The sequence below is a fragment of the Planococcus sp. ISL-110 genome, assembly GCF_018613575.1.
Lineage (GTDB): Bacteria > Bacillota > Bacilli > Bacillales_A > Planococcaceae > Planococcus.
This window is the reverse complement of sequence record NZ_JAGGPX010000006.1, coordinates 57672-115342: the sequence shown is the minus strand read 5'-3', so window position 1 is coordinate 115342 and position 57671 is coordinate 57672. Positions and strand designations below refer to the sequence as shown.

The window sequence follows — 57671 nt, the reverse complement described above, 5'->3', positions numbered from 1 at the left end:
GGATCCGTCGTAGACGGCCACGTTTTTCTGGCCCAGTTTATTGAGAATCAGCGAAGTCCAGGTGGCGGCGATTCCTCCACCACAGTAGGTGATGACTTTTTTATTTGGATCCAACGCCCCGACTTTTTCAAATGGCTCCCGAAGCGCAGCATCATTATACATTCTTTTCGTTTCCATGTCGGCATGACTGCCGAAAAAAACATTAATGCTGCTCGGGATATGGCCTTTTCTTGGATAGGCATCCGTCTCGCCTCTGAAATCCTCTGGCGATAGGCTATTGATCAAGACAACAGTATCATCATTAATCGCGTTCTGTACATCTTCTTTCGTAGCAAGCAGCTCAGGGCGACGCTGTCCGGTAAAGGATGCCAGTGGGTAGTTTCCTGAAACAGCCGTTAGCGGACGGCCTTCTTCTTTCCATTTCGGCAACCCGCCATCCAGTATCGCGATATTTCCGAATCCTTCATACTGCATCTGCCAAGCCAGCCGCGAAGCCCAATAGGCAGCAACAACCGGATTTCCCACCAGCGCGCCCTGGTCGTAGATGACTGTATAACTCCCGTCCCCTATGCCAAGTTGAGTCATTTTTCTGATGAAATGACCGCGGGGCGGAGCCGTGAACGGCAGTGGAGATTCCGGATTCGACAGTTCATTCAGCAGATCGGCGTATACCGCTCCTGGGATATGCTCTTTCTCATAGGAAGGTTTTCCCGAATAGACAGAAGGCACACCGCCAGCTTCGGAAATGTCCATAAAAGTTGTTGCATCCACAATGCGCATTTGCGGGTCCCCCAAACGCTGCTCCAGCCAATCTGTGCTAACGATCAAAGGTATCTGTTCCATTTTGCACTCTCCTCACTTATAAGCCGAGCAATCCAATATGATTAACAAAATTGCGTTATACTAGTACAATAAAGTCTGTATTTCGCTTCGTCAATTAGAAGACTCCCGTTTGCATGTTCCAAGACATTTCAGCGTGAGCGAGTAAAGGCTGACTGTTAACTCCACTATATATAGGAAAGGTTGTTATTTCCATGAAACCATATAACAATATCATCGAATTGATTGGCGATACACCAGTCGTTAAACTGAATCGCATCGTCCCAGAAGGTGCGGCGGATGTTTACGTCAAACTGGAAATGTTCAATCCAACCAAAAGCGTCAAAGACCGTGCCGCTTTTAATATGATCGAAATGGCCGAAAAAGATGGGTTGATTGAAAAAGGCGCCACCATCATCGAACCGACCAGCGGCAATACCGGCATCGGCCTCGCCATGGTTGCTGCCGCCAAAGGATATCGTTCTATTCTCGTATTGCCCGACAATGCCACGAAAGAACGCATCAATCTATTGAAGGCTTTTGGTTCTGAGGTCGTGCTGACACCAAGCGATGACAAGATGCCTGGTGCGATCAGCAAAGCGCTGGAGCTGCAAAAAGAAATTCCGAACAGCTATATTCCGCAGCAATTCGAAAACAAAGCAAATCCGGATATCCACCGCACCACCACGGCAATGGAAATTCTCGAGCAGATGGAGGGCAAACTGGATGCGTTTGTCGCATCGGCCGGCACTGGCGGCACCATTACCGGCACTGGCGAAACCTTGAAAGAGCATCTTCCAGAGCTTTACGTTGCCGTCGTTGAACCGAAAGGATCTCCCGTCCTGTCCGGCGGAAAGCCCGGCAAGCATAAATTGGTGGGCACGAGCCCCGGCTTTATTCCTGCTATCTTAAACACCAAGGTATACGATGAAATTATGGCAATCAACGATGAAGACGCGATTGATATCTTTAAAAGAGTGGCGCGTGAAGAAGGGATCTTTGTCGGCCCCTCCGCCGGCGCCACCATCTATGCGGCAATCGAGCTTGCCAAGCGCCTGGGTGCCGGCAAGAAAGTGCTATGCATCGCACCCGACACCGGTGAACGCTACTTGAGCATGAACCTGTTCGACGAATAACAGCGTTTTTACGCTTATTGATAGTATAGGCAGACCCCTAGTTACCGGGTCTGCCTATTTTTTTATGTTTAATTACAACGATATCTTATGGACTTCGGGTCTGTTGAAACAAGGCCGACTGACGGGAGATTCACTATCTAATTATATTACTCCATAAAAAAACAGTTTTTTCTGCATTCTTATCTTGACAATCCTTATCATTCTACTATACTTTAATAATATTATCCGATAGGAAAGGTAGGTTTTATTACCGGTGGCCATAAATGTTTATTGAAGCCAAACAAATCAACAAAGTCTATTTCGATAAAAACAACAAACCGAACACCGTCTTGAAGGACATCGACCTATCGATTCAAAAAGGAGAATTCGTTTCCATACTGGGTCCTTCCGGTTGCGGAAAATCCACTTTATTGTCGATGATCGCCGGACTTGTCAGCTCGACTTCAGGCGAAATCATTGTGGATGGAAAAAAAGTCGTCAAGCCGGGAAAAGACCGGGGTATGGTGTTCCAACAGGCCGCCCTGTTTCCTTGGATGAACGTGACAGAAAACGTCATGTTTCCATTGCGCAAAGAACTGTCCAAAAAAGAGGGGCTGGCGCGTGCCCTGCATTTCCTGAAAATGGTACAGCTCAGCAATTATCCTTCCCATTATCCCCATGAATTATCCGGAGGCATGCAGCAGCGCGTCTCGATTGCCCGGTCGCTGGCAATGGACCCTGCCGTTCTGTTAATGGACGAGCCTTTTGGTGCATTGGATGAACAAACGAGAAGCCGCCTTCATGGCCAGCTCGAAGAAATATGGATCGATACGAAAAAGACCATCGTCTTTGTCACCCACAGCATTTCCGAGTCGATCAAACTGTCTGACCGCATCATCGTCATGGGCACGCGGCCCGGAACTATCTTGACCGATATCACAGTTGATATTCCACGTCCCCGAGAACAGCACCGACAGGAAATCGCTGCGTTGGAAGAGCAGATTATGGCTCTCTTGAAAACAGAAATCGATAAAGTTATAGATGAGGAGCAAGCATATGAAGCCGGCAGTTAAACGCATCATTTTCTTTGCCGCGCTCATTGTCTTTTGGGAACTCGGCTCCCGCTTTGAACTGTGGCATGAAACCATCCTCCCTTCCCCTGTCAGCGTCTACGACTCGCTGGTGGCGGGATTTGCCGATATGACATTGGTCTATGACTTGGTCGCCAGTTTCCGCAGGCTGCTGATCGGTCTGGTTGCCGCTATCATTATCGGTACCGGCGTCGGCATCCTGCTGGCTCGTTCGAAAACGGCAGATGAAACACTTGGAACTTTGGTGCTGGCGCTGCAAAGCGTACCAAGCATCGTCTGGCTGCCTTTGGCAATGATGTGGTTTGGCCTTGGCGAAGGCTCCATCATTTTCGTCGTTATTCTGGGCGGAACTTTCGTCATGATCCTCAATGTCCGTACCGGCATCAAGAATGTCGATCCCTTGTTCATCAAGGCTGCACGGACGATGGGATCGAATGGGCTGGACCTGTTCATCAAAGTGATCATTCCCGCATCTGTTCCGTATTTCGTGACAGGTGCACGTCTGGCGTGGGCATTTGCCTGGCGGGCGTTGATGGCAGGAGAACTTCTAAGTTCCGGCCCCGGCCTCGGATACACGCTGCGTTACGCATCCGATTTCGGTAATATGTCACTGGTTATCGGCGTGATGATCATCATTGGGGTTGTCGGCGCAATTGTCGACCTGACGATTTTCCAGCGAATCGAAAAGAACGTCCTCAAGCGTTGGGGACTGGAAACATAAAACCGCTATATAAGTTGAACTTAAGAATCATCATTTCATACAACGCTTCGGCATGGCTCCCACGGGAACAGCGCAGCGATGCAACGACATAGCAAGAAATCCACTCGGGCGTTTAGCCCTAGTTAGTTCGGCGCAAGCCCGCAGGAAAGCGGAGCTGATTTGCGGAATATCAGCAGGCGAAGATCATTAGTTCAAATTATATAAGTTGAATGAAAGAATATCCCCAGCAGAAAACTACCTATTACAAAATCAGCATTTATAATGGAGGAATTTATCTTATGAAACGTATTTTTTCACTTATTGCACCTGTCGCTATGGTTGGCATCTTGGCTGCCTGCGGATCACCTGAAGCTGGTGAAGATTCATCTTCTGTCACTATCGGTTATTTCCCGAATTTGGATCACGTGCCCGCCATGGTCGCAAAAGATCAGGCATTGTATGAAAAGAATCTGGAAGACGGCACAGCTGTTGACTACGTCACGTTTGCTGACGGTGCGGACTTCATGACTGCTTTGAAAACCGGTGATATCGATGCCGGGCTTGTCGGGCCTGGTCCGGCGATGAACAATTATACGAATGGGGCAGACGTCACCATGGTTGCTGGCGGCGCTTCCGGCGGTACGGTCGTCATGGCGCGAAATGGCAGCGGCATTGAATCCATTGAGGATTTTGCAGGCAAGACGTTTATTACGCCGCGCGTTGGCTGCACACACGATGTTCAATTTGAAACCTTCATGAAAGAGCATGACATCACTTCAAACCGCATCGGCGGCGAAATGCTCCACCAAACAGGCAATCCGGCTCAATACGAAGCGATGTTCGCTACTGAAAAAGTGGACGTTGCAGTCGCACCTGAACCTTGGGCATCTGTACTGAAGCAAAACACTGGCGCGAAGGTCATCATCCAGCCAGATGAAATTTCCTTCGGCACGACATTGCCGGCTTCTGTTTTGGTGACTTCAAGCAAATTGATTGAAGAAAATCCTGAAATGGTTCAAGGAATTGTTGATGCACATAAAGAAGCGACTGAATTTATCGCTGAAAATCCTGATCAGGCAAAAGAGATCACCATCAATACAATCGATGACATCACTGGCCAGAAGCTGGAAGCCTCTATTATTGATGGAGCCTGGGAGAATATGATCTTTGATACTGCCATTTCTCCTGAAGAAATCCAGGCATTCGGCGATTCATCGTTCGATTTGAAGTTCCTTAAAGAGCAGCCTGATTTCGCGTTATTGACGGATACGCAATTTCTTGACTAATGCTTCTACTGACAGCAGAAATCTTTTCTGCTGTCTTTTTCTTCCCTTATTTACGGAGGTTACTATGGAAAAAACAAAGACAGCAGCTTTCCGAGTTCTTCATTGAAGGTTTTTTAGCCGGACTTTGCTACACTGATGAATGGAAATGATTCATGATAAAAGGAGCTGTTCAAATGCAGAACTTAACAGGAAAAAACGCGTTGATTACAGGAGCTGGGAGAGGAATTGGCCGAGCTACAGCCATCGCTTTTGCGGCTGAAGGCATAAATGTAGGGCTGGTTGGACGTACAGCTGAAAATCTGGAGAAAGCTGCTTCAGAATTAGAGCAGTATGGTGTGAAAACAGTGTTTGCCGTGGCTGATGTAGCTGATCCAGAAGCAGTAAACGCAGCAGTCGAACATATCGTCACCGAGTTGGGATCGATTGATATTCTGATTAACAATGCCGGAATAGGCAAATTCGGCAAGTTCCTTGAACTGTCGCCTGAAGAATTCAAAGAAATCATTGATACGAATCTGATGGGTGTGTATTACGTAACTCGCGCTGTATTGCCACAAATGATCGAGCGCCAATCAGGTGATATCATCAATATTTCATCAACAGCCGGACAAAAAGGTGCACCCGTAACAAGTGCCTACAGCGCATCGAAGTTTGGTGTTATGGGATTGACGGAATCGTTGATGCTGGAAGTCAGAAAACACAATATCCGCGTCAGCGCCTTAACCCCGAGCACAGTTGCCACTGACCTGGCAATTGGTGAAAACTTGACCGACGGCAATCCTGACAAAGTCATGCAGCCAGAAGATCTCGCTGAAATGATGGTTGCCCAATTAAAGCTGCACCCACGCGTTTTATTGAAATCGGCTGGACTTTGGTCGACAAACCCATAAACAATTATCCATAAAAGAGCTCCGTTCACATTTGTGAACGGAGCTCTTTTAAATGACAACTGGATTTCTAGAAGGCCGTGTCTCCGGACAGATCAGCGCGTAAAAATCATCCTGCAGTCCGGTCTATTCATCTTTTATTTCTTTCAAGAGTTTGATGACTTGTTCATTTTGCTTGATCAAGGTATCGTTTTGCTTATGTAATTTAACGAAGTCAAAAAGAAAGACCAGCAAAATGGCCGTAACTAGAAATCCCATGGACAAACAACCTCCTTTTCCGCTTAGGCAAGAGAAAAATTCAAATATCCACCTTAACAGTCTTCTTTTTAGACCAAAGAACAACCGGGATCAGGGCAAGTGCAAGAAATCCCCCACCTAAAGACATCACGGCGTAACTGGACTGTGCCATAACCATTCCTGAAAGTCCGCCGCCTGTCGCACCGGCCAGCGCCACGAGCACATCAACGGTGCCCTGCGTTTTTGCGCGTGTGGATGGAAGGGTCGAATCGACAATGAGCGTGGTTCCACTGATTAATCCGAAATTCCAGCCAAGGCCCAGTAAAGCCAGTGCGACAATCAGCACCAGCAAGGAATCGCTTGGCGCCAATGCCGCTACAATTCCCGCAGCCAGGAATGTCACTCCGGATGCTATAGTCATGACAATTCGTCCTAACTTATCGACCAGAACGCCTGTGACAATGGACGGCAAGTACATCGCAGCTATATGAATGCTGATGACTAACCCAACGTCTCCAAGATCATGTCCGTAATGCCCCATATGGATAGGCGTCATTGTCATAATGGCAAACATGATCAATTGGGTCAGCACCATGACGGTTGCCCCCAGTACGACCCCTTTTTTATTAATATGAGAGTTCAGTGGTTCCATCTCTGCCGTACTCACTTCAAGGCCTTGCTGATTCTCGGTTATCGCTTTAGATACCAGCAATGGATCCGGACGAAGGAAAATCAGCAGCACCATACCTGCCAGGAAATACGCTGCAGCCGCTAAGATAAAAGGGCCAGCTAAAGCCGGAATGCCGATAGACTCCGCAAACCTACCCATGACTCCGACCAAATTCGGACCGGCAAATGCACCGAAAGTGGTTGATACCAAAGCGATGCTGATGGCAGTACCCCGCTGTTTTGCATCCGCCAAATCCGTGCCCGCATAACGCGCCTGTAAATTCGTTGCCGTTCCTGCCCCATAGACCAACAAGGAGGCAAACAACAAAAACACATTATTCGATAAGGCCGCTATGACCACGCCGATTGCACCGATTCCGCCTGCAAAAAATCCGGAAGCCAATCCGGTTCGCCGGCTGAAACGTTGCGACAGTCGCCCGATGATGAGTGCTGCCGCTGCCGATCCCAGTGTAAACAAAGCAACAGGTGCGCCTGTAAATCGATCCGTCCCAAGCATATCCTGTGCGAGAAGAGCACCAACAGTCACTCCTGCAGCCAGTCCTGCCCCTCCGAAAATCTGGGACAAAACGACAATCCACAGGGTCCGCCGGTACAATGCCCTGACCTTTTCAGGTGAATCGATATAGCCCTTCAGCATCGCCTGTTGTTTTTTGTTTTGACCCATAGTCTCTCCCCATTTCATGTCAAGCGCCTTCACATTGAACGATTGAAGAATTTCAGGCTTTTACCTAAAAAAAATCCAGATTCTTTTTTCAGTATAACGCTTTTCAGCATGCTAGCCATGGCCTTTTGGAAAAAAGGCGTTTCTTGATAAAATAATCCTCATAAAACCTGGTTTTTCTATACGGCCAGAGTTTGCTTTATACTGAAAGCAAAGATGATAGGAACGGAGTGGCGATGACCATGACTGGAATGCACAAAAAGACGGCACAACGATCTGCCGTCTGGCTATGGCTCATAGTAGCAGCAGCTGTTTTCTTAGCTGCCAGCAGCTGGCTTTGGAAAGCTGAATCGCCCGAAGCGGAAATCTTGAAAACCGAACTGCAGGCAATCATCATCGACCAGATTGGAAAAAAGAGCAATATGAATAAGGAACGCATTGCCGATATTTCGGTTTCCCGTAGCCTTGATGGCTGGAATGTAAAAATTTACTTGAACGCCGATAAAGGATTCACCACGATTTCAACAAAACAGCAGATGTGGCAAGATGCTTTAGCCGTATTGGAACCTTTGTCTGAAATCAAGCAACTCAACGATATCTCCCTTTTCTGGATTTATCCTGTTAAAAACAGCCAAAACAAAGTAGAGGATAAGAGAGCCATGTCCTTTAGATTAGACAAGGCAACCCGTGATCAACTGATCTGGGCTAATGTCGATCCGTCCATCCTGCCCGATATCGTTTTCGACTATAAGGAGCATCCAACCTTGAATGAATAACGGCAACTATATGAAAAGGTGAATCGGAAAATAACCGATTCACCTTTTCATGTTACTGGAGGTTGTTCCTCTTCAGGTAACTTTCCATCACTTTTCTGGTTTTTCTTTTCATATATCCATAGGCATTTGCCATGGATTCTTCCGGCGAAATCCCATCATCCGCTACAGCGTGAATTTCCGTGAAATATAGCTCTAGCTTTTCTTTGTCTGATCTGTCGACTGTTCCAGAAATCAGGACTACCGGTTTCCCGTGGCGATTGGCCACTTCCGCAATGCCGAATGGGGCTTTACCGGATAGCGTCTGGGCATCGCTTTTGCCTTCTCCGGTCAACACCAGGTCAGCATCAAGAAGCTGTTCTTCAAAATCCATCGCTTCCAGTACAAGATCAATCCCCCGCCTCATCTCCCCTAAAAAGAACGCTTGGAATGCCCCTCCTGCGCCACCGGCAGCACCTGCTCCTTTTTCATGATGCAGGGCCATACCGGTAAAACGCTCAACAATATCGGCGAAATTCGTTAAGACTCTATCCAGCTCCGTCACCATGTCAGGTGTCGCACCTTTTTGCGGCCCAAAGACAGCCGATGCCCCTTGAGGGCCGATCAATGGATTTTCAACATCGCTGGCAATCAAAAAACGGCTTTCCATGATGCGCTTATCAAATCCAAAAAGATCAATCTTTGATAACCCATTCAATGCCACCATCCCTGGCCCCAATTCCACGCCATGGACGTCCAGGAATTTCATGCCCAATGCTTGCAGCATGCCAATTCCTGCATCATTCGTCGCACTCCCACCAAGGCCAATGATGAACTTCCGGTAGCCCGCATCCAACGCATGGGCAAGCAGTTCACCGGTCCCGTATGTTGAAGCAAGCAGAGGATTTCGTTCCGCCTCGGTCAAAAGAGTAAGCCCTGAAGCCTCCGCCAATTCCACAACACAGGTTTTTTGGTCTCCAAGCACGCCATAGCTTGCTGTGATTTTCCATCCCAGCGGATCTTCAACAATCGCTTCAACCATTTTTCCGCCAGTTGCCGAAACCAGTGCCGTCATGGTCCCTTCCCCGCCGTCTGCTGCCGGCATTAAAACCGGGGTGCTTTGTGGAGATGCCTCCTGTACCCCTTCAGCCATCGCTTGGGCTGCCTGTACCGCTGTCATGCTTCCTTTGAATGAGTCAGGTGCTATCAGGATTTTCAACGATTCTCCCCCTCTTTTATTCACTGGCCAAAAATCCTGCCAGCAACTCTTCCATCTCGGAATGGTCGATCGTCCGGAAATCAATGCATACCTGCTCCCCCTGGATCCTCGATACAATTGCCGGCTTTGCCCGCCTGAGCCGAATCGATAATTGGTCTGCACTCAAACTTAGGTGTGCAATCGCTGCAATATAAGTCGGGATTTCTACTCCTGGCATGGTGCCGCCACCTATTTGGGAAGTACTTTCCTGAAGTTCGATATGGTAATTTTTTGAATTTGATTGCACAGAACTGATAAATGACTGCGCCTGGATTTTGATGTCTGTAGCCGGACGGATAATATCCCGGACAGTAGGCAGTTCAGCAATCTTTTCAGGTCCTCCCAAATAGCTTTTCAAGGTTTCTTCCAGCGCTGCCAGCGTCATTTTGTCGACCCTCAAGACACGTGCCAATTGATGCTTTTTCAATCGGTCGATCAGTTCTTTTTTACCAGCAATCAAGCCGGCCTGTGGACCGCCCAGCAGCTTATCACCGCTGAAGGAAATGAGGTCGACGCCGCTTTCGATCACTTCACGGACAAGCGGTTCATCACCGATGCCATGCTTTTTAAAGTCATAAAGCGCGCCGCTCCCTAAATCTTCATAAAAAACGACTTCACGGTGTTTGCCTGTCAATTCTGCCAATTCGGAAGTCTCCACCGTTTCCGTAAAACCGATCATCTTGAAATTGCTGGTATGCACTTTCATGATCATAGCGGTTTCTTCACCGACTGCCTGCTCGTAATCAAATAAATGGGTTTTATTAGTTGTCCCCACTTCGACGAGATGTGCGCCGCTTTCTTCCATAATAGAAGACACCCGGAAAGAGCCGCCGATCTCGACTAATTGGCCCCGGGAGACAATAACTTCCTGCTGCTTGGCCAATGCACTTAAAATAAGAAATACCGCTGCTGCATTATTGTTCACGACCATCGCCGCTTCCGCTCCCGTTGCCTCCATCAATAACTCTTCGATGATGTCATGGCGTGACCCACGCTTTCCTTCCATTAAACGATATTCCAAGTTGGAGTAATTTGCTGCCGTTCTTACGGCATGCGCGATGGCAGCATCGCTTAAACGGGACCGCCCCAAATTTGTATGCAGCACGGTTCCTGTTCCATTGATCACCCGTGCCAAACGATCTTCCTGCCACAACCTGATTTGAGTTTCAGCCGACTCGAACAGCTGTCCTGTAAAATCAGGCGCAGCCTCTTCAATCAGCAACTCTTCTGCCAGCATACGTTGCCGTAGATTGCCGACTTCGCGCTGGAGGAATTCGGTCAGCTGCGTACTATTCAGGTTGAATGCTGTTTTCAAGCTGCCAAAACGTGGATCTTTCTGCAATTCGTGAACTGCCGGCAGCTGCCGCAAATACTGTTTCATGTTTTGTCCTCCATCCAATGACGCTGATCTTCTGATCGTCTTGTATAGTTCAGCCCATCCAGCAACTCCAGAAACGGAATCATGTATTTTCGCGACAGATTGAGAATGTCCTTCGCCTGCTTTAAATCAAAGGATGGGCCTGTCTGCTGCCGCAGCTGGTTCAGGGCCTGTTCAAAAGCACTATGGTGAATGATCGTATCTTCCCTCAAGCGATAAGCCTGTCCACTCTCAACCAAATAAGCGGTAAGTTCAGCGATTTCCGCCTTCGGCAAAGGGCTGCCGGTGAAATACTCTTCCCATTTCTTTGCCTCGAAACCATCCTTTTCCAAAGTGCCGACAATCTGTTCCATTCGCGCACGCCATTTCTTAGGAAGATGGGGACTGAATAAAGCGCAAGCCACGAACTGGCCGGATTGCTTGATTTCATTCTGTTCCATCAATAAATTTAAGCTGTACTGAAGAAGAGGTCGCGGATAGGCAGCGCTCATTGATTGGATCAGCTCGGCCTTGCCCATGCCGATGCGCATCGGGAAATCTTCATGAAACTGCTGCAGCCTTGCCAGCAATTCATCTTTTAGTTTGATGAAGGTTTTGCCCAGGCTATAGCCGTGGCGTGGAATTTCCATCCAGACATTAGAAGCCAAGCCTTGCTTCAACGTTTCTATCAACGTGATTTCATCCAACGAAGTCTGCTGCATCAATTGCTGCTGTTCAAGCAGCATAGATTTGTTCAGGGCATCAATGATCAAATCCTGTGGCGTTCCCTGCTGGTGATGGCGAAGCATATCGATGGTTTCATAGCCAAAGCGATACTTGCTGCCGTTTGGCTGAATGACCCAGCCGCCGCCGATTGTCTCCATCGGACTTGGCCGCCGCAAAATAAAACGGTCACCCCGGCGGACCACTATCTTGTCATCCAGGCGAATTTGGCATAACACTTCGTCCGGTGTCTGCTCCAGCTCCTTACGGTCGAAAAAGACGATCTTGCCCATCACTTCAGAGGTGCCGATATGAATCCGGACAGCTGTCCGCTGTTTAAGGGGAGCAAACTTCCGTCCAATCACCCGCAACGCAACATCAATGGTATCCGTCACCAGGAAATGATCCGAATCCACCAGCACATCCCCACGCTTCACGGCTGTCCGTTCGATGCCGCCGAGGTTGATGGCTGTCCGTTGCCCGGCACGTGCCTGCTCGCGTTCCTCATGATGCACTTGGATTTGCCTCACTTTCACAGGAACCCCTTCCGGCAAAAGCAGCAGTTTAGCCGATTTCCGCACAACGCCCTCATAAACGGTTCCTCTGACGACCGTTCCCTGGCCTTGGATTGTAAACACCTGATCGATCGGCAAACGGAATGAACCGTAGGCGTCACGGAAATTCATGGCCTGCAATTCCGTCCCGATCAGTTTCTTCAATTCATCGATTCCCGTTCTGGACAGGCTGTCGAGCGTAACATATGGCGCCTCATGAAAAACAGTCCGGGACAGCCGCTCTTTAATATCATCCATCACCAATTCAAGCATCACTTCATCAACCCGGTCCATTTTTGAAATGGCAACGATGCACCGTTTCACCCCTAAAAACTGCAGAATTTCCAAATGTTCCTCGGTTTGCGGCATGATTCCTTCATCCGCCGCAACAACCAGAATAACCAGATCGATTCCAGCAACTCCTGCAATCATCTGGCGAATAAACCGCTCGTGGCCAGGCACATCGACAACCGAAACAGAGACACCGGCTTCTAAATTGAGAGGTGCATAGCCCAATTCAATGGAAATGCCCCGCTCCTTTTCCTCTTTTAACCGGTCTGTCTCCACGTTGGTCAAAGCCTTTGTCAAACTGGTTTTGCCATGGTCAATGTGTCCAGCCATGCCGATAGTAAAATACCGTTCTTCCATTTTTTTCACACGCCTTCTCTAATCGCTTTTCTCTTTACTTTAGTCTTCGGGTAAAGCTCTTTCAAGCCTGAGCCCTGCTCTCAACCGTTTTATCCAAGCCGCATTCTTGCGCAGATCTTTTTTTCGGTATAAACTTGTACAGGCCGGCTAGAAATTACCTGGGGTTGGATGGGTGACTGGTGTCCTCCTGGGTCTTCAAAACCCTGAGGGGCCTGCGTGCCAGGCTCGGTGGGTTCGATTCCCACACAATCCCGCCAATACATACAGAAATGCTGAGGTGCCCATGTAGATTCGACGGGCATAAGACGCACTGGCGAAGCGGCATGTTTTCAGCCGCACAGCCAGCGCGGCTTATGACCCTAGAATCTGGGCACCGAAGCTGGACAATAAGAAATGCTGAGGTGCCTGTCCAGCTCCGACAGGCTTAAGACGAATTGGCAGTGTGGCGTTCTTTGCCACGCAGTCGGTTTGGCTTAAGACCCCGAGGAGCTAGGCACCGAAGCTGGACAATAAGAAATGCTGAGGTACCCAACTGAGGATGCTAACCTAAAAACGCGACTTCCTGTCGCAACGGTTAGCTGACCCGCATCCTGCGGCCCCTCGACGGGCATAAGACGCACTGGCGAAGCGGCATGTTTTCAGCCGCACAGCCAGCGCGGCTTATGACCCTAGAATCTGGGCACCGAAGCTGGACAATAAGAAATGCTGAGGTGCCTGTCCAGCTCCGACAGGCTTAAGACGAATTGGCAGTGTGGCGTTTTTTGCCACATTGCCGGTTTGGCTTAAGACCCCGAGGAGCTAGGCACCGAAGCTAAACACAATAGAAATGCGGAAGCACCACTTACAAAAGTTCCGCGCAAAAAAAGATTGCCACAACGGCATTTTTTTTTTGCTTCATCGAAAGGTGAGTTAAGTGACAAACTTACTTTGTTTTAGGATAATTCAATCTAGCGGGAGAGCATAAACCTTCAAATTGTTGAGTCAAAGGATGAAGAAGATGAAAATTGTTTTAGCTTCACCGAATTATCCGCAACTTCGCGGAAACACGATAACGGTTCAACGCATTGCAGACAATCTTGAAAAACTGGGTGTAGAGACGAAAATCGTATCGACAACCGATGACAGCGTCATCCATTCGTTTCCAGCTGCTGATATCGTTCATGGATTCCATGCCTATAATTTCTATAAGTTCCTGCAAAAACTGGATCAGAAGCCTGTGCATTACATTGTCACCATTACAGGGACCGATTTGAATCAGGATCTTTTTAATCCGGATAAACGACCCGATGTCCTGGCTTCTTTGCATGGAGCCGAAGCTGTTCATGTGTTCGATAAAAAAGCTAAAGGATTGCTGGTAAAGGAAATTCCCGAACTGGCTGATAAAATCCTTGTCATGCCTCAAGGCAACCAGCCTTCTCCATCTGGAGTTTCACCTTTCACAAAAGAGCCGAACAGCTTTTTGTTCTTCTTGCCGGCAGGCATCCGGAAAGTGAAAAATATCCCAGCAGCGATTCTAATGCTTCAGGAGCTCCGCCTGCACCACCCTCAGGTTCGCCTATGGCTGGTCGGCCCTGTTCTTGAAGAAGAGGAAGGCGAGACGGTTATGGAACTTGTCAATCTTCACAAAGATTGGATCTGTTACCTGGGGCAAGTACCGCATGAAATCATGGGTGCCGTCTATCGCCAGACCGATGCCGTTTTAAACACATCCCTGTCAGAAGGCCAGCCCGCAACGATTTTAGAGGCGATGGGCTACGCTTTGCCGGTGCTTGCTTCAGACATTCCCGGCAACAGCGCCATAATTTCCGATGGGGAAACAGGGGTATTATATAAAACCCGGAACGAATTCCTTGATTATGCCGAAAAGCTCGTGAATAATAACAAAATAAGACAAAGCATTGGCCAGTCCGCGGAAGCTTATGTAAGACGAAATCATTCAAGCGAACGTGAAGCCGAAACTTTATTGAAGGTTTATCGACAGATCTTAAAATAAACTGGATTTTCGATGAATAGCAGTATTTGAATGTAAAAAAGGAGAGATTGACATGATTGAAAAAGAAAACGTAAGACTCACTTCTTTATCTACAAAAGGCGGTTGAGGCTGCAAAATTGGTCCTGAGGACCTGGCGCAGGTTCTGCGTCACTTACCGAAAAATGTAGATGATCCAAACTTGCTGGTCGGCCTGGAAACAGCTGACGATGCAGGAGTTTATAAAATTAATGATGAAACGGCATTGGTCCAGACTTTGGATTTCTTTACCCCAATTGTGGATGATGCCTATATGTTCGGCCAAATCGGTGCTGCTAATGCTCTAAGCGATGTTTATGCCATGGGCGGCAAACCATTGACCGTCATGAATATCGTCGCTTTCCCAATCAATACCTTGGATAAAAGCATCTTAGCCGATATATTGGCTGGCGCTTCCGACAAGGTCAAGGAATCTGGCGCCATTTTGGTGGGCGGCCATTCGATTGACGACCAGGAGCCTAAATTCGGGCTTTCCGTTACAGGCACCATACACCCTGACCGCATCCGCTCCAATGCTGGAGCAAAACCGGGAGACCGCCTTATTTTAACCAAGCCCATTGGCGTCGGTATTTTGACCACTGCCATCAAACAAGGCATTCTGGAAAAAGAAGATTTGGATGAAGTCATGAACGTCATGGCCACTTTGAATAAAGCCGCAGCTGAAGTAATGGAAAGATACTCTGTCAACGCTTGCACAGATGTAACCGGATTTGGCCTTCTTGGCCATACGATGGAAATCGCCAAAGGCGGAAACGTCGGCGTCACAGTAACTAACCAGGATGTACCTGTTCTTTCTCGTGCAAAAGATCTTGCAGAACAAAACGTCATTCCCGGCGGCACACATAAAAATCGCCAGTGGCTTGCGAAAGACATCGATTACGCTGAGAACATCAGTGAAATTGATCAATTAATCCTATGCGACGCAGTCACTTCCGGCGGCCTGTTGATTTCAGTGCCTGAAGCGGAAGCTGATGCGTTGCAGCGTGAACTGCAGGAAAACAATGTCCAATCCGCCATCATCGGCAATGTGACCAGTGAAAATGCTGGACGGATTCAAGTAATATAAGATATTGCTGCCCAAAAATGAAAAGCTTAAATGCAGCAATAGTCAAGCATTGGACAAGGACTCTGTTGGAGTCCTTGTTTTACTGTCAGCTGCATACCAAAAATATAAAGAGGTGTTCGTATTGAAAAAATGGATTTTAACGACTTCTGTACTCCTGCTGGCATTGTTCTTATCAGCCTGCGGAAGCGATTTAACTGAAAGTGGAAGTTCAACAGCGTCCGATAACGAGGAACCCTTCACAATCGGTGTAATTCCTGCCCAGACAGAAGGCGAAATGCAAACTGCAATGGATAAGCTGCAAACAATCCTGAGCGAAGCGTTGGATCGCGAAGTCGAAATTGAAGTTTATCCCGATTATAACGGTGTCGTGGAATCAATGAACTACGACCAGATCGACATGGCCTATCTTGGGCCGCTAACGTATGTCATCGCTGAAGCAAACAGCAATGCCAAAGCCATCATCACCCAATTGGTCGACGGCGAGCCATTTTATAATTCCTATGTCATCACGCATACAGACAATCCCGTTGCTTCTTTGGATGAATTATTGGAAAATCCGGGCGAGGTCCAATTTGCATTCGGTGACCCAAATTCCACTTCCGGTTCATTGATTCCTTCTATTGAATTGCAGGACCGCGAAGTGTACGAGTCTGAACAGGAAAATCAATTTGAAACTGTCCGCTTTACCGGATCGCATGATGCAACTGCACTCGCTGTCCAAAACAAACAGGTCGATGCAGGTGCCATCGACAGCGCTATTTACAATCAGCTGTTGGAATCGGGGAAGATTGATGGGGACCAACTAAAAATCGTCTGGGAGTCAGAGCCTCTGTTCCAATACCCATGGGCCGTGCTCGAAAGCACAGATGATGAAACTGTCGCAAAACTGCGCGAAACGTTCTTAGCGATAGAAGATACTGAAATCCTTGATGCATTTGGCGCTACCGGCTTTACAGAAGCTGACAATGCAGATTACGAAAGCATCAAACAGGCCGCTATAAAGCAAGGAATCATTGAAGAATAGAGTTGATTAAGCTTGTGGTTTAAAAAAAGCAATCTCATCACCGTCCTGATCGTTCTTGTGCTGATTTATTTCAGCATGCGGATTACGGAATTCGACCTGTCCAAGTTCAGGGATTTCCGCAATATGATTGATTTTCTGTCCCAATGGTGGCCGATGGACTTTACCAAGCTTCCAGGCATGGTAGAAGATACGTTCGAGACCTTGGCGATGGCTTTTCTCGGCAGTGTGTTTGGTTTATTGATCGCCTTGCCGATCAGCTTCGTTGCGGCACGCAATACGGCGCCGTCCAAGTCTCTCTTTCATTTCACCCGTGTGGCACTCAGTTTTGTGCGTTCCGTCCCTGAAATCGTTATCGGCCTGATCCTATTGACGACACTCGGCCTTGGACCTTTTCCAGCAGTTATTGCCATCATGATCCATAATGTCGGTGTCTTCGGAAAACTGGTCTCAGAACTGATTGAAGCTGCCGACCCTGGTCCTCAGGAAGCTATGCGTGCCGTTGGCGCGAAAAAATGGCTGGCTAATCTGTTCAGCATTCTTCCGCAAATTTGGCCGAACGTCCTGTCCCAATTTTTCTATCGTTTTGAAGTCGCCATCCGCACATCGCTCATCCTGGGCTTTATCGGCGGCGGTGGAATAGGCCAGCGCCTGTTTAATGACTTTAAAACCTTTCAATACTCCTCCGTTTCACTGGATGTCTTAATTATTATGATCATGGTTATTGCCATCGACTTTCTGGCCAGCACCATTCGAAATCGTGTCATTTAAAGGAGTGGCTATATGATTCAAGTGAAAAATTTAACAGTACATTATCCGGATACACAAGTGGAAGCACTGACTGATATCAGCCTGTCTCTTGAAAAAGGCGATTTTGTCTGTGTGCTCGGGAAAAGCGGTGCAGGAAAATCGACTTTTATCCGCTGCCTGAACGGACTGCAAAAACCGACCAATGGAGAAATTTTTTTTGACGGCAAAGACATCTCCGTCCATAATGAAGAAAAACTGCGCAAAGTACGACGGGAAACCGGCATGATCTTTCAGCATTTCAGCCTGGTGCCACGTTTGAGCGTCATGCAGAATGTCCTGACCGGCATGTTCGGTTACCGCTCTTCTTTTAAGAACTTGATCGGCTGGTTCACCGCTGATGAGTTGGCATTGGCTAAACGGGTCATTGCGGATGTCGGCCTGTCAGAAATGACTTACCGGAAAGTTGAACAGCTGAGCGGTGGCCAAAAACAGCGTGTCGGCATTGCCCGTGCGCTTGCCCAACAGCCAAAAGTGTTGCTTGGGGATGAACCCGTCGCCAGTCTGGATCCCGGAACTTCCAACCACATCTTCACCCTACTGAAGGAAATGCACGAACGGCTGAATCTGTTGACCATCATCAATGTCCACGATATTGAATTGGCCAAACGCTATGCCAGCCGCATTCTGGCCTTGAAAGACGGGAAGCTCATCTTTGATGGCTCACCGGAAGACTTCAAGGATGCTGAATATCGTGAGACCTATACATCCAATCCGCAAACCGCATTTTTCGACGCTGGAATCTAACAGCGAAAGGAGATGATCTGCATGATTAAAAGTCCATGAGCAGTAAATCAATCCAGAGTCGTGTACGACTCTACTCACCCGCAAATCGTTACTGCCCATCAAGCACAAAAGAAAAAATCCGTGGTCCTAAGTTTTGATGACGGCCCCAGCAAAGTTCTGCCGCAGATTCTGGACATCCTGAAACAACAGAAAGTGCCAGCTATGTTCTTTTGGCAATCCCGCCTACTGTATCCGGCACGGCCATGGCAACGTGTGCTTGATGAAGGCCATGTTATCGGCACGCATTCAAGAAAGCACCGCAATCTGGTTCAGCTGTCCTACGAAGAACAGTGCAGGGATATACGGAATAGCCTGGCACATATCGAAAAAATCACCGGCACACAAGTTGTCTTTTTCCGCCCTCCATATGGGCGCTTTAACAGCGACACCATAAAAGCCGCCCGTGCACTGGGCTTAACGACCGTTATGTGGCGCATTGCTTCAATGGACTGGGAGCTGAAAGACGACCCCAGCCAAATCATCCGTTACGTCACAGAAAATCTTGAGGACGGTGCCATTATCCTGCTGCATGAATTAGAACAGACTGTGGCAATTTTGCCTCACTTGATCAAAGCTATCAAAGAACAGGGGTACAGTTTTTCCCTGTTGCCTACTGAAGAAGAAACAAAAAAATCAGCACCGGGAAACCGGTGCTGATTTTTTTGTTTCTATAAAAGTTATTCGTCGCTTTCATCACCATCGGATGGTGGCCAGGCACTGATTAGACGGCGTGCATATACGACCTGCCCGGCATGATAGCTATTATGATTGATGAGCACCATCAGCAAATCGGCCGGCGTTCTTTTTCTTCCGCCAAGTCCCTCTTCCAGTGAATCTTTTGAAGCTTGCTGCACCGCTTGCCCCAAACCTTTTAAAAATTGGCTTACCGTCTCTTTGTATTGCTGTTCATTTGAAGGAAACGGGGAACCTGGCCAGGACTCTGAAAAATCCTGAGGGCTTTCTGGTTCCTCTTCCCGCAGCTCAGCCAAAATGAATTCCTGCCAGTAATTCATGTGAAACAGGAGTTCCCAAACTGAGTGGTGGCTGCCCTCTGGTTTCTCCCCTGGTTTCTCCCCTGCCATCTCCTAGCTCAGCCCATTAAACACCATGTCCGTCTGGTAATGTGCATACTTTCCTTGAAGTCCGTTCTGTAAATAGCGATTGATCATCATCTATCCCTCCTTCACATATTATTAAAGATTCAACAAAAAAGTACAAAATCCTTTCTGAAACAGGTAAAATTGAGAAAAACCATCCAGCTATTCCTGAAACTGAGAGTTTATCTATTGCCATCGACAAAGGCGGTGTCTTATGAGAAGTATTTTTTCTGCATGGAAACTTATTGTTTTTTTCCTTTTGTTGAGTACTTGTGCACATGCCATCTATGTAAGGGAATGGTCTAATGATCGTTTCATGCTTGGTCCGAATGATGGACTGTCACAAATGTTGCCATTTAAAACGCTTCTCTACAAGCATTACACTGAGGGGGAATTTTTCTATTCTACTTTTTTCGGCTTAGGCAGCGGCATTTACAGCGAGTTATCCTATTATTTCTCTACATCCATTGTCTTTATTCTGACGACTGCAGTTGTCTTCCTTCTTGAATCGACCAACCTGATTGCAGAACCAGATCCATTATTTTGGGCTCGTTCAGCAGTGTTCATCAATATCATCCGATTAGCTGTGGTATTTTTTATTGCCTATCATGTTTTTCGTTATTTTAATTTCAAACCGGTTCCTGCCTTGCTTGGCACTGCCGTATACGGCCTTTCGGGCATGTATTTCCGGCACGCTGTGTACTGGGAGTTTTTTGCGGATGCCTATCTATGGCTGCCGCTTCTCGTGCTTGGAGTTGAAAAGGTATTTCGCGAAAACCGCGCCGGCTGGTTCTTGTTTGCGGTTGCTTTATCGATGATCGATAACTTCTATTTTGCCTATGCCAACTTTCTGCTTATGACCCTTTATATCCTCGTGCGGCTGTTTATCCCTTTGACTGAAAATGAAACGCAGAGATGGTCCGCTTTACGCAAGTTTCTGGTCAGCGGATTTATCGGTGCCGGCATAAGTGCCGTGGTGTTTATCCCTGCTGTCTATGCATTCTTCAACAACCACCGTCCAGCCTATCAGCATGAAATCCCCTGGTTTTTCTGGCTGGACAATGTCCTGTTCACCAGCAGCTTTATTGTTTTGCCCGCCGTATTCGTCATCCTGCTATTCGCTCCTCCACTCTTTCGCAACCGTCTATTTCAGTTTTTTGTCCTGCTCGTCCTATTGGGCATTGTGTTTCATTACAGCCCCAAAATCGCCAGTGTTTTCAACGGCTTTTCAGCGCCGCAGAATCGCTGGGAATACTTTATTTCGTTTGCGGCAGGTGGTGCAGTCGCTGCCGGATACAGCAGCTTGTCGAGCTTGAAGGCCACTCACCTTATTCCTGCTGGCGTACTGGCATTGTTAGCTTATGCAGCTTTTGCCTTTATCGATCCCACGATTGGTGTTCCGCAACATCTTCTCTTATTGTTTTTCAGTACCGCATTGCTCATTTATATTTTGTATGTCCTCGCTGTGCAGAAAGACTCAAAAATCGGCCAGGCACTGGCAATCGGACTGCTCCTTGCTGGGATTCTGGCAAGTGCGGTACAGCTTGTGCTCGCTTTGGTCGTCGAAGGCACGACCGTTCAAATTCCTTTATTTCTTTCGATTGTAGGGACCGTTTTATTTACCGCCATCCTTCTGGTCCGAGCTGTCCGCGACCGGTCACAGGAAGCGATAGCCGCAGCTTTCATCATCGTCACTCTGATTTTTTCAGTCAATGGATTTCAATACGTACTGCTCGTGGGCAGCGGAAATACACAATCGGTCACTGAGCAATACATCACCGGAGCAGATTACGATGACCCTGAAATTAACAGGCTCCTCGATTCAATCCGCCTCCAGGAAGAGGATCTCTTTTATCGTGTCGATTGGATGGAAGGCATCCGCAACAACACCCCCATCGTACAGGATTTCCGGGGAGTGAGCGCGTACTCCAGTATCTTAAACAAAGGAATACTGGAGTTCTACCTCTATGATTTGGAAGTTGATATGGGCCGTGAAAGTGTCAGCCGCTATGCGACACTTGGCAATCGGACAAATTTACATAGCCTGCTGCAGGCCAAGTACACTATTTCTAAAAATGATGACCCCAATGTCCCTTCAGGATTTGATCAAGTGTTCAGTTCTGTCAACTACTCGGTTTTCGAAAATCAGCATTTGCTGCCATTCGTTCGAGCAGCTGATGCTGTGTATAGCGAATATTCACTTGCAGGAGAATCAGTGCTGCAGCGGGAACACGCTATGCTGACAGGGGTTGTGCTGAAAAACCCTAAAAACGCTTTGCCCCTGCCCCCTGCACAGCCGCCTCTGCCGTTTATCATCCGCACCGAGCAGGCAAGCTTTGAAAATGGGATATTGACGGTCACGGGGGATTCCGGCGGCATCGATCTTCTGTTAGATAAAACCTTTAATGCCGAAGACGACTTGTATATTTCTTTTCATCTGATAAAACAATCACCTGATGGCCTTTTCCCTTTGGCATTAAATGCATATGAGACTTCCCGTAAATCCAATCAGTCTGTCTATAAAACATTTGCAGATGACTTGACCATCCGCATACCAGCCGAAGAAATCGTCCGCATCCGTGTGCCCGCAGGCCGGTACGAACTGACCGAACTGGCAATTTATGAGGAAAATTATGAGGTATTGGCTGCACAAGCTGCGGAAAGAGACCGCAGTTCCGGTGTCGAATGGAATGGCAGCAGCTTTAAAACCGAATATATGAACGACGAAAATGCCCGCTTTTTAGTCATGCCTATTCCTTATGAAATTGGCTGGAGGGCAAAAGTGAACGGCAAAACCGCTGAAGTGCTGGAAGCTAATTACGCTTTTATTGCATTGCCTGCCGATCCTGGAAGCAACCGTATCGAACTTACCTATCGGCCTCCCTATTTCCATGTGTCACTGGCTTTTTCCATCACCTGTTTGCTGCTGGCTTTCTTTTACCTGCAAAAGCAGCGGAAAAGGACTCCGTCTTAAAAGAGTCTTTTTCCGCTGTTTTAAGAGATCAATCGTTCACCTGGGGTGATACCAGCTTTTCTCATTCACTCGCATCGTGCAAGGTAACACTTTCAATGTAATGGATATAGCGTCTCAGCTATTTTACCTGCTCTCTTGTAATATTCCCGGCTCTGTACGTCTTATAAATTTCCGGTCGTCCCATATCCATGACAATGATATGCAATTCCTCTTTTTGCAATTCGTATTTCTCATTAGACAAGGTTTCTGGTTTTTTCAGTCGGCTGACCATCTGCCTGTAGTCCGAGATGACCGCTTCCATGATTGCTTTCGGCTCGTATTTCCCAGCGTACTCCTCTAAACCAAACAAGGCCGCCTGAAGGGCTTCCAACTGAATTTCACGCCCCACCTGAAATTCAACCAGACGCGTTTCTTCTTCTTTGAGGTTTTGTCCTCTAAAACGTCTCCATGCCCGGATCAGCTTTCCTTGTAAATAGAGCATCGTTGAACGCGCATTATTGACGATCACTTCTTCCTGCCGATCCAAGGACTTTTCAAATGCCTCATATACTTCATTGTTGATGTCCTTTTTACAGCAAAGTTCTTGAATGTATCTGCTTTCTACGCTAAGTATGGGCCATCTCGATGCGAGTAACTTATCTATATCCAAAATAATCTTCCGGAGACGTTTTTTGTGATTTTTTTCATTAAAGAAACTAGATTCGGGTATACTCCTTTTAACTGATACAGGAGGTGTCGAGATGTTCTACTTGAGTCTGGCAATCATTATTGGATTTATGATTGTTCACATTTTTACAAATTATATCAAGTTTCTTGATCGCAAACCAAAGGACAGGCTGATGTCGTTTGTATCCGGAGGCTCAATCGCTTATGTCTTCCTGCATCTGGTTCCTGAACTGACCCATTATCAGGAAGTCGCCGAAGAATCTCAATTGCCGAATTGGCTTGAGAATCTCGATTATGTCACTTACTTGATGACACTTGCCGGCATCGCCTTTTTCTATGGCATCAACCAAATGAACGAAAAATCACAGAAAAAAAATGAACAGGAAAAAAACATCACCCGGCCAAGCAAACCGGTATTCGCTCTTGAAATTTTCGGTTTCGCCTTATATAACGTACTGATTGGATATTTGCTGGTTGATTTAAGCGGTGAAAACATCGCAGATTATATTATATATTTTATCGTCTTTTCTTTTCACTTTATCGCCAATAACCGGGTGCTGCATTTAACCCATGAAGATTTATACACAAACATCGGCCGTTGGGCATTGGCTTTCTCAGTTTTAATCGGCTGGCTTATCTATAACTTCACTGAAACTACTGATTTGAATATTGCTTTCTTTTCCGCCTTTCTCACTGGCGGTGTGGTACTGAACATTTTAAATGATGAATTGCCGGCTGAGAAGAACAGTAGCTATCCTTCTTTTATTGCGGGAATTTTGTTTATCACGATCCTGCTTCAGCTTATTCTGTAAAGAGCCATATCGGGATCTGTCATTCGCCAGTGAGTTGGAGGCTTCGCTGATGACTTCTTAAAATTCACGCATCTTTTATTTCATTTCTCTAGATAAAAAGTGAAAAACTCTTACTATTTCAACTACAGGTTTATTTTTCGCCTTAAAGCGGTACTAAAGATATATGCACTATTACGGAAAATTGGTTTGAATTAAGAAGGAATACCAAAGTAGACAGAGAAATAGTTGATGTCAGACAAATCGCCTGAATGGGGGAATTTTTGATGAAAATTATTGTAGCAGGTGGAGACGGATTTTGTGGTTGGCCCACTGCCTTGTATTTATCTCAAAAAGGACATGATATTTCCATTATCGACAGCATGGTCAGAAGACATATTGACGAAGAACTGGGCTCGAATTCAATTACACCAATTGCCGGCCTCGAAGAACGAGTAGCTAAATGGAAGGAACTGACCGGCAATGAAATACGTACATACGAGGGCGATTTGCAGAACTTTGATTTCCTGAAAAACGTTCTTGAAAAAGAACAGCCTGAGGCATTCGTCCATTTTGCCGAACAGCGCTCTGCCCCGTACTCCATGATTGACCGGGAACATGCCATATACACGCAGGTCAATAACGTTGTCGGGACACTTAATGTTCTCTATGGCATAAAGGACATTGTTCCGGATTGCCACTTGATCAAACTTGGAACCATGGGTGAATATGGAACACCCAACATCCGGATTGAAGAAGGCTATTTGGATGTCGAACACAAAGGCCGTAAAGATCGCTTGCCCTTCCCCAAGCAACCCGGTTCTTATTATCATCTCTCCAAAGTCCATGATAGCCATAACATCATGTTCGCCTGCAGGGTTTGGGGAATTCGCGCAACCGATTTGAATCAGGGTGTTGTGTACGGGCTTTCAACAAAAGAAACCGAGCTCGATCCGATTCTGGCAAACCGGCTGGATTACGATTCGGTGTTTGGCACTGCGTTGAACCGGTTCATCATCCAATCAGCCATTGGCCACGATTTAACGGTTTATGGAAAAGGCGGCCAAACCCGCGCCTTCCTGAGTATCGAGGATACAGTGCGTTGCATCGAAATTGCGGCTGAAACTCCCGCTGATCCCGGTGAGTTTCGCGTGTTCAACCAGTTTACAGAAGAATTTTCAGTAATGGAACTGGCTGAAATGGTCCGAAATGTAGCGGCTGAAGAAGGCTTGTCGGTTGGGCTCATCCACCTGGAAAACCCACGGGTTGAAAAGGAAGAGCATTTCTACGAAGCCGTCAATACCAATTTACTTGATCTTGGATTAAAACCCCATATGCTGACAGACGATGTTATACGCAATATCTTAAAGACAGTCATCGCACATAAAGATCGTGTCATCAAAGAAAATGTCCTGCCAACCGTTACGTGGAAATAAGCGGCGGTTGCCGAACCGAAATTTACGGGAGGGAGCTTTTTCTATGAAGATCATGATCGTCACTGAGACTTTTTTGCCTTCTACTGATGGCGTTGTTACGAGACTGACTGCCTGTATCCGTTGGCTTCACAAGGATGGCCACGAAGTTCAAGTTATCGCACCCGATCTGGGGGTTAAGGAATTTGACGGAGCTATCGTCAAAGGTGTTCCTGCCTATACTTTTCCATTTTATCGCTCCAGAAAGTTTGCTCTTCCAAACCGCATCATCAAAAAATACATGGCCGACTTTAATCCCCATGTTGTTCATGTCGTCAACCCAGCGGTTGTCGGCTATTCAGGCGTTACTTACGCCAAAAAGCTCGGGATCCCTTTGGTCGCGTCCTATCATACCAACATCCCTCAATATATGGCCTATTACAAATTCGGTAAGTTTGACTGGCTCGTGTGGTGGTTCATAAAAAAGCTGCACAATCAGGCAGACCTGAATTTGTGTACTTCCCATACGGTTCTGGAAGAATTGACAGAAAAGGGGTTTGAGCGGATGCAGGTGTGGAGACGCGGAGTTGATACGGTACAATTTCATCCGAGACATTCCTCAGCTGGTATGCGGACCCGGTTATCCGGGGGACATAAGGATAAAATCCTTCTTCTTTATGTCGGCCGCTTGGCTGCTGAAAAAGAAATCGAAAAAATTCGGGATGTCTTAACAGCTTCGGATCAATTTTGCCTGGCAATTGTCGGAGACGGCCCTCATCGCAAAGAACTGGAAAAGCATTTTATGAAGACAGACACAGTATTTACCGGTTTTATCTATGGAGATGAACTGGCTTCAGCTTTCGCTTCAGCAGACGTGTTCGTCTTCCCTTCTACCACCGAAACCTTAGGCTTGGTCATTATGGAAGCGATGGCTTCGGGATTGCCGGTAGTTGCAGCGGAAAGCGGGCCGACAAAAGAACAGGTTACAGATCGCAGAAACGGGCTGCTGTATGATTCACAAGATCCGGAAAGCTTCAAAAACACCATCCTGCAGCTGGAAAACGCCAGCTTTCGCCAACAACTGGCACAGCAGGCAACCGTTGACGTAGCTGAATTGGGCTGGGCTGCTGCCGCAGAACAAATCCGGGATTTGTACAGCCAGGTAGCCGAGGACAAGGCAGTCGAACCCTTACAGGCTGCTGAATAAGAATGGCCGGAATTCCCGGAGAACAGGTGGGATGTCATGGAGAACGGCGGAAAATCTCGGGCTCCTGTCCAAACCCTTCAATTTACCGTAATTGGCATTTCCAATGCGGCTGTGGATATCGGATCACTTAATCTGCTGTTGCTGGTACATCCGACCGATCATAGTGGAACCTTAACGCTTTTCAATACCATTGCCTATTGTCTGGCAGTGAGCAATAGCTATATTTGGAATTCAATGATTACCTTTCGGCACACGGCTAAAGGCAGCTCCAAGCAGCGTTTCGGATTTTTCGTGCAAGGACTGTTCAGCCTGCTGATCAACAACGGAGTTTTCCTGGCTTTCAATCTGCTGTTTCAATCCATCGGCATGCCTGCTTGGATTCGCCATAACCTGGCTAAAGGGCTGGCGATGTTCGCTTCGTTTTCAGCCAGTTTCTTTATGATCAAATATCTCGTCTTTAAAGACAAACCACACCGAAATCAGCAATAAGTCACCTAACAAACCCCACTCATCAAAAAATTAGGGATGAGCGGGGTTTTTATGTTGAATAAAGATTTTGTTCATTTTCAGCCAGTACTTTTTCTCCAGCATCCACAAACCTCGCAAAGGCTTTGCTACTAACGCTACAGGTAAAAAGTAAGCTCTTAAGTTCAATTAATATAGTTCTTTAGTTTAAATTAGCTAGTCAAAATTGCACAACCATAGTAGTCTATAAATATAGAGCCGAGCAATGAACAACTCAAATAAAAAAACTTCGCTTGGAAAGCTTTTTTTCTTCTCTTAATTTTCGTTAAAGCGGTTTAAAAAGAAGCAAAGCTATGTGTATCAAGCTATGCCTGTGACCCTACTAAATTTAAGGAGTGAAACCAGTGAATTTTCACAAAAAAACCATTTTTTCATCATTGGCGGCCGCCATTTTTTTGCTTGCCGGATGTGCCATCGATCCTGTCAATCTTGCCAATGAACAACAGCCGATTGTTTTTGAAGTCAGAAAGCCTTCCGTTGCCATTGCTCCTGCGGAACTGAACATGACTCATTCCGCTTCACTGTCAGCCATCGGGGATATCCTGATCCATGAACGTGTTTACCTGGATGCCAAAACTGCAGATGGTTTTGATTTCGATCCCATGCTCGAAAAAGTCACACCTTTTTTGGAAAGTGCTGATATTACTGTCGCAAATTCTGAAAGCATCATTGGCGGAAGCGAAATCGGCCTCTCCACCTACCCCGCCTTTAACAGCCCTTATGAGGTAGGGGATGCCTTGAAGGATTCAGGTGTCGATGTTGTTACCCTGGCGAATAACCATACGCTGGATCGAGGAATTCCCGCCATTGAAAATGCCATCAGCTATTGGGATCAGATTGGAATGGTCCACACAGGTTCCCATCTATCTGCCGGTGAGCGGGCAGAAACTGCCTTGATGACACGCAATGGAATCACCTTTTCCTTCCTATCCTATACCTATGGCACAAATGGAATCCCAACGCCGGCTGGAAAAGATTATTTGGTAAACCGTATCGATCCTTTGCTTATCCAACAGGACTTGAAACGCGCAAAAGAAGTGTCTGACGTAGTCGTTTTGAGCCTTCATTTTGGGGAAGAATATCAAAAAATGCCGAATGCCGAGCAGACCGAACTGGCTCATTTCTCTGCTGAGAATGGTGCGGATATTATTTTGGGACACCATCCCCATGTGCTGCAGCCGCCAGAATGGATCGCTACTGAAGATGGACGCAAAGCTTTTGTAGTTTATTCGCTCGGAAACTTCCTTTCGGGCCAAGATGAGTTGGATCGGCAAATTGGTGCAATCCTGCATCTCGATATTGAAAAAAAGACGACTGCGGACTCCACTAACATCACCTTGCAGAATCCATCATTCACGACAACCTTTGTCAGAAGTTCCAATTCCAAAGATTACGAACTGGATCTGTTGAAGAATGTCGATGCCAACTTAAACGCTGCCACCAAAGCCCATCTATCCACTTGGATCGGTGACCTCCACTTTATCGAATAAACGCACAGAGCCGATTGCTCTGTGCGTTTTCCTTTTAAAATGCAGTGTTTAGATTCCATCCCGATTCGGGTAATTGATACTATCATCAAAAAGGTGGAGTGATTATGCGAATTTCCTGTATGGGCAGCCTGCTGATTTCAATCGTTCTTTCAATCATCGTGACGATTCTAGTGAACCTGCTGTTTTTTTAGATCATACACAAGCCAGCATCCCTCTTGGGGTGGCTGGCTTGGTTTATTTAGCCTCTTCGAATTTCTTCTGCTGCTTCTGCGAGCCCTTCCTGGAAAATGTGGTCGCTCCCGGAAAGCTGCCTCACTTTCGCGCTCGGTAGATTTTCCATGTATTTTTCCAAGTGCTTGTAAGGAACAATGTCGTCACCAATACTATGGAAAAGAACAACATCAGGCAAAAGCGAATTTCGGGAAACAAAGTCCTCTGCCAGGGTAAAATCCTCTAATTCCCAATCCTTATCGATTCCCCAAAAAGGTGCCGCAATCGTAATGAGCTTGGCAAACGACTTTCCCAGTTCTTCTTCCGATAAAAATTTCAACAAAGCCGACCCGCCTATCGAATGACCCACCAATACCGCTCCATCGTCCAAGGAAGCAATCTCTTCTTTCAGTTTGTTCTTCCATTCCACATATTGTGGATCTTCCGGATCCGGCATTTTTGGAGCAATCACCTGAAAAGCGGATCCCAATTCTTCCTCTAGATACTGCAGCAACCCTGCACTTCCCTGCCCCTCCTCTTGGGGGCCAGCACTGTGGATGAATAAAACCTGCTTCATAGCAGCCTCCTCCTTTCTCCATCATGATGCGCTTGTCGAACCAAAAACAGTCTACAGATAAAGACTTTTTCACTTTATATTTCTCCGTTATTTCATCTCTCAAACATTTCCTGCCTAATCCAATCTTTATAGAATACGGGCAACTAAAGATACCGCAACTTTATTGACAGGAAATAAGTCTTATGCTGAACAGGGGTTGAGTTTTAAATCCGAAAAGCCGTCCACGAAAAAAGCCATTCCGAAATCTACTAGTTTCGAAATGGCTTTTTTCTATATGCTGTTGTTTATGCAAATCCTAAAAACTTCATGATACTCAATATCAGAATACCGACAACTCCAAAATCAGAGTCACCGAAGGTTGTTCCAGAGAATCCGATATCGCCCAGCAAGACCAATAAGATGGCAGGGATAAAACTGATGATCAGTCCGTTGGCAAATGCGCCCATCATGGCACCGCGCCTTCCGCCTGTCACGTTGCCGAAGACACCTGCCGCGGCTCCTGTGAAGAAATGCGGAACCAGTCCGGGAACAATAACACTTAATCCGAGAACCGGAAGAAGGAACATCGCCAGCAATCCAGCAAAAAAGCTGAACAGGAAACCGATGATTACGGCATTTGGCGCAAACGGGAAGACGATTGGAACATCCAGTGCTGGCTTGGTATTAGGTACCAATTTATCAGCAATCCCCTGGAAAGCAGGTACAATTTCAGCAATCAGCATTCTTACACCCGCCAGGATAATGAAGACGCCTACCGCAAATGTAATCGCTTGTATGAATGAAAAGACTAAGAAATTTGAACCGTTTGATAGGGTCGTTTCAACAAACTCCTGTCCGGCAAATAAAGCGACAACTAAGAAGAATAACGTCATTGTCAAAGAAACTGCAACAGAAGTATCTCTTAGAAAGCCCAGCGATTTAGGAACTTTTATCTCTTCAGTTGTTTTTTCTTTGTTCCCAAACCATTTTCCAACGTTGGCAGAAACAAAATAGCCAATCGAGCCGAAATGTCCTACAGCAAAATCGTCGCTGCCTGTAATTTGCCGCACATACGGCTGCAACAGGGCTGGAAACAGCACCATGCACAAGCCCAAAAGAATCGAGCCTACAATGATCAATGGAGCGCCAGCCAGTCCCCCTACTGACAAGGTTACGGCCAATAGGCATGCCATAAACAAGGTATGGTGTCCGGTAAGGAATATGTATTTAAACGGGGTGATGCGGGCCAATAAAATATTGGTGATCATCCCGAATACCATAATCAATGCAGTAGACGTACCAAACTCGCTTTGGGCGGCAGCGACAATCGCTTCATTGTTCGGAATGACGCCCTGTACGTTGAACGCATGGTCGAACATTTTCCCGAATATATCCAGCGAGCCAATCAGTACTGCAGCTCCGGCTCCAATAATTATAAAGCCCATTACTGTTTTTAATGTTCCCGATACTACGTCAGCACTGCTTTTGCGCTGCAGCAGCAATCCCACAAGCGCAAACAAACCAATAAGAATCGCTGGTGTTCCTAAAATGTCGTTCATGATCAGTTCTAACACAGTAATTCCCCCTTCCCGTCAGACTTATGCTAAATGAGGCTCCAGTTTTGATTTGATTTCCGGAATGCTCATCATGTTCTGTAAATTAACGATGGTTCTTTTTCCGTCATCCATTTGGCTCATGATATCTGCAGCTCCGATAAAGATATCAGCTTGCACCGATTTGGCTGAAGTTAGATCGGTATGATCTACTTCCGCTGTTTTCCCCAATTCTTTTAGCGCCTTCTTCACATTCAATTCCATAATAAAACTGCTTCCTAATCCGTTTCCGCACACTACCATGATTTTCATTCTGTTTCCTCCTTAGAATAATTATGGATGATTTCCAATAGTTGTTCTTTGTCCGTTGCTTCCAGCATCCTTTGAATATTTGCCGGCTCGTTCAGTAAATTTGTCAGTTGGATCAAAGCACGCAGGTGCGAGTCGCTGTCCGCTGCCGCTAATACGATAATCAACTGAACTGGTTTATCCGGAGCAAAATACACGGCTTGCTCGAGCTTTAATAAGCTCATTGATAATGAACGCACTCCTTCTTCAGGGCGTGCATGCGGGATTGCAACCAGTGGGGTGATGACCACATAAGGCCCATTCTTCTCAATGGATTCGACCATCGCGGTTACATATCGTTCTTTAACTGTCCCTAACTCCACAAGCGGACTGGCAGCCAGTTGAATCGCTTCCTGCCAAGTGGCGGCATGTTGTTTTAATTGAAGTGTTTGAGTAGTCAGTAGTTCTCCTAACACAGGTTTTTCTGCCTCCTTTACTGCATATGTGCTTGTTCCTGCTGCTTGCGTATACAAAGTGGCCTGCAATTCCTTTTCCAGTTGTTTCGGGTCGTGAATCGTTGCGTGTTTGGAAATTAGTTTCATCAATCCTGCAACATCTGAGTCCGGAACTGTGTAACCGTATAGTTCCTGCATCACTTGCTTATTCAATTTCTGCTTGTCCCGCTCTTCAAGAATTGGCGGGACTACAAACAAGGTAGCCTCTGTTCTCATAAAGACCGATGAAAATACCAGATCATAGTCCAGTGGATATTCTGTTGTATCCCTGACAGACAGGACATCCAAAAACAGGATAGTCGGAAATAATTCCCGTAGCGTATAGTTGAGGATGTTGCTGACACCAATTCCATGAGGGCAAACAACAATCGCTTTTTTTCGGTCATCCAAACGAGTTCCTTGCCTTTGAAGCCAGCCACCAAAATAGATGGTAAAATAGGCTACTTCATCTTCCGGCAGTTGAAAGCCCAGTTCTTTTTCCAGAATCCTTAAGGATTTGCGCGTCAAATGCTGAAGTTCCGGATAAATTTTGGAAACCCGCTCCATCATCGGATTAACATGAGGAAATCCGTATTTGATGCGGTAAAAAGCTGGTTTGAAATGGACATACAATTGTTCGTAAAGCTGTTCTTTGTCCTGAAGATGGACAAATGTCAGCCGTTCAAACTCTGCTGTGACTTGCTGCAAAAGTTCACGAAAAACCCGGTCATCTCTCAAAGGCGAACGATCTTTTGTCCGATTCATGCTGATCAGATGCAAGGTTGCATAGAGTTTTTCTGTCTGGCTCCATTGAGATTGGAAAGCTGTTGTATCGATCATTGCGTCGATCAGCACATATTCTTTTGTTTCTGCGAATGGGAGCCAGCTTGGATCTTGATCCAACTCTTCTCCTTTGCCGATCAATTGATCCGTGGAAAAGAAAAGGTATGCGAGTTCATGGAGCCGTTCATCGGTAAAAGTGATATCCAATTGCTTTTCAATGTTTTCCAGCTTCTGATGAACGGCTGTTATGCGTTCTTCAAATCCGCTCCATATACACTGCGTGATCATTTGGTTGTTCGGGCTATTCAACACCTCAAAAAGCAGCTGCTCGATCACAAAACGTTTTATCCGGCTATTCCCCGTAATGATGTAACCGAATTGTTTGGAATAATGGATGATTAATCCCATCTCTTTAGCCATTTCTTTCAAATGCTGGAGGTCATTCAATACGGTATTTCTTGAAACTCCCGTCGCAGATTGAAAATGAAACACTGACAGTGGTTCCTGGCTCAACAGAATCATTAAGTAAATTACTTGCTCCCTATCTTTTTCTGAAAAAATATAACTCCGTTTTGTCAGCTTGACTCTTATTTCATCTTCTGCAATCTTATCGGATAGAAAATAACCGAGTTCCCGCTTGTACTGCACTGGTTCATAATTATTAAATTCAAGCCAATCATTGACCTTACTCAAACTGTATTGAATCTGTCTGCGTGTCAGCCCTGTCTGATCTTCAATCTCACTCATTGAGGGAATTGATGAATTTTTCAGGAGCTTTAGTAAAATGGCACTTCTTTCATCTAAAAACATCCCTTGTTCCTCCCTTACCTTTACAATAGTCGATGTATTTGCTGAAATATATCTTTTCTCAGTCCCAATATTGTTCTTAGCCCTGCACAACACTGTACTGTATTTTGATTAACCAAGCTATAAGCTCATTTGCAGCCAACGGCAGCATCGATATGCTGATAAGCGACTCGATTGATCTTATTAATTTTAAAACAAGCAAACATAGGACGGTTTCGAAGCCACTGCATTAAATGACGATATCGATATTTTGGAGATAGTGCCGAAATGGTAAGCTTCCAAGGAGAATTCCCCTTAATTAAAAAAAGATTGGAAAAAGGCAGTATTCTTGTAGAATAGCTGGCTCCCAAAATCAAAAACACATGTGCCTGCCTTAAAGCTATGTCTTTTCAGCTTTCAGACATTTCCTCATGAATGAGTTTATGGTCCCGGCTTTCTCCTGCTATTCGCTGCAACAAATGATTTATACAGATTTTCAAAATTCCTTTTTATTCCTGATTCATTTATACTGAGAGTACACTTAGTTTTTCCTCGATTCCAGATTGTGAAAATTCCAGAACCAATTATTGCTGGGAGGAGAGAATAAAAATGTCGCGGCAGTCCTACCGAAAAGAAAAAAATCAATTGATCTATACTCAGCAGCACCTCGCCAATGAGCGCACCTACCTGGCATGGATACGCACCGTCATTTCGATTGTCGGGGTCGGTTTTCTGGCAACCAGCCTGCATTTTACAATGGGTGTCACACGCAACCCATTTGTGGATATCTTTACTGTCGCACTTGGCATTTTCGCCTGTATTTTTGGTCTTACCGTTATTTTTTCAGCAACCCAAAACTATAAAAAGAAACGCCAGCAAATCATCAATGAAACCTTCACGCCATCGAATATGCACATCACTTTAATATCCTCGATGCTTGCCGTTATGATCATTATGGTCATCATTTACTTTTTCATGATTATGTAAACTGCACCTATCACATCCTAGTTTCGCAGCAAAGGAGCACACGTAATGGATCCCTTAGATATTCTTGAAAACTTACATAAGGTCAAGCCTGCTTTCCAGCCGATCATTAGTGCAGTCAAACATAACGTCATCGGCTATGAAGTTTTGGGACGATTCCAATTTGAAGGCAGTTGGATCAGCTTGGGCGACTTTTTTCATGACAAAGATGTGCCCGATGAATACAAAGTCGAAGTCGATCAGCATCTGCTGAAGCTGGCGATCACCAAAATGCTCGATTCCGGGAATGACGGCCTGCTGTTTATCAATCGCAACGCCAAGCAATTGCTGATCAACAGCGGAGAAGATTTTTTGGAATCTCTAAAGGAATACGCTGAAAAAGGCTTCTCGATGAACCGGATTGTCTTGGAAATTACCGAACATGATTTTGATGAAGATTTTGAAGTGCTGGAGCACCTTTTAATTTACTACAAGACCTACGGCATCCAGATTGCCGTCGATCATGTAGGGGCAAAAAGCTCTAATATCGACCGAATCCGCCAGCTACGTCCTCATATTTTAAAAGTTGATACCAGTTTTGTCCGGAATTCCAATACCGAAGTGTTCCAGGATGTTATCCAAACCCTGTCTGTACTGGCCAGACGGATTGGCGCCAAACTTTCCTATGAAAATATCGAAGACAATCACCAATTGTATTTCGCCTGGAAACACGGTGGCCATTATTACCAGGGGTTTTATTTGGCAAAGCCGGATTTTGAACTTCCAGTGAATGGTTGTATTCCGATTGATGTAGGAGAAAAGATCAAAGCGTTTGTTCAGCGGAAAAAATCGATGGTGCAAGAACGTTATGCTTTTACCCATAACCGGGAAGAGAAAGTAAAAAAATTGCTGCCTAAATGGAAAGGTCCTGAAACAGCAGACCATTTTATCGAAGCCGTGGCTGAGCCTTTCAAAGAAGAAAGTTTCCGCTTGTACATATGCAATAGCGATGGCCAGCAAGTGTCTTCCAACTTCCGGAAATACGGCGACCAATGGAAGTTAGAACCTGATCAAATCGGTTCGCATTGGGCATTCCGTCCATATTTCCTCGAAAATACCATGCAAATGAAAACCTGGCATAAAGGGATTTTATCGGATAGCTATTCAGATATCGAAACAGGCGAGATGATTCGCACATTCAGTTATCCTTTGTCGGAAGACTGCTATTTGTTTATCGACATCAGCAACGATTTTATTTCTGAAAGAGATTATCTGCTGTTTCAATGATTGAACAAATGACAGCAACTGAATATCCGTCTTGCCTGAATGTTCAGCTGCTTTTTCAACAGGACATAAAAAAACCTCTCCAGAAAATGGAGAGGTTTTTTCATAGTACCGGATTTTTCATGAAGTTATCATCTTTTCTGAAATTCCCCATGACTTCCATCGTTTCGCTGATGCTGACAAACGCATTCGGATCGATATTTTTTATCAATGGCCGTACAAATGCCAGCTCGTGGCGGCTGATGACACTATACAGGACTTTTACTTTCGCCGCCGAATAGGCACCTTCGCCATCAACGACCGTGATGCCACGGTAAAGTTTATCGAGCAGTTCATTTTTGACTGCATCCCCTTGATTGGTCACTACCATCAAGCTAAGTTTAATGTGGCGCGTATGGACCCGGTCAATCACCAGTCCAGTGATATAGATGGAAGCCATCGTATACATCGCCAATTCCCAGGAAAATACAAATCCTGCTACAAAGACCACCGCACTGTTAAGCACAAAAACAAGAGCCCCCAGTGGGATGTCCCGTTTCCTCGACAACAAGAGGCCGATGACATCAAAGCCGCCGGTTGAGCTATAGAAACGAATGATGACCCCAATAGCTATACCTGAAATTACTCCGCCGAACACCGAAGAAAGCAAGGCATCCTCTGTCAATTTAACAACGGGAATATATAGCATCGATACAGATGTTACAACAACAGAAAACAGGCTATTGGCAATGAAGTTCTTGCCAAGCTTCATCCAGCCAAGAACCAGAATCGGAATGTTCAGGATGATCATCCAAATCCCAGCATTCAAAGGGGTTACCAAGCCAAGCATCATCGCAATGCCGGTCACTCCGCCCGCCAATACTTCATGGGGCAATAAAAACATATTAAACGCAAATCCAAGAACAATCGAAGAAACAAAAACAAGCAATAATCTCGTCCATTTATTCATAACCAAACTCCAATCTGAAGGCAACCCTTACATAATCTATTTTGTTCAACCCACAAAAAAAGGCCGTGCAGCTGCACGTCGCCTTAAGAGCATTTATTAGACTGTAATCTTTTACTTTTCAATAAAAAATACGAAAAATACGAATAAATTGTTCTTTTTTATAGTGAACCAATAGTTCATATTATAGTGGCTTCAAGGACCAAAAAGCAAGCGTTTCTTCTTTTGTTTACCGTCTTTTCACAATTAGAAAAAGGGATCCGGAATAATACATTCCTGAATCCCTTTTTATGCTATTTCGCCTTTTCCAATTTACGAATCGCTTTTTCCAGTTCCGCTTTTTCTTCCCCCATAATTTCAGGGTATTCCGGGTCTATCTGCTCCAGCGCCTTAACCATTACTTCCGAAATGATGTAACGTGAAAACCACTCATCGTCAGCTGGAAGTGCATACCAGGGCGCATATTCCGTTGATGTGTTGTTCAACAGATCTTCAAAAATTTCCTGGTAACCGTCCCAGTGCACACGCTCTTTTACGTCATTAAATGAAAACTCCCAGTTTTTTTTAGGATTTTTCATGCGCTCCAGCAAGCGTCGGCGTTGTTCATCATAAGACATATTGAAAAAGAATTTCACTACCGGAAATCCATTTTCCATCATATAGCGTTCGTAATCATTGATTTGGCGATAGCGGACATTCCAAATGTTTTCGTCGATCAATTCGTTCGGAAGCGGTGTCTCCTCCAGCAAATTATGGACTCTTGGCGCAATCACTTCTTCATAATAAGAGCGATTCAAGATGCCAATTTGCCCCCTTTCCGGCATTCCTTCCCGAAATCGCCATAAGTAATCGTGGGCAAGCTCGGTTTCAGATGGCTTTTTAAACGAGGTCGTCTTCAATCCTTGGGCCGTCAAGTTCGAAAAGATATACGTAATGGCTTCGTCTTTTCCAGCTGCATCCATCGCTTGAAGTACGACAATAATTCCTTTTTCTTCTTGAGCATGCAGCTTCATATGAAGTTCCTTCAGTTTTTTGACACTTTCAGGAATCAGTTTTTCCTTTAACTCTTTTTCACTGAAGCTATCTCCATCGGTCGTTGGATAATGGGCAAGCTTTATTTTTTTATCTTTTTGGACTAAGTATTTATCGATATCCATAATTATCCTCCTTCTTGCATTTCAATGCTACGCTGTGAGTTGATTGATCTACTTCCCCTTATACCCTGTACCGGAAGAGATCTAACAGGCAATTGAAAAACCACAATCTTCATTTGGATTGCGGTTTTTCAATTGCCTGTTCACTTTCACCCTCAACTGAAATTTGCCAATCGATGCCGAATTTATCAACCTGCATGCCATAAAATGGGCTCCAAAAAGTTTCCTGCAGCTCCATGCTGACGGTGCCACCTTCGACCAATTTGTTGAAAACAGCTCGCACTTCTTCAATTTCATCGAAAAACACAGTCACTGACACATTATTGCCTTTTTGAAATGTCGGCATCCCCATTCCTGAAGGAACATCGGATATCATCAGCGAATCCCCATTTTCCAAGTCAAACTGTTCGTTCATCACCATATCCTTCACTTTTTCTGGCATGCCTTCCAAATCCGCATCCTGCGCCTCACCGTAAGTCATAATTCCCACTAATTCCCCATCCAACACATCTGCATAAAAGTGTGCCGCTTCCTGGCCATCCCCATCAAAGTTTAAATAAGGAAACATTTTTGTAATCATCGTTGCCCTTCTTTCTGATTTTTTTCTTGGCTTGCTAAAGCTCCGCTAAATACTCCTCCAGGCGGTCATAAGTATAAGTCATCCCACCGACAGCCTGCATATCGATAACGTTCTGCAGTTCTTCCTGCGAATCGAACTTCGTTGCGGAAACAACTTTACAACCTGCCCCTTCGGTAATAAAATCCATCTTGATCAGCATCATCGGCATATCCTCGACTTCATTTTCCTGTTCATCAGAAAAAGCGTCGACATACACCAACCGGTCTGGAGGATCAATTTCCCGGTAAACGGCTTTCCCACAGGATTCCTGCCCTCTAGGCGAACGCATGCAATAATGCCAGATGCCACCGGGTTTCACTTCCATTTTGTAGACGGTCGTATCCCAACCGATCCGCAATATGGTCCGATTCGATGAACATTGAAAATACCAGCTCTTTTGGCGCATTAAACGACCTTTCCATGATCAGTTCTAATCCCTCAACTTTTGAAAAAACCTTATTTGCAGACATCGTAACTCCTCCTTGTTCTTTACTTGATCCAAGCATCTCTGGCATATAAGAAACAAAGAACAGTTTCCCCTCCTTATCCTTTTTAAAAATCCCTTTTGGTTTGCTATCCGTTTAAAACTTTATAATGATGCGTGAAGAGTCGCCTTTTGCCAAAATATCGAAGCCTTTATTGACTTCATCCAATGTGATGAAATCTGTGATCAGTTTATCGACAGGCAAGCGATTTTCCTGAAACAGGTTCATATAGCGCGGAATGTCCCGGCTTGGTACACAGCTCCCCAAATACGACCCCTTAATTGTCCGTTCTTCAGCAGTCAGCGACAAATATGGAAAGGAAAATTGATGTTCCGGATGGGGCAAGCCTGTTGTGACCGTCGTTCCACCGCGCTTGGTTACGGCATAGGCAACATCCATGGCCGGCACGACTCCCGCGGTTTCAAAGGCGTAATCCAAGCCACCTCCTGTAGCTTTTCGAATCCTTTCGACAACGTCTGGATCTTTTGAATTAAATACATCCGTGGCTCCTAATTCCTTCGCTTGTTTCAGTTTCGTTTCATTGATATCCACAGCTACAATACGGCTGGCTCCTGCAGCAATTGCCCCAAGCAACGCACTGAGCCCAACACCACCAAGACCGACTATGGCTACTGTGCTTCCAAGTTTAATACCGGCTGTATTGACTACTGCTCCGACGCCCGTAATGACTGCACAGCCAAACAGCGCCGCTTTTTCAAATGGAATGTCTTTGTTCACTTTGACGACTGAATTTCTTGAGACTACGGCATATTCCGAAAAAGCTGATACCCCCACATGGTGATTGACGGTTTCCGTTTCTGTATGGAGACGATTCCCGCCACCAAGCAAAGTTCCAGCCGTATTGGAGGCTGCCCCCGGTTCGCATAAGGCAGGACGCCCTTCCCGACAAGGACCGCATTGTCCACAGCTTAGTACGAATACGCAGGCGATGTGGTCGCCTGGTTCCAGATCAGTCACTCCTTCACCCACTTCAACAATCACACCCGCTGCCTCGTGGCCAAGAGCCATAGGAAGCGGTCGAGGCCGGCTGCCGTTCATCACCGATAAATCGGAATGGCATAAGCTCGCTGCTTTTACTTGGATCAATACCTCTCCTTTTTCCGGTGAATCCAGTTCCAATGTCTCAATTTGAATCGGCTGGCTTTCTTCGTATGGTGTTGAAGCACCGATTTCCCGTAATACCGCTGATCTCACTTGCATATTTACACCCTCTCCTCAAATCAAATTTTCAAATCAATATAATTTGATGCCGATGAACTTCATATCAGTCATTTCTTCAATGGCATATTTGACGCCTTCTTTTCCGGTGCCGCTGTTTTTCACTCCACCATAGGGGATATGGTCATAACGGCGGACCGACACTTCATTGATCCAAACACCACCTGTATCCAGCGCATCCGCCATCCGCATAGCTCGGTTAATGTCGGCTGTAAAGATGCCCGCCTGCAGACCGAAATCCGAATCATTGGCATGGTGTACTGCTTCTTCTTCCGTACTGAAAGGCATGACACTGACGATAGGCGCAAACACTTCTGCACAGACCACCTTCATGTCTGGTGTTACATCACTGACAATGGTCGGCTCCATCATCGTACCTCTCCGGTTTCCGCCGGCGGATAAGGTTGCGCCTTGTCCTAGAGCTTCTTTGACCCACGATTCTGCCCGTTCAGCTGCTTCCTGAGTGATCATCGGTCCCATATCGGTGGATTCATCCAAAGGATCGCCTATTTGGAGAGCTTTTACTTTTTTTGTCAGATTTTCGAGAAAAGCTGAATAGATCGCTTCCTGCACATAAATTCGCTGTGCGGATACGCAGGCCTGTCCGGCATACGTAAAACCGCCGATCACAATAGCATTGACCGCAACATCCAGATCCGCATCTTCAAAGATGATATTCGGAGCATTCGACCCCAGTTCCAGAGTGACTTTTTTTCGCTTGGCCATTTCGTGTATTTTCCAGCCGACAGCGCTGCTTCCGGTAAACGTCACCCGTTTGACTTTCGGATGGGTCACAAGGGTTTCTGCCAGCTCCTGTCCCGGTCCCATGACAATGTTGATGACGCCTTTTGGCAGTCCGGCTTTCTCAAAAAGCCGATACAAAAGAACAGGGGAAAGCGGTGTTTTCTCTGCCGGTTTCAAGACCACCGTATTGCCGGCCGCAATCGCTGGGGCAATCTTATGAAGCACTAAGTTCAATGGAAAGTTAAAAGGGGTGATGGCTACTACCACGCCAAGAGATACACGCTTCGACATGCCGATTTGACTTTCTCCGCCAATCGCACTGTCCAATGGAATCATTTCTCCATAGATTGATTTGGCGCCGTCTGAAGAAAACCGCAGTACCTGGACAGCACGCACCACTTCTACCCGGCTTTCCTTAATCGGTTTGCCGGCTTCCAGAGACAAGAGATGTGCAAAGTCATCTGCCTCCAGTTCCAACAGATCAGCAGTTTTCCGAAGAATTTCAGAACGTTTATGTGCCGGCATCTTCTTCATGGTCTTCACGTAGACGCGATGAGCACTGACAACCGCCTCAGCGGCATCTTCAGGTGTAGCGCATGAAATTTTTCCGATGGTTTCGTTATTATAGGGATTGAGCACGTCAATTTCGTTTCGTCCATCTTTAGGCAATTCCTTGCCATCGATAATGGAACCGAAATGGTACTTTCCGATTTCAATCATTTCGGATTCTCCTCCTTTTCAATTACAAAAACCTCTTTCGTCTTAAAGAGCTTTGCTTTTTTTTAAGACTCATCAATTAATATAGTATGCTCTTTTTAATAATTGTCAATATTCTGTCAATAAAAAGGCAATCCAATACAACAGGAACAGAACACATGCATCCTTCAGCAATTGCCTCATGCTCGGAGTAAAAAGAAAAAGCCAATGGGGCAGCCAAGACCAAAGTGCCAAAAGTGGAATTTTTGACGCAACTTGTAAATTTGTAAAAAAAGAACCTTTACGGTTATCCGTAAAGGTTCTTTTTGGTGGAGGCGGCTTAATCAGCCTGCTTGGGAATCGGTGCTATCTCATCATCTGTCATCAAAAAGTCGTGGCAGTTCATCAGCACTTCCTTGAGCCCCTCAGAAACACGCAGGGCATCGTATGCACATACCGAAATCGCTTTGGTTTGAGGCAAAAGCTTGCCAACTGCATTTTCATATTCTTTAATATCATTTGCAATAATAACTTCTTCCCGCCACTCGACATGTCCCCAGGTACGGAAGCCCAGATCCTCTTCCACAAATGGCGCTATCAAATGGGAGAAATATTCAAGAATGGTCGGCGGATGAAAATTTCCGTACCGCCAATAGAACGTAAAATTATTAACGTAGTGAATGTTCTTCCGCTGTTCGTTGGATACCAGCTCTTCTACACGCTTCAGGATTTTCGGATAAAGGCGTTCGTTCTCAACAAACAGAATCTGATCCCCATGCTTTATGCCCGCAACAATATAAGAAACAGCATTATCAATATAACGCTCCAATTCGTTAACATAATAAAATACATGTGCCCCTTCAGACGTCCTTAATGTATCTTGAATGTTTGTAATTTCTTTTTCCATGATTGATCTCCTTTTAACCAGTAGGCTGGTGGTTGGTCAGATAGCCTTATTCACTCTGCTTACTATACACAAGTAAGGGGATAAAAGATAATGCTACGCGCCCCATTCGTTCAGCAGGCTTAATGCGGCCTCATTTCATGACGCCACCTCCAGAAATCCCCAGATGCTCCCCTGCAATATTTCCAGCCGCATCAGTTAAAAGAAAAGCGATGGCATTCGCCACTTCAGACGCTGTCGAGTGACAGGCAAACCACTGCTTTTCCTGTATATAATACAAGTAGCTATTTCAACATGAGCAAGGGGTGGCGGTCTATGGAAAAATCAATTTGACAATTAAACTTAGATGATTTGCACTATTTGGAAGCCATGGAGACAGGAATAGAAGATGAATACATTCTTCGGGTATACAGCCGGATATCCAGTGGCTCCAGCCGTATGTACGGACTATTTCAGGATGGCCGGTTGGCTAGCATCGGCGGCTACACGATTTTGCCAAGCAATACATTATGCTTGGCAAAATGCGCAGTGATTTGCGCTTCCACAGAAATAATTTGTCTACCCAATTGATGCCCTATATTATGGAACAGGCCTTTATGTTTCCTGCTATTCAATGGATCGGTTGCACATGCACAGCAGCAGAGCGCATCCGCCCGTCGTGTCATGGACAAACTGGGACTTGCAGAAGTATCCACACTCTACAGTGCCATTTCGTCTGATGCTTCCTCTCTCGAAACCGGCAACGCTGTCTAATCGGAAATCGCGGCTCTCCCCCAAAAAAAGCTTGGATAGAAAGGCTGTATATCAAAACAGGAGCCGCGTTTCCTTATGAATGCTATTACACATTTCCAGCTTCTGAAGAGTTATTTGCGGATGCTAAGCTGGCACAATGGTCATTTTTCGAAAATCGTGATAAGGACCAGGTATTGATTCCGAAAAAAGACTACAAGCGGGCTCATTATTTGCATACAGTTTACCCATGGGATAACCTCATGGAGCATCCGGGATTATAGGAGACCGTTTCAACGGCGCAGCGGCGACTAAGTGAACAGGTAGGAGCCCACGCCTTGCTGTGGATGGATTTAAGCCCGGAACAGGTCAGTAAGCTGCCCGAGCACCACACCTTCGACTTACCTTCACCGTGGCTGTTATATGGCACTGGCCGTCTTATAAAGCAACTTGAGCCTACTTCTGTTTAATAGTAGAAAAGCGAGCCGCCTCTTNNAAGAGGCGGCTCGCTTTTCTATAGGTGCTCGTGGAATTCGAAAAACTTAAACGCCTTCTGTCAATGCGTTTTCACGATCGATTCTTTGCTGCTTCACTTTCAATTCTTCCATTTCAACTTCTGTTAAAAATTGAACCTTGTAGCCAACCAATGCCATAATGATTCCGATGATCGGAACTGCGTAATTGAGCACCGCATAAGGCGCATATGCAAATGGATGAACCGCTAACGTTGCCAGGATGAAGACTCCACATGTATTCCATGGAATAAACGGAGAAGTCAGGGTGCCGCCATCCTCAAGCGCACGTGAAAGGTTCTTCGAATGCAGCCCTTTATCCTGATAGGCTGTGGCATACATTCTACCCGGCAGCAGAATGGAAATATATTGTTCTGATGCCGTTGCATTGGTAAAGAAAGCAGAAACAATTGTTGCCGCAATTAAGGTGCCGGCAGACTTCGCTACCTTCAGAATCTGTTTGACGATAGCTTTCAACATGCCTGTATGTTCCAATATCCCGCCAAAAACCATCGCAAAAATGGTCAGTGAGACCGTGAACATCATCGAAGCGATGCCGCCGCGGTTAAACAAGTCATCGACCATTTCATTGTTGGAGACAATCACAAAACCGTCATGAAGTGTATTGACGGCATCTCCCATATTTCCGCCCTGTACAAAAATTTGGCACATAAAGCCAAGAAAAACGCCGATTATCAACGCAGGCAAAGCTGGCACTTTTAATCCCACCAGTACGACAATGGCTGCAGGTACAAGCAGAAGCCAAGGTGAAATAAGAAAACTACTGTCTAATGCAGACAAAATCGCCTGAATATTCCCTTCGTCGATTGCCGATCCGCCAAATTGGCGGCCAAGGAAAAAATACACTACTAAGGCAATAACCAAGCCTGGAACTGTTGTATAGAGCATATGCCGAATATGTTCGAATAAATTTGTGTCGGTAACTCCCGCTGCCAGGTTTGTCGTATCCGACAACGGCGACATTTTATCACCGAAATAAGAGCCTGATATGACCGCGCCAGCAACCATTGCCGCAGGGATTCCCATACTTATGCCAATTCCCATGCCGGCTATACCGATCGTACCCATCGTCGACCATGAACTGCCGATTGCGAGCGCAACGATTCCACAAATGATGCAGATCGTCATCAAAAACAGCGACGGCGTAATAAGCTGCAAGCCGTAAAAAATCATGGTGGCAATAATTCCGCCGCCAATCCAAGACGCAATGATCATGCCGACCACTATAATAATCAGAATAGCAGGAAGAGCAAGCCGGATTCCTTTATAGGCCCCTTCTTCAATCGTTTCCCATTTATAGCCGAGACGCCAAGCAATAAGGCCGGCCACTATGGCTCCCAAAGCTAAAGGAACATGTGGGCTGCCTTCGAATACAATGATGGTGATTGCCATTGCGGCAATCATGGTAATTAATGGGACAAGCGCCAATAAAAATGGTATTTCAATCTCTTGCTGATTTGTCTTCATTTTATGTATCCCCTTACATTTTAGTTTATTATTCAATATTACAGCAAAATTTAAAATAATCTATATATTATTTTAAAATATATAATTTGCACTTAAAAATCATCATTTCAAAAACCGCTTTGGACACGCCGGCACTGAGACTCTTGCTTAATAAACAAGAGCTTATGTTTTTCACTTTCCTATTAGTAGAATACAGACAAATTCGCAAACAGCATAAAAAGCCATCCAAAAAGGACGGCTTTCTCTACTGTATAAAAGCTGCAATCAGGTTTTCTCTCCTAGTGCACGGTAAATCTCGCTTTCGAAAAACTGGCGGCGATGATCAGCTGACCTTCTTCTGGACAAGGTGCCATTTTCAAAAACACGTTTGCATAAATAAAACGGAGCCTCGTCATTCTCTGCTACTTGCCAGTTGCCGTGGAGAGACTGCTGGCCCCCAAAATCCACCGAAAATTTTTGTCCGACAGGCAACACCGGATACTTGCATTCCGGTGTTGCTTGTTTATCGTTGGATGTTTTTTTAGATATGTCCACAATCAACACTCCCTTCTATTACTAACCGCCTTGAGTATTCCACAAACCGCTCTCTGAAATCCATTCATTCGGCATAAACCCGCCGGCATCTTTATTCTCTTAAATACCCGAATCTTAAATGGCTTCAAACTCCCAGAAGGTCGGCTCTTTTGACACTATACGGACATGATTAAATATTTCCACTTATCTTAAGAGTGGTAATCGAAAAGGATTTCTACCAGAACATCGGCTTTAAGCACTTCTTCAGCCAAACAGATTTTCCTGCCACCCAGGAAATCGGCATGGCTTTGAACGATGAAGATTTCCTGACCATTTCCATCGAACTGGCTGAACAGTTGAAAGAGCCTTATTTCGCCTTTATGGTCGCCTTGTCGAGCCATACACCTTATGAAATACCAGCAGAACTCGAGCAACTGGATTTGGCCGGATATGAGGATTCATTGCTAAAAGGCTATTACGAAACCGTTCATTATGTCGTTGGGGCTGTCGGAGAGATGATTGAAGAGTTGAAGCAGAAGGACCTGTGGGATGGTTTCCTCATCGTTTTTTATGGCGATGGCGACCGCGACCGCGGACTGACTCAGCCTGATAGCGAAATGGCGCAGGAGCTGGTTGATGAAACCAAAGTGGAATTATTTGAAGTCGATCATCAAGTACCGCTTTTCATCAAAGAACCCGATATGGAAACAGGAAGCACAGTTGACAGCATAGGCGGGCAAATAGATATTGCTCCAGCCATCTTATATGCTTGGGCAAACCTTGATCGATGACGACAGTGACCTGACTGTTTTCCGTAATGGCGCTTTCCGTTACAAGAAACTTTATTTCGAGCCCGATTTGACTGCAGCTGCTACAACACTGCTTCAGGCGAAGAGGTTGAATTCGATCAATGCAGCAAACACATTGAAGCTACAGGCGAACAGCTTCGCATATCTGATTTGATCATCGAGAAAAATGCCCTTTGTAGAATCAGCAATAGCAAAAAGTGACAAAAAACCATCTTCGTGGACAATCGAAGATGGTTTTTTGCAGAGAGCCGAGGTGCTTCAATGTCTTTTAGCAAATTTCCACTATATGATGGTTTTATAAAGAACTGAGCCGCTATTTTAAAGAAAAGGATGATGGCCATGAGAGCGCTGACAAAAACCATAGGATTGCTTGCCCTGCTCATCTTATTGAGTGCGTGCAACAGCAATTCACAGGACAGTGAAGCAAATGCCGGCCAATTGAACGATGGCAATCCGGCACCTTCTTTTGAGTTAATAGATTTGGATGGAAACCAACAGAATCTCGCCGATTATGCCGGCCAAAAAGTCTATGTGAAGTTTTGGGCATCCTGGTGTTCTATTTGTTTGTCGGGCATGGAAGAGCTGAATGCATTAGCCGCTGAAGAAACGGATTTTGCGGTGCTGACCATTGTCTCGCCCGGCTCTAATGCTGAAAAGAGCACCGAGTCATTCGCCAAATGGTTTGAAGGGTTTCCAAATGCGGAAAATATCACCGTGCTGTTGGATGAAGGCGGCACCTTCTTCGATGAATATGGCATAATCGGCTATCCGACTTCTGTCTATATCGGATCAGATGGGACACTCGTCAAAAGTCTGACAGGCCATTTCAGCAATGAAGAAATCAAAAAGAGCTTCGAGACCATCCAATAAAATAAAACAAGCCTGTTCTCATGAGTTATCGTTGTATACTCCATATCCTGTTTCCAGAACTTCCTAATACAAAATAACCACGCTCTGCCTTTAACGGCCCAGCGTGTTTTTTGTCAGTTTTTCAGGAAATCCGCTTGCACGAAGGCCGGGTTCGGGTAGCTGTAGAATCCTTCGCCAGTCTCTCTTCCAAGTTTTCCTTTGTCCAGGTATTCGGTCTTCAGCATATGCCCCAATTCCACAAACTTGGGATTGCCGTTAGCAGCTTTCGCTTGGACAATATTGTGGGCGGTGTTGATGCCGACCACATCCAAAATCGCAAAAGGACCGAGCGGTGCACCTGTTGCGATCATCCAGGTCTTGTCGACTGTTCCGACATCTGCCACTCTTTTGACCAGCAGCAGTTCTGCCGCTTGCAGGAAAAGCACCAATAAAGAGTTTAAAATATAGCCTGCCTGCTCTTTATGAAGTGGCAGTGCCACCATTCCGATGGCTTCCGCGAATTGGATCACATCGTCAAAATTCTCGTCAGCCGTTCCCGGATGCTTCATGATTTCAGCGGTGTTATTGATCCGGATCGTATTAGCAAAATGCAAAGCCAGAAATTTTTCCGGCCGTGCTGTTGCTTCTGCAAATTGGCTTGGCAGCAAGGTCGATGAATTGGTCGCAAACACTGTTTTTTCAGGAGCTGTTTTACCCAGTTCTCTATAAAAAGCCGCTTTAATGTCCACCACTTCCGGAATTGCTTCAATGACCAAATCCGCATAGGCTACAGCTTCCGCCAGATTTGTGTGAAAAGACAAGTGATCGTATGCTGCATCTACCTCTGTCTCACTGGCATTCAGGTCGTGGCGGTAGTTTTTCTTCAGCTTTGCCAGCCGCTTTTTTGAACTTGCAATGGCCTCATCGTTGATATCATAAATTGCCACATCGAATCCTTTAAATGCTGTCTGGTAGGCAATCTGGCTCCTTAATACGCCACTCCCTGCCACTGCAATATTTTTATAATCCACTATCATTTCATCCTTGTCAGGCTAGCAAATATAGTGATCTAAAGAGTTTTTCAATCCGTAAAAAAAGGCAATTTTGTCCGCACTGTTCTGTATAATGGCCCCAGTAATTTTCGCAGCGCGTGGACTGGGGGCACCGGACTCCTGCTGTGCCACTGAATCCACTCCAGTGCAACCAGGCTCAAAATCAGCCAGATGGCACCGGCAATATAGCCAGCTAGGACATCACTTGGAAAATGCGCACCGAGGTATATCCGACTGATGCCGATTGCAATGATGAGTCCGCTCAAAACGGCGACTGTCAGCCAGTGAATCCAAGGCCCCTGCCGCGTCCGAATTATCAGGTACATTACGAAACCATAGAATATCAATGATCCCATCGAATGGCCACTTGGAAAGCTGTAGCCGAGCGCATCAATTTCGGCATTGATGCTTGGGCGTTCTCTGACGTATAGATTCTTCAGCAACAGCGTTAAGAGCGAACCGCCGCCCACTGCAATTATAAAAAACAGCATGCCCCATTTGTCTTTCATTTTAAATCCCAATACGGCTAAAACACTGATTGACAGAACCGTTAAAAACCAGACTGAGCCCATTTCGGTAACGATAAACATCACATTGTCCATCGCTTGGCTCGATCCCGCTTCCATCAAGGCGATGACCGCACGATCAAACAAGCCAAATTCCTTTTCCATCACTTCTTCCGCCAACTCTGCAAACAATACAATAAACAATGCGGCAATACCTAGCCCGCCAAGCAGCAGCAAAAAAGCCAGACCGGCCATTTTTTCATTTTTCTCCATCCTATCGCTCCTATTTTCCACAGATAATATTCCTTACCCTTTCTGCTTTGAAAATATGTAAAGGAAAACAGTCTTTCCAATCCTACAATTTGTTACAAAGGCTGGCGCGTGGTATTTTTATCGTAAGACCAAGTACATCACTCAGGAGCTGATCGTTTGAAACAGTTAACTGGAAAGACAGCCATCATTACAGGAGCCAACAGCGGCATCGGATTGGAAGCCGCGAAAGTGTTTGCTGAGCAAGGGGCACAGATTATCATGGCTGTGCGCGATACAGAAAAAGGCAAGGCTGCCCGTGATGTGATTCTCAATAATGTTAAAAATGCGCTCGTGACCGTGATGAAGTTGGATTTGGCGGACCTTGCCAGCGTCCGGGCATTTGCAGACAACTTCAAGAACCAGCACGATTCACTTGACCTGCTGATCAACAATGCGGGTGTCATGACTCCACCCTATTCGAAAACAAAGGATGGATTTGAACTGCAATTCGGCAGCAATCATCTCGGCCATTTTGCGTTGACCGGCCTGCTGCTGCCTTTGCTGAAAAATACACCAGAGTCACGCGTCGTCTCCCTCAGCAGTTTGGCCCATAAAGGCGCCACTATCTATTTTGATAATCTTGACGGTGCAAAAGGCTATAAGCCGATGAAGTTTTACAGCCAAAGCAAGCTGGCAAATCTATTATTTGCGCAGGAATTGGACAAGCGCTTCAAGCAAAACGGGTTGAACAGCTTAAGCCTTGCCTGCCATCCTGGTATTTCCGCAACGAACCTATTTAAGTTTGGCAAGCGGGATGCCCCAAAGCTAATGAAAACACTCATGCATAACTTTCTGCAGCCGCCTGAAATGGGTGCTTTGCCGACCGTTTACGCGGCGACCGACTCGCGGCTCACAGGCGGCGAGTACATCGGACCCGACGGCAAAGGCCAGCGCAAAGGCTATCCAACATTGGACACACCTCATGCATCTGCCGGTGATGAAGCGGTTTCGCAGAAGCTTTGGGAAGTGTCAGAGCAGCTGACCGGTGTGAAATTTGAATTCAACAAAACAGCAACCCAATAAGAAAAGCCATTTTCAGGTCTATCCTTGAAAATGGCTTTTCTAATTCCACAAACCATTACAAGCGAGCAGCTGTATAATGCTTGTCGAGAAACTCCTCGATTACCGTCTGGTGGCTGCCGACCATCTTGTCCGGCAGCTCATCCGGAGCGAAGAACTTGAAGCTTAAGGATTCTTTTTTATCGACGATCAGCTCGCCACGGTATTCGTTGGAATAATAGGCGACCGTCACAACGTAGAACTCATCGCCATTTTCCGCCACCACGAAATGCTGCGGCCCGGAGTAGACATTGATCAGGTGCAGCCCATCAACCCTTAGCCCCGTCTCTTCCATGACTTCCCGTTTTGCTGTATCTTCCGTGGATTCCCCAAGCTCCATGAGTCCGCCTGGAAGGCCCCACAAATCTTTCGGGAATTTCCGCTCCTCCAGCAGCAAGCGGCCTCCTTTATCCACAATTACGACCACTGCCCCGACAAATATCAATGGCCGGTGACCGACCACTGCCCGCAGTTCTTCTATATAGCCCATTTGGCCAACCTCCCTTATCTTTAGTATTGAATCCTAACCGCGCATCCTGTTCCTGAATCCCCGTACCACAATTTCGAATATAACTGCTGCAAAAGCAATCACCCACAGCATGTGCGAACGGAAGCAGGTAAGCGAGCTTTGGGAAAGTACCGCCCATCACATCCAATTCAAACCAGGTACCGCTTAACCAGGTCGTGATGTTGACGAAAATCGCAAAAATCGCCATCGCGATGCTTAAGCGGGGCTCCAATCCTCCTGACAAAGTCCTCCCCTTGCTTATCGTCCGATCTGCCAAAGCAAACTTGTCCATCAACCGGTCCATTTTTTGCTATGCTTCTTTTTATCGTATCGTCGCCATAAATCCTGTCAATTTTTCTTTACAGAAAAATTGCATGCTACCGTGGTTTCCTAAGGGGAAATATTCAACTCGTTCTTTACAGTCTGCGGATTTTCAGCAATGCTGCCGCCCAGCATAATCGCGTCCCCACTCGTCGGTTTCACCAGGCAGCTCAGTAATTTGATGGTCGTGATTTTTCCCGCTCCATTTTCATCCACTAGTGCAAAAATCTCGCCTTGCCCGATTGTCAGCGAAAGATGATCTACGGCAATCCGATCCTTGAATGTTTTGGTCAACTCTTTAATCGAACTATCCGTGGATGCGCTATTGCTTCCTTTTTTCCATTCTACCGCTCAGCGCAGCTAATGAAAAATAAAGCGATAGTTGCTGAAAAGGTATTGGAAACTTAAAAAACAGATAAAAAAATTCAAAACATTTTAAAGTGGATATAAAGAAATCCACGACCCATCAAGCGTTAAAAGTCGACGTGGTACTGAACAAAGAAAATCTGAAAACCTCCCCCAAGCGAAAAAATCATTGATGTTAAAGTGACTTGCAGCGAGCGGAAAAAACATCATTAAGCACAAACAGAAAAATGTGTACCATCAGACAATTGATGAAACACATTTTTTATTGTCGAAATTTCCAAATGAACAACAGAACCGATAAAATAACCTTTAGAGATTCCAGTAAGACCGGAATAATTGAAATGAAGGAAGTGATCTTTTGCTTACAGGAAAAACGGCCATCATCACAGGTGGCAACAGCGGCATCGGCTTTGAAACTGCAAAGGGCCTGGTGGCATTGGGCACGCGGGTCATTCTTGCTGTCCGCAATACCGAAAAAGGAGCCGCCGCACGTGCTGCGTTATTGAAGCTCCATCCTTCTGCGCAAATCGATGTCATGAAACTTGATCTGGCTGATCTTGAAACGATCCGTTCGTTTGCCGGAGAGTTCAGAAAATCCTGCGATAAAGTCGATCTATTGATTAATAACGCCGGCATTATGACACCCCCTTATACAAAAACGAAAGACGGCTTTGAAATGCAGTTCGGCAGTAATCACCTTGGGCATTTTGCATTGACCGGCCTGCTGCTGCCTCTGCTGACAAACACTCCAGGTTCACGTGTCGTGACCGTCAGCAGCCGGGCGCACAGCCGCGGCTCTATCGACTTTGCCAATCTTGATGGGACAAAAGGCTACCAGGCAAAAAAAGTCTATAACCAAAGCAAGCTCGCCAATCTGTATTTTGCATTGGAACTCGACAAGCGCTTGAAAAAACACGATCTTCAGACGATCAGTGTGGCCTGTCACCCTGGGGTTTCTGCCACCAATATCCTGAAGTTCGGCAGATGGGAAATCCCACTCGTATTCAAAAGCATCGCCAACCTTTTTCTTCAGCCGCCCGACATGGGGGCTTTATCGGTAATTTATGCAGCGACCAAACCTGGCCTGACGGGCGGTGAATACATCGGTCCCGTCACCCAGTTTCAGCGGAGAGGCTATCCGGCCCTAGGAACACCCCACGCCAATGCGACCGATCAGGAAGTTTCCCGAAGGCTTTGGGACGTATCAGAAAAGCTGACAGCTGTTGCCTATCCGTTTAAACACCCTGTGGAAGGGGTGGCCAGCCCTGATGCCGAACATTTCTGTTGAAAACAGCTTGCTGTCCATAAACCCGCCCAAAGAATTTCTATGCTCAGACATATTGTCCACTCCCCAGGGAATACCTAAAGGAGAGCGTACGATTTGTAGTGTATACAACAATTTTTCATTATAATGGAGGAATTTATAGCATGAGCAAAAAAAGTATCATTGTCGGCGGCGTCGAATTAGAATGGGACTTGGAAACAGGAGAAGCTCTTTTTGAAGGCAGAGATGTCGTTCTCTTTTGGACAAGCGCCATGGAAACTTTCTTCGATACGATTAAAGACATTTCAGGAAGTGAAGCGACACAGCTTGTATTGGAAACAACCGGATTTCGCCAAGGGGTCATTGTTGGGGAAGGGTTCAAAGACATGAAGCAAATTGATAACTCTAACGCGGTCGAGTGGATTTCCAATACATATGCTCCTGCCGGTTGGGGGAAAGTTGAAATTGTCGAAATGGATACTGAAACACACACCTTTACGATGCATATCCAGAACGACTGGGAATATAAAATGAACCTGTTGAAAAACAAGGATGCAGAAGGCATATTTGTACCTTCTCATTACGCCGGCGTATTGACAGGTTTATTCGGCATCAATTTCTGGTACAAAATCATTCAGTATCAAAACGAAAGCATCCCCTTCAGCATCGTTGAGTATTTCCCTTCTGAAGTGACGGTCCAGCAAAATATCCATGAGCTTTCCAGAAAACAGGAAGCCGACCAAATCCGAAAGTTGGAAACCTTAGTGGATGAGCATACGAAATCCCTGCAGAATTTAGTGAAGGAACTTTCCTCTCCAATCATTCCTGTGCTCGAGGGCATTATCGTGGTCCCGATGATCGGTACCTATGACGAACAGCGGACAGAGGATTTGATTTTTAAAACCTTGAGCGAACTTCCGAAACATAAAGCCAAATATCTGCTCGTTGATTTGACCGGGCTGAATCGCCATATCACGGAACATACAGCTTCTTTGATCGATAAGTTGGGCGCTTCCGCAAGGCTTCTGGGAACAGAAGTTATTCTGGTCGGCATCTCACCTGAACTGGCCATTATCATTGCCCAATCCCAGAACAGCTTGAAGACTTTCGAATCTCTGCAAAGCCTGCAGCATGGGATTTACTATGCTCTTGGCCGCAGTGGCCGGAAAATTGTTTGATGCACCCTATCGGATTGCCTGTCAAAGCCCTGCCTCTTTGGAGACATTTTCTCCGTAAAAGAATATAATAGTTTCTGTCTGTTTATTTCTGCAGACAGGATAGCCATTGGATAGATCAATGGTTAATGGAGGAGATCACTTGAACGCAAAAGCTTTTTCACTGGCATTATTTTCTGTGTTAATATGGGGCTCTTCATTTGCGGCCATTCGTGTCGGCCTGCAGGGCGGCTATGACGCCGGACAGAATGTGCTCGTCCGCTTTCTGATTGCCTCAGCCTTGTTCTTCATTTTCGCTTTATGGCCAGGAACGAAATTTCATCTTCCCCAAAAAGGCGACATCATCCGGATTCTTGTACTGGGCTGGATCGGCATCAGTGTTTACCATATCTTCGTCACCTTTGGCATGGAGACGATTTCTGCCGGCACCGCCGGCATGCTGGTCGGTTCTGGACCGATCTTTACGGCGTTGATCGCCGCGTTCATCTTGAAGGAACGGCTGACCGGCCTTGGCTGGATCGGTCTGGGCATCGGATTTATCGGCATTTTGTTTATCGCTTTCGGGTCAGCAGGCGCTTCTCTTACACTGACAAATGGTGCCTTGCTCGTATTGATTGCCGCATTTGCATCAGCCATTTTCTTTGTTTTCCAGAAGCCGCTGCTGACGCGCTACTCCGCAATTGAACTGACTGCCTACTTTACATGGGCTGGTACCTTGCCGTTTCTCATTTTTTCACCCGGGCTGTTGTCTGCCATGCAGGAAACCACTTTGGAAGCTCATTTCGCTACACTGTACGTTGGGGTGTTTCCAGCGGCAATCGCTTATGTGACATGGGCAACTGCCCTATCACTCGCCAATGCCAGCTCTGTCTCGAGCCTGATTTACCTGGAACCAGCAGTGGCGATCCTCGTTGCCTGGATGTGGCTGCACGAACTGCCGACTCCCCTGTCGCTTATCGGTGGCGTCATCGCAATCGGCGGCGTTATGATTGTCAACCTGATGGGCAGAAAACGCCGGGTACTTTCCGGAAAAACCGCAGAATCTTCGTTATAAAATCAAAAACAGCGTCACCTGAAAAAAATCCAGGTGACGCTCAGCTTGTTGAAAAAGTCTTCATACTCTATTTCACTCTAAGCGGACGCATTCCGCTACATTCAAAGAAGAAAGAGTCTATAAAGTGGTTTGCAGAAGCGTCCGCTCGACTCCTGCGGGAAAGCGAGACGGCCGAGACCCCGCGGGAAGCAAAGCGAACGAGGAGGCTTGGACGCGAGCCCGCGGAAAGCGAGCGGTAAGCTTCGGAAAACTACGGCTTGTTAGAAGTTTCTCGACAGCCTGAGCGTCACCTGGAAAAAATCCGGGTGACGCTGTTTTTAATTGATGGATTACTCTTCGACCTGGAACCAGCCCGGTGCATTGGTGACCATATTCCATAGGTTTTCCGGGACATCAAGCTGTTCTTTTTTGCTCAAATGGATCGCCTGGAAAATTTCCTCATCGCGGCTCTTTTTAACTTTCGCCAGCCAGTCAGGATCCATGATCAATGCGTGGCCAAGCGATACCAGCGGTGTAACCTCCAACGCTTGCTTTACTTGTTCAAGTGTCTGCAGCCCGCCTACTCCAATCACTGGCACTCGGCTGCCTATATGCTGCTGGATCATTTCTACACGTGACCGGCTGTCTTCCTCTCGGATCGATCCGGCAAAAAATCTGCCGACGGATGCATGGATATAGTCGATGCCCCGGTCAGCGATGGCAGTCAAAAACTCCAGTGTATCGTTCATCGTGATGCCCGGTTCTTCCCGCTCTTCAGGGCTGATGCGATAGCCGACCACAAAAGGCTTTTCAGCATGCTTGGCGACCGCTTCCTGAATCGACTCGATCACTGCCAACGGAAACGCCATGCGCGCAGTGACGTCGCCTCCCCATTTATCGGTGCGGACATTGGAATGCGGAGAGAAAAATTGCTGGATCAAATACGTATTGGCACCGTGGATTTCCACACCGTCAAAGCCCGCCTCGATGGCACGCCTTGCCGCTTCCCCGAACGCCGTAATCGTTCTCTCGATTTCTTCAGGCGTCATTTCACGCGGTGTCGCTGCATTGGGGCGTAGAGCCGGAACAGTGCTCGCAGAGACTGGCTGTTCGCCTTTCAGCAGCTCTTCAGTGGACATCCGTCCTGCATGGTAAAGCTGCAGAATCGCTTTGGCACCGCCTTCTTGGATTGACGCGGCCAACCGCGTTAAGCTGTCGATCCGCTCATCGCTGTCTGCACCAAAGGGATTGGAAAATCCTACACCGAGAGGCTCGACATGTGCACAGGCTGTAACAACAGCACCCAACCCGCTTTGGGCACGACGCTTGTAATAAACTAGTTCTTCTTCCGTGACATCGCCATTGGAATCTGAAGACGAAGTCGTCATTGGAGCCATCAGGATGCGGTTTTTAACGGTCAGCCCGGATTTGAACGTAAATGGCTCGAATATATTTTGTGTTGTAATGGTCATGTGAATTCCCCCTTGACTATTCTTTTACCCCTCCGAAGGTGCCTGCAAGCCTAACGCCTTCATTATTCCATGGTAGGACACCAGAACAAAAAGAGCTGGATATGCTTAACTCTGCTGTAAATTCAGCCTTTTGGCTAAACTGCCAAGAGCCTTTCAGCCGTATTCGCTGTTCACCGAATTTCCTGCCAGTCCACCACCTGAAACAAACCACCTCCAATTGTGGATGCAGTCTCACAATGAAAGGTGGTTCATTCAGCTGCTTATTGTTTGGTTTTCATATATTCATAATAACCTTGTTTGAAAAAACCGTACCACTCGTCGATTTCAGGCTGTGGTGCTGCATTTAATGCCTCAAGCACTCTTTTTCCGAATTCCAGAAATGCCGAACCGTTGGCAGTGATGATTTGTCCGCTCCGTACTGCTTGTTGATGGAGATAGCCAGCTTCATTGCTATAGCTGTCACCCGCTGTTTCTGCCAGGTCTTCGAGTTGGTTGCTGGTATGCGGAATGTCATTTAATAGGCCGTTTGTTCCCAGGAACACCGTCGCATCGCAAATCGCACCAAGTAGAGCTTCTTTTTCGATGGCTTTGTCGACAAGCTCCATGACCCTTTTGCTGTCTTCTTGTCGCCAGGAATTGCCGCCGATCAGAATCAAACCCGCAAAATCCTCCGGTACATCATCCAACCCGTAATCCGGCAGCACCGTAAAGCCGCCAATCGATTTGATCGGGTCCTTCGTCAATGACACCGTCTTGACATCAAATTGTTGCCCTTGCCCTTCCGGCTCTTCGTTTAGCGCTGCCGCCAATGAGCCAGCTTCCCAATCCGCATACTCATCCAAAAGCACAAAGAGAACTTTCTTGTTGCTCATGCCCTTCTCTCCTTTCGTTTGAATATTCACTTTCTTGTTAATTGGATTATAGCACACGCAAATCACTCAAACAGCTGAGACATGATCACCGGCTCAAGAGGGTATAATAAAAGTAAATCCTAACTGAAAAAAGGAGAATCCACAATGAACAAAAAAGAACTAACCCATACCGGTTGGCAGCTGGACGACAGCTACTCACGCCTGCCTGAAATTTTTTACAGCAAGTTCACCGTCAATCCAGTGCGCTCACCTAAGCTGGTGATCCTAAACGAAGCATTGGCAGAAACACTCGGACTGGATTCTGTCGAATTGGCAGGCGAAGAAGGCGTTGCCATCCTTGCCGGAAACCGGGTCCCTGATGGCAGCATACCGCTTGCCCAAGCTTATGCCGGACATCAATTCGGCAATTTCACGATGCTCGGCGACGGCCGTGCCTTATTGCTCGGTGAACAGCTGACGCCTGCCGGCAAGCGGCTGGATA

General features: G+C 46.3%; 55 protein-coding genes, 1 tRNA gene and 1 pseudogene (2 of these 57 cut by a window edge). 29 read left to right on the top strand and 28 right to left on the bottom strand.

Annotated features, from left to right (window positions below):
- Positions 1–843 carry the 5' portion of a sulfurtransferase gene (locus J7I83_RS03560; RefSeq protein WP_215099305.1) on the bottom strand. Its footprint begins 48 nt before the window's first position, so only the first 843 of its 891 coding nucleotides appear in the window; its start codon is at positions 841–843; its stop codon lies off the left edge, out of view.
- A 191-nt stretch (positions 844–1034) separates the two neighbouring features.
- Between J7I83_RS03560 and cysK the strand changes: the two genes are divergently transcribed.
- From cysK to J7I83_RS03535, 5 genes are all read left to right on the top strand, one after another.
- Positions 1035–1955, top strand: coding sequence for a cysteine synthase A (cysK, locus tag J7I83_RS03555; RefSeq protein WP_215099304.1), 921 nt, complete (start codon positions 1035–1037; stop codon positions 1953–1955).
- Between the two features lie 263 nt (positions 1956–2218).
- Complete coding sequence (locus J7I83_RS03550; protein ID WP_215099303.1) at positions 2219–3007, top strand: ABC transporter ATP-binding protein; 789 nt, start codon at positions 2219–2221, stop codon at positions 3005–3007.
- Positions 2991–3746, top strand: coding sequence for an ABC transporter permease (locus J7I83_RS03545; RefSeq protein ID WP_215099302.1), 756 nt, complete (start codon positions 2991–2993; stop codon positions 3744–3746). The genes J7I83_RS03550 and J7I83_RS03545 overlap by 17 nt, the downstream gene beginning before the upstream one ends.
- A gap of 278 nt (positions 3747–4024) precedes the next feature.
- The gene (locus J7I83_RS03540; RefSeq protein WP_215099301.1) at positions 4025–5011 is read left to right on the top strand and encodes an ABC transporter substrate-binding protein; all 987 of its coding nucleotides are present in this window, start codon (positions 4025–4027) and stop codon (positions 5009–5011) included.
- Positions 5012–5184: 173 nt separating this feature from the next.
- A complete protein-coding gene (locus J7I83_RS03535) occupies positions 5185–5901 on the top strand; it encodes a 3-ketoacyl-ACP reductase (protein WP_215099300.1) in 717 nt (238 codons plus the stop codon).
- A gap of 123 nt (positions 5902–6024) precedes the next feature.
- Here the strand turns inward: J7I83_RS03535 and J7I83_RS17960 are convergent, their stop codons facing one another.
- Positions 6025–6156, bottom strand: coding sequence for a hypothetical protein (locus J7I83_RS17960; RefSeq protein WP_285228669.1), 132 nt, complete (start codon positions 6154–6156; stop codon positions 6025–6027).
- Between the two features lie 40 nt (positions 6157–6196).
- Positions 6197–7489, bottom strand: coding sequence for an MFS transporter (locus tag J7I83_RS03530; protein ID WP_251047430.1), 1293 nt, complete (start codon positions 7487–7489; stop codon positions 6197–6199).
- A 233-nt stretch (positions 7490–7722) separates the two neighbouring features.
- Here J7I83_RS03530 and J7I83_RS03525 point away from each other — a divergent pair, with 233 nt between their 5' ends.
- Positions 7723–8262: a hypothetical protein gene (locus J7I83_RS03525; protein WP_251047429.1), complete on the top strand. Its 540-nt coding sequence runs from the start codon at positions 7723–7725 to the stop codon at positions 8260–8262.
- Between the two features lie 52 nt (positions 8263–8314).
- Here J7I83_RS03525 and J7I83_RS03520 read toward each other — a convergent pair whose 3' ends face one another.
- Genes J7I83_RS03520 through selB form a run of 3 tightly spaced genes read right to left on the bottom strand, consistent with a single transcriptional unit; the run spans position 8315 to position 12778 of the window.
- Positions 8315–9457: a glycerate kinase gene (locus J7I83_RS03520; RefSeq protein ID WP_215099298.1), complete on the bottom strand. Its 1143-nt coding sequence runs from the start codon at positions 9455–9457 to the stop codon at positions 8315–8317.
- A gap of 16 nt (positions 9458–9473) precedes the next feature.
- Complete coding sequence (selA, locus tag J7I83_RS03515) at positions 9474–10877, bottom strand: L-seryl-tRNA(Sec) selenium transferase (RefSeq protein WP_215099297.1); 1404 nt, start codon at positions 10875–10877, stop codon at positions 9474–9476.
- Complete coding sequence (selB, locus tag J7I83_RS03510) at positions 10874–12778, bottom strand: selenocysteine-specific translation elongation factor (RefSeq protein WP_215099359.1); 1905 nt, start codon at positions 12776–12778, stop codon at positions 10874–10876. The genes selA and selB overlap by 4 nt, the downstream gene beginning before the upstream one ends.
- Positions 12779–12938: 160 nt before the next feature.
- On the opposite strand from selB, the gene J7I83_RS03505 reads away from it, so the two are divergent.
- From J7I83_RS03505 to J7I83_RS03475, 7 genes are all read left to right on the top strand, one after another.
- Positions 12939–13035 (top strand) — tRNA-Sec (locus tag J7I83_RS03505).
- Positions 13036–13775: 740 nt separating this feature from the next.
- Positions 13776–14771, top strand: a complete 996-nt coding sequence (locus tag J7I83_RS03500) for a glycosyltransferase (RefSeq protein WP_215099296.1) — start codon at positions 13776–13778, stop codon at positions 14769–14771.
- 52 nt (positions 14772–14823) lie between these two features.
- On the top strand, positions 14824–15873 hold the full coding sequence (selD, locus tag J7I83_RS03495) for a selenide, water dikinase SelD (RefSeq protein WP_215099295.1): 1050 nt from the start codon (positions 14824–14826) through the stop codon (positions 15871–15873).
- A 121-nt stretch (positions 15874–15994) separates the two neighbouring features.
- Complete coding sequence (gene phnD, locus J7I83_RS03490; RefSeq protein WP_215099294.1) at positions 15995–16897, top strand: phosphate/phosphite/phosphonate ABC transporter substrate-binding protein; 903 nt, start codon at positions 15995–15997, stop codon at positions 16895–16897.
- A 12-nt stretch (positions 16898–16909) separates the two neighbouring features.
- On the top strand, positions 16910–17665 hold the full coding sequence (gene phnE, locus J7I83_RS03485; RefSeq protein ID WP_215099293.1) for a phosphonate ABC transporter, permease protein PhnE: 756 nt from the start codon (positions 16910–16912) through the stop codon (positions 17663–17665).
- A gap of 12 nt (positions 17666–17677) precedes the next feature.
- The gene (gene phnC, locus J7I83_RS03480; protein WP_215099292.1) at positions 17678–18448 is read left to right on the top strand and encodes a phosphonate ABC transporter ATP-binding protein; all 771 of its coding nucleotides are present in this window, start codon (positions 17678–17680) and stop codon (positions 18446–18448) included.
- A gap of 60 nt (positions 18449–18508) precedes the next feature.
- A complete protein-coding gene (locus tag J7I83_RS03475; protein WP_353048221.1) occupies positions 18509–19144 on the top strand; it encodes a polysaccharide deacetylase family protein in 636 nt (211 codons plus the stop codon).
- A gap of 20 nt (positions 19145–19164) precedes the next feature.
- Here the strand turns inward: J7I83_RS03475 and J7I83_RS03470 are convergent, their stop codons facing one another.
- Positions 19165–19569 carry a DinB family protein gene (locus J7I83_RS03470; protein WP_285228668.1) on the bottom strand — a complete coding sequence of 135 codons (405 nt, stop codon included), beginning with the start codon at positions 19567–19569 and terminating at the stop codon, positions 19165–19167.
- Between the two features lie 229 nt (positions 19570–19798).
- Here J7I83_RS03470 and J7I83_RS03465 point away from each other — a divergent pair, with 229 nt between their 5' ends.
- On the top strand, positions 19799–22558 hold the full coding sequence (locus J7I83_RS03465) for a YfhO family protein (RefSeq protein WP_215099290.1): 2760 nt from the start codon (positions 19799–19801) through the stop codon (positions 22556–22558).
- A 118-nt stretch (positions 22559–22676) separates the two neighbouring features.
- On the opposite strand, the gene J7I83_RS03460 is transcribed toward J7I83_RS03465, so the two are convergent.
- Positions 22677–23207, bottom strand: coding sequence for a hypothetical protein (locus J7I83_RS03460; RefSeq protein ID WP_215099289.1), 531 nt, complete (start codon positions 23205–23207; stop codon positions 22677–22679).
- Positions 23208–23298: 91 nt separating this feature from the next.
- On the opposite strand from J7I83_RS03460, the gene J7I83_RS03455 reads away from it, so the two are divergent.
- The 5 genes from J7I83_RS03455 to J7I83_RS03435 all read left to right on the top strand — a co-directional run bounded on the left by J7I83_RS03455 (position 23299) and on the right by J7I83_RS03435 (position 28646).
- Positions 23299–24036: a hypothetical protein gene (locus tag J7I83_RS03455; protein ID WP_215099288.1), complete on the top strand. Its 738-nt coding sequence runs from the start codon at positions 23299–23301 to the stop codon at positions 24034–24036.
- 263 nt (positions 24037–24299) lie between these two features.
- Positions 24300–25448 carry an NAD-dependent epimerase/dehydratase family protein gene (locus tag J7I83_RS03450; RefSeq protein ID WP_215099287.1) on the top strand — a complete coding sequence of 383 codons (1149 nt, stop codon included), beginning with the start codon at positions 24300–24302 and terminating at the stop codon, positions 25446–25448.
- A gap of 43 nt (positions 25449–25491) precedes the next feature.
- Positions 25492–26631: a glycosyltransferase family 4 protein gene (locus J7I83_RS03445; RefSeq protein WP_215099286.1), complete on the top strand. Its 1140-nt coding sequence runs from the start codon at positions 25492–25494 to the stop codon at positions 26629–26631.
- A gap of 36 nt (positions 26632–26667) precedes the next feature.
- Positions 26668–27120 (top strand): GtrA family protein, encoded by a 453-nt coding sequence (locus J7I83_RS03440; protein WP_215099285.1) that lies wholly within the window; start codon positions 26668–26670, stop codon positions 27118–27120.
- Between the two features lie 380 nt (positions 27121–27500).
- Positions 27501–28646: a CapA family protein gene (locus tag J7I83_RS03435; protein ID WP_215099284.1), complete on the top strand. Its 1146-nt coding sequence runs from the start codon at positions 27501–27503 to the stop codon at positions 28644–28646.
- 238 nt (positions 28647–28884) lie between these two features.
- Here the strand turns inward: J7I83_RS03435 and J7I83_RS03430 are convergent, their stop codons facing one another.
- The 4 genes from J7I83_RS03430 to J7I83_RS03415 form a co-directional block, all read right to left on the bottom strand.
- On the bottom strand, positions 28885–29433 hold the full coding sequence (locus J7I83_RS03430; protein WP_215099283.1) for an alpha/beta hydrolase: 549 nt from the start codon (positions 29431–29433) through the stop codon (positions 28885–28887).
- Positions 29434–29717: 284 nt separating this feature from the next.
- Positions 29718–30986: a PTS ascorbate transporter subunit IIC gene (locus tag J7I83_RS03425; RefSeq protein WP_215099282.1), complete on the bottom strand. Its 1269-nt coding sequence runs from the start codon at positions 30984–30986 to the stop codon at positions 29718–29720.
- A 24-nt stretch (positions 30987–31010) separates the two neighbouring features.
- Entirely contained in the window at positions 31011–31277 is a 267-nt protein-coding gene (locus J7I83_RS03420; RefSeq protein WP_215099281.1) for a PTS sugar transporter subunit IIB, read from the bottom strand.
- Positions 31274–33340: a BglG family transcription antiterminator gene (locus J7I83_RS03415; protein ID WP_215099280.1), complete on the bottom strand. Its 2067-nt coding sequence runs from the start codon at positions 33338–33340 to the stop codon at positions 31274–31276. Before J7I83_RS03415 ends, J7I83_RS03420 begins: the two co-directional genes overlap by 4 nt.
- A gap of 585 nt (positions 33341–33925) precedes the next feature.
- On the opposite strand from J7I83_RS03415, the gene J7I83_RS03410 reads away from it, so the two are divergent.
- Both J7I83_RS03410 and J7I83_RS03405 read left to right on the top strand, forming a co-directional pair.
- A complete protein-coding gene (locus J7I83_RS03410; RefSeq protein ID WP_215099279.1) occupies positions 33926–34303 on the top strand; it encodes a YidH family protein in 378 nt (125 codons plus the stop codon).
- Between the two features lie 45 nt (positions 34304–34348).
- Positions 34349–35566 (top strand): EAL domain-containing protein, encoded by a 1218-nt coding sequence (locus tag J7I83_RS03405; protein WP_215099278.1) that lies wholly within the window; start codon positions 34349–34351, stop codon positions 35564–35566.
- Between the two features lie 100 nt (positions 35567–35666).
- Here J7I83_RS03405 and J7I83_RS03400 read toward each other — a convergent pair whose 3' ends face one another.
- The 10 genes from J7I83_RS03400 to J7I83_RS03355 all read right to left on the bottom strand — a co-directional run bounded on the left by J7I83_RS03400 (position 35667) and on the right by J7I83_RS03355 (position 45613).
- A complete protein-coding gene (locus tag J7I83_RS03400; protein WP_215099277.1) occupies positions 35667–36512 on the bottom strand; it encodes a YitT family protein in 846 nt (281 codons plus the stop codon).
- 290 nt (positions 36513–36802) lie between these two features.
- Complete coding sequence (locus J7I83_RS03395; protein WP_215099276.1) at positions 36803–37666, bottom strand: PPK2 family polyphosphate kinase; 864 nt, start codon at positions 37664–37666, stop codon at positions 36803–36805.
- Positions 37667–37775: 109 nt separating this feature from the next.
- Entirely contained in the window at positions 37776–38243 is a 468-nt protein-coding gene (locus tag J7I83_RS03390) for a VOC family protein (RefSeq protein WP_215099275.1), read from the bottom strand.
- A 34-nt stretch (positions 38244–38277) separates the two neighbouring features.
- Entirely contained in the window at positions 38278–38607 is a 330-nt protein-coding gene (locus J7I83_RS03385) for an SRPBCC family protein (protein ID WP_215099274.1), read from the bottom strand.
- Positions 38558–38752: an SRPBCC family protein gene (locus tag J7I83_RS03380; protein WP_215099273.1), complete on the bottom strand. Its 195-nt coding sequence runs from the start codon at positions 38750–38752 to the stop codon at positions 38558–38560. The genes J7I83_RS03385 and J7I83_RS03380 overlap by 50 nt, the downstream gene beginning before the upstream one ends.
- Positions 38753–38863: 111 nt before the next feature.
- Positions 38864–39988 (bottom strand): zinc-dependent alcohol dehydrogenase family protein, encoded by a 1125-nt coding sequence (locus J7I83_RS03375; protein WP_215099272.1) that lies wholly within the window; start codon positions 39986–39988, stop codon positions 38864–38866.
- Between the two features lie 33 nt (positions 39989–40021).
- Positions 40022–41470 carry an aldehyde dehydrogenase family protein gene (locus J7I83_RS03370; RefSeq protein WP_215099271.1) on the bottom strand — a complete coding sequence of 483 codons (1449 nt, stop codon included), beginning with the start codon at positions 41468–41470 and terminating at the stop codon, positions 40022–40024.
- Positions 41471–41786: 316 nt separating this feature from the next.
- A complete protein-coding gene (locus J7I83_RS03365; RefSeq protein ID WP_215099270.1) occupies positions 41787–42353 on the bottom strand; it encodes an MEDS domain-containing protein in 567 nt (188 codons plus the stop codon).
- A gap of 1268 nt (positions 42354–43621) precedes the next feature.
- Entirely contained in the window at positions 43622–45079 is a 1458-nt protein-coding gene (nhaC, locus tag J7I83_RS03360; protein WP_215099269.1) for a Na+/H+ antiporter NhaC, read from the bottom strand.
- 264 nt (positions 45080–45343) lie between these two features.
- Positions 45344–45613, bottom strand: a complete 270-nt coding sequence (locus J7I83_RS03355) for a hypothetical protein (RefSeq protein ID WP_215099268.1) — start codon at positions 45611–45613, stop codon at positions 45344–45346.
- A 194-nt stretch (positions 45614–45807) separates the two neighbouring features.
- On the opposite strand from J7I83_RS03355, the gene J7I83_RS03350 reads away from it, so the two are divergent.
- The 3 genes from J7I83_RS03350 (at position 45808) to J7I83_RS03345 (ending at position 47271) form a co-directional block, all read left to right on the top strand.
- Positions 45808–46383, top strand: coding sequence for an LTA synthase family protein (locus tag J7I83_RS03350; protein WP_353048220.1), 576 nt, complete (start codon positions 45808–45810; stop codon positions 46381–46383).
- Entirely contained in the window at positions 46340–46555 is a 216-nt protein-coding gene (locus J7I83_RS17720) for a hypothetical protein (protein WP_251047426.1), read from the top strand. The genes J7I83_RS03350 and J7I83_RS17720 overlap by 44 nt, the downstream gene beginning before the upstream one ends.
- A gap of 185 nt (positions 46556–46740) precedes the next feature.
- The gene (locus tag J7I83_RS03345; RefSeq protein ID WP_215099267.1) at positions 46741–47271 is read left to right on the top strand and encodes a TlpA family protein disulfide reductase; all 531 of its coding nucleotides are present in this window, start codon (positions 46741–46743) and stop codon (positions 47269–47271) included.
- A 113-nt stretch (positions 47272–47384) separates the two neighbouring features.
- Here J7I83_RS03345 and J7I83_RS03340 read toward each other — a convergent pair whose 3' ends face one another.
- Positions 47385–48281 (bottom strand): 3-hydroxyacyl-CoA dehydrogenase, encoded by an 897-nt coding sequence (locus J7I83_RS03340; protein ID WP_215099266.1) that lies wholly within the window; start codon positions 48279–48281, stop codon positions 47385–47387.
- Positions 48282–48331: 50 nt separating this feature from the next.
- Entirely contained in the window at positions 48332–49081 is a 750-nt protein-coding gene (locus tag J7I83_RS03335; RefSeq protein WP_215099265.1) for a phosphatase PAP2 family protein, read from the bottom strand.
- A gap of 156 nt (positions 49082–49237) precedes the next feature.
- On the opposite strand from J7I83_RS03335, the gene J7I83_RS03330 reads away from it, so the two are divergent.
- The gene (locus tag J7I83_RS03330) at positions 49238–50143 is read left to right on the top strand and encodes an oxidoreductase (RefSeq protein WP_215099264.1); all 906 of its coding nucleotides are present in this window, start codon (positions 49238–49240) and stop codon (positions 50141–50143) included.
- 55 nt (positions 50144–50198) lie between these two features.
- On the opposite strand, the gene J7I83_RS03325 is transcribed toward J7I83_RS03330, so the two are convergent.
- Both J7I83_RS03325 and J7I83_RS18190 read right to left on the bottom strand, forming a co-directional pair.
- Positions 50199–50669 carry an NUDIX hydrolase gene (locus J7I83_RS03325; protein ID WP_215099263.1) on the bottom strand — a complete coding sequence of 157 codons (471 nt, stop codon included), beginning with the start codon at positions 50667–50669 and terminating at the stop codon, positions 50199–50201.
- A 33-nt stretch (positions 50670–50702) separates the two neighbouring features.
- Positions 50703–51311: pseudogene (locus tag J7I83_RS18190) on the bottom strand (ATP-binding cassette domain-containing protein).
- 421 nt (positions 51312–51732) lie between these two features.
- Between J7I83_RS18190 and J7I83_RS03315 the strand changes: the two are divergent.
- The 3 genes from J7I83_RS03315 to J7I83_RS03305 all read left to right on the top strand — a co-directional run bounded on the left by J7I83_RS03315 (position 51733) and on the right by J7I83_RS03305 (position 54867).
- Positions 51733–52662 (top strand): oxidoreductase, encoded by a 930-nt coding sequence (locus J7I83_RS03315; RefSeq protein ID WP_215099262.1) that lies wholly within the window; start codon positions 51733–51735, stop codon positions 52660–52662.
- A 140-nt stretch (positions 52663–52802) separates the two neighbouring features.
- Positions 52803–53816, top strand: coding sequence for an STAS domain-containing protein (locus tag J7I83_RS03310; RefSeq protein ID WP_215099261.1), 1014 nt, complete (start codon positions 52803–52805; stop codon positions 53814–53816).
- A 139-nt stretch (positions 53817–53955) separates the two neighbouring features.
- The gene (locus tag J7I83_RS03305; RefSeq protein WP_215099260.1) at positions 53956–54867 is read left to right on the top strand and encodes a DMT family transporter; all 912 of its coding nucleotides are present in this window, start codon (positions 53956–53958) and stop codon (positions 54865–54867) included.
- 329 nt (positions 54868–55196) lie between these two features.
- On the opposite strand, the gene J7I83_RS03300 is transcribed toward J7I83_RS03305, so the two are convergent.
- Positions 55197–56318, bottom strand: a complete 1122-nt coding sequence (locus tag J7I83_RS03300; RefSeq protein WP_215099259.1) for an NADH-dependent flavin oxidoreductase — start codon at positions 56316–56318, stop codon at positions 55197–55199.
- A gap of 260 nt (positions 56319–56578) precedes the next feature.
- The gene (locus J7I83_RS03295) at positions 56579–57190 is read right to left on the bottom strand and encodes a type 1 glutamine amidotransferase family protein (RefSeq protein ID WP_215099258.1); all 612 of its coding nucleotides are present in this window, start codon (positions 57188–57190) and stop codon (positions 56579–56581) included.
- Positions 57191–57334: 144 nt separating this feature from the next.
- Here J7I83_RS03295 and J7I83_RS03290 point away from each other — a divergent pair, with 144 nt between their 5' ends.
- Positions 57335–57671, top strand: partial view of a protein adenylyltransferase SelO gene (locus J7I83_RS03290; RefSeq protein ID WP_215099257.1) — the beginning only. The gene runs 1127 nt beyond the window's last position; 337 of the gene's 1464 nt are visible here — the first part of the coding sequence; it begins with the start codon at positions 57335–57337; its stop codon lies off the right edge, out of view.

Excerpts from the sequence above, each read along its gene's own strand:
- phnC (WP_215099292.1), top strand. The coding sequence starts at position 17,678 with ATGATTCAAGTGAAAAATTTAACAGTACATTATCCGGATACACAAGTG.
- cysK (WP_215099304.1), top strand. The coding sequence starts at position 1,035 with ATGAAACCATATAACAATATCATCGAATTGATTGGCGATACACCAGTC.
- J7I83_RS03385 (WP_215099274.1), bottom strand. The coding sequence starts at position 38,607 with ATGGAAGTGAAACCCGGTGGCATCTGGCATTATTGCATGCGTTCGCCT.
- J7I83_RS03500 (WP_215099296.1), top strand. The coding sequence starts at position 13,776 with ATGAAAATTGTTTTAGCTTCACCGAATTATCCGCAACTTCGCGGAAAC.
- J7I83_RS03540 (WP_215099301.1), top strand. The coding sequence starts at position 4,025 with ATGAAACGTATTTTTTCACTTATTGCACCTGTCGCTATGGTTGGCATC.
- J7I83_RS03335 (WP_215099265.1), bottom strand. The coding sequence starts at position 49,081 with ATGGAGAAAAATGAAAAAATGGCCGGTCTGGCTTTTTTGCTGCTGCTT.
- selB (WP_215099359.1), bottom strand. The coding sequence starts at position 12,778 with ATGGAAGAACGGTATTTTACTATCGGCATGGCTGGACACATTGACCAT.
- J7I83_RS03395 (WP_215099276.1), bottom strand. The coding sequence starts at position 37,666 with ATGGATATCGATAAATACTTAGTCCAAAAAGATAAAAAAATAAAGCTT.
- J7I83_RS03375 (WP_215099272.1), bottom strand. The coding sequence starts at position 39,988 with ATGCAAGTGAGATCAGCGGTATTACGGGAAATCGGTGCTTCAACACCA.
- J7I83_RS03415 (WP_215099280.1), bottom strand. The coding sequence starts at position 33,340 with ATGTTTTTAGATGAAAGAAGTGCCATTTTACTAAAGCTCCTGAAAAAT.
- J7I83_RS03470 (WP_285228668.1), bottom strand. The coding sequence starts at position 19,569 with ATGGCAGGGGAGAAACCAGGGGAGAAACCAGAGGGCAGCCACCACTCA.
- J7I83_RS03440 (WP_215099285.1), top strand. The coding sequence starts at position 26,668 with ATGGAGAACGGCGGAAAATCTCGGGCTCCTGTCCAAACCCTTCAATTT.
- J7I83_RS03430 (WP_215099283.1), bottom strand. The coding sequence starts at position 29,433 with ATGAAGCAGGTTTTATTCATCCACAGTGCTGGCCCCCAAGAGGAGGGG.
- J7I83_RS03445 (WP_215099286.1), top strand. The coding sequence starts at position 25,492 with ATGAAGATCATGATCGTCACTGAGACTTTTTTGCCTTCTACTGATGGC.
- J7I83_RS03420 (WP_215099281.1), bottom strand. The coding sequence starts at position 31,277 with ATGAAAATCATGGTAGTGTGCGGAAACGGATTAGGAAGCAGTTTTATT.
- J7I83_RS03365 (WP_215099270.1), bottom strand. The coding sequence starts at position 42,353 with ATGGAAAAAGAAATTACAAACATTCAAGATACATTAAGGACGTCTGAA.
- selA (WP_215099297.1), bottom strand. The coding sequence starts at position 10,877 with ATGAAACAGTATTTGCGGCAGCTGCCGGCAGTTCACGAATTGCAGAAA.
- J7I83_RS03400 (WP_215099277.1), bottom strand. The coding sequence starts at position 36,512 with ATGAATAAATGGACGAGATTATTGCTTGTTTTTGTTTCTTCGATTGTT.
- J7I83_RS03300 (WP_215099259.1), bottom strand. The coding sequence starts at position 56,318 with ATGACCATTACAACACAAAATATATTCGAGCCATTTACGTTCAAATCC.
- J7I83_RS03380 (WP_215099273.1), bottom strand. The coding sequence starts at position 38,752 with ATGTCTGCAAATAAGGTTTTTTCAAAAGTTGAGGGATTAGAACTGATC.
- J7I83_RS03410 (WP_215099279.1), top strand. The coding sequence starts at position 33,926 with ATGTCGCGGCAGTCCTACCGAAAAGAAAAAAATCAATTGATCTATACT.
- J7I83_RS03535 (WP_215099300.1), top strand. The coding sequence starts at position 5,185 with ATGCAGAACTTAACAGGAAAAAACGCGTTGATTACAGGAGCTGGGAGA.
- J7I83_RS03370 (WP_215099271.1), bottom strand. The coding sequence starts at position 41,470 with ATGATTGAAATCGGAAAGTACCATTTCGGTTCCATTATCGATGGCAAG.
- J7I83_RS03390 (WP_215099275.1), bottom strand. The coding sequence starts at position 38,243 with ATGATTACAAAAATGTTTCCTTATTTAAACTTTGATGGGGATGGCCAG.
- J7I83_RS03545 (WP_215099302.1), top strand. The coding sequence starts at position 2,991 with ATGAAGCCGGCAGTTAAACGCATCATTTTCTTTGCCGCGCTCATTGTC.
- J7I83_RS03550 (WP_215099303.1), top strand. The coding sequence starts at position 2,219 with ATGTTTATTGAAGCCAAACAAATCAACAAAGTCTATTTCGATAAAAAC.
- J7I83_RS03525 (WP_251047429.1), top strand. The coding sequence starts at position 7,723 with ATGACCATGACTGGAATGCACAAAAAGACGGCACAACGATCTGCCGTC.
- J7I83_RS03295 (WP_215099258.1), bottom strand. The coding sequence starts at position 57,190 with ATGAGCAACAAGAAAGTTCTCTTTGTGCTTTTGGATGAGTATGCGGAT.
- nhaC (WP_215099269.1), bottom strand. The coding sequence starts at position 45,079 with ATGAAGACAAATCAGCAAGAGATTGAAATACCATTTTTATTGGCGCTT.
- J7I83_RS03455 (WP_215099288.1), top strand. The coding sequence starts at position 23,299 with ATGTTCTACTTGAGTCTGGCAATCATTATTGGATTTATGATTGTTCAC.
- J7I83_RS03465 (WP_215099290.1), top strand. The coding sequence starts at position 19,799 with ATGAGAAGTATTTTTTCTGCATGGAAACTTATTGTTTTTTTCCTTTTG.
- J7I83_RS03325 (WP_215099263.1), bottom strand. The coding sequence starts at position 50,669 with ATGGGCTATATAGAAGAACTGCGGGCAGTGGTCGGTCACCGGCCATTG.
- J7I83_RS03345 (WP_215099267.1), top strand. The coding sequence starts at position 46,741 with ATGAGAGCGCTGACAAAAACCATAGGATTGCTTGCCCTGCTCATCTTA.
- J7I83_RS17960 (WP_285228669.1), bottom strand. The coding sequence starts at position 6,156 with ATGGGATTTCTAGTTACGGCCATTTTGCTGGTCTTTCTTTTTGACTTC.
- J7I83_RS03450 (WP_215099287.1), top strand. The coding sequence starts at position 24,300 with ATGAAAATTATTGTAGCAGGTGGAGACGGATTTTGTGGTTGGCCCACT.
- J7I83_RS03405 (WP_215099278.1), top strand. The coding sequence starts at position 34,349 with ATGGATCCCTTAGATATTCTTGAAAACTTACATAAGGTCAAGCCTGCT.
- J7I83_RS03310 (WP_215099261.1), top strand. The coding sequence starts at position 52,803 with ATGAGCAAAAAAAGTATCATTGTCGGCGGCGTCGAATTAGAATGGGAC.
- J7I83_RS03530 (WP_251047430.1), bottom strand. The coding sequence starts at position 7,489 with ATGGGTCAAAACAAAAAACAACAGGCGATGCTGAAGGGCTATATCGAT.